This is a genomic window from Calditerricola yamamurae, from assembly GCF_054654135.1.
This window is the reverse complement of the sequence record NZ_BAAIFH010000004.1, coordinates 56,781-114,451: the sequence shown is the minus strand read 5'-3', so window position 1 is coordinate 114,451 and position 57,671 is coordinate 56,781. Positions and strand designations below refer to the sequence as shown.

49 protein-coding genes, 1 tRNA gene, 2 CRISPR repeat arrays and 1 riboswitch (2 of these 53 cut by a window edge) are annotated in these 57,671 nt (G+C 62.0%); of the genes, 42 read left to right on the top strand and 8 right to left on the bottom strand.

Annotated features, from left to right (window positions below; translation table 11 throughout):
- A protein-coding gene (locus tag ACYQ0Z_RS01975; RefSeq protein ID WP_459863927.1) for a GerMN domain-containing protein crosses the window boundary here: on the top strand, positions 1–653 show its 3' portion. 427 nt of this gene lie to the left of the window's left edge; the window shows 653 of its 1,080 coding nt (coding positions 428–1,080); its start codon lies off the left edge, out of view; its stop codon occupies positions 651–653.
- A 73-nt stretch (positions 654–726) separates the two neighbouring features.
- On the opposite strand, the gene ACYQ0Z_RS01970 is transcribed toward ACYQ0Z_RS01975, so the two are convergent.
- A complete protein-coding gene (locus ACYQ0Z_RS01970) occupies positions 727–1,197 on the bottom strand; it encodes a DUF2935 domain-containing protein (protein ID WP_459863925.1) in 471 nt (156 codons plus the stop codon).
- Between the two features lie 159 nt (positions 1,198–1,356).
- Here ACYQ0Z_RS01970 and rph point away from each other — a divergent pair, with 159 nt between their 5' ends.
- From rph to yihA, 13 genes are all read left to right on the top strand, one after another.
- The gene (gene rph / locus ACYQ0Z_RS01965; protein WP_459863923.1) at positions 1,357–2,193 is read left to right on the top strand and encodes a ribonuclease PH; all 837 of its coding nucleotides are present in this window, start codon (positions 1,357–1,359) and stop codon (positions 2,191–2,193) included.
- Positions 2,186–2,809 (top strand): XTP/dITP diphosphatase, encoded by a 624-nt coding sequence (locus ACYQ0Z_RS01960; protein WP_459865065.1) that lies wholly within the window; start codon positions 2,186–2,188, stop codon positions 2,807–2,809. The genes rph and ACYQ0Z_RS01960 overlap by 8 nt, the downstream gene beginning before the upstream one ends.
- Positions 2,787–3,302, top strand: a complete 516-nt coding sequence (locus ACYQ0Z_RS01955) for a metallophosphoesterase (RefSeq protein ID WP_459863921.1) — start codon at positions 2,787–2,789, stop codon at positions 3,300–3,302. Before ACYQ0Z_RS01960 ends, ACYQ0Z_RS01955 begins: the two co-directional genes overlap by 23 nt.
- A gap of 60 nt (positions 3,303–3,362) precedes the next feature.
- Positions 3,363–3,439 (top strand) — tRNA-Arg (locus ACYQ0Z_RS01950).
- Between the two features lie 369 nt (positions 3,440–3,808).
- A complete protein-coding gene (sda, locus tag ACYQ0Z_RS01945) occupies positions 3,809–3,931 on the top strand; it encodes a sporulation histidine kinase inhibitor Sda (protein ID WP_459863919.1) in 123 nt (40 codons plus the stop codon).
- Between the two features lie 328 nt (positions 3,932–4,259).
- Positions 4,260–4,664 carry a DUF3054 domain-containing protein gene (locus tag ACYQ0Z_RS01940; protein ID WP_459863916.1) on the top strand — a complete coding sequence of 135 codons (405 nt, stop codon included), beginning with the start codon at positions 4,260–4,262 and terminating at the stop codon, positions 4,662–4,664.
- 42 nt (positions 4,665–4,706) lie between these two features.
- Complete coding sequence (locus tag ACYQ0Z_RS01935) at positions 4,707–5,795, top strand: tetratricopeptide repeat protein (protein WP_459863914.1); 1,089 nt, start codon at positions 4,707–4,709, stop codon at positions 5,793–5,795.
- 102 nt (positions 5,796–5,897) lie between these two features.
- Entirely contained in the window at positions 5,898–7,190 is a 1,293-nt protein-coding gene (gene tig, locus ACYQ0Z_RS01930) for a trigger factor (RefSeq protein ID WP_459863912.1), read from the top strand.
- 99 nt (positions 7,191–7,289) lie between these two features.
- Positions 7,290–7,871: an ATP-dependent Clp endopeptidase proteolytic subunit ClpP gene (gene clpP / locus ACYQ0Z_RS01925; RefSeq protein WP_459865063.1), complete on the top strand. Its 582-nt coding sequence runs from the start codon at positions 7,290–7,292 to the stop codon at positions 7,869–7,871.
- A gap of 21 nt (positions 7,872–7,892) precedes the next feature.
- Positions 7,893–9,170: an ATP-dependent protease ATP-binding subunit ClpX gene (gene clpX, locus ACYQ0Z_RS01920; protein ID WP_459863910.1), complete on the top strand. Its 1,278-nt coding sequence runs from the start codon at positions 7,893–7,895 to the stop codon at positions 9,168–9,170.
- 136 nt (positions 9,171–9,306) lie between these two features.
- Positions 9,307–11,025, top strand: coding sequence for an ATP-dependent protease LonB (lonB, locus tag ACYQ0Z_RS01915; protein ID WP_459863908.1), 1,719 nt, complete (start codon positions 9,307–9,309; stop codon positions 11,023–11,025).
- A gap of 36 nt (positions 11,026–11,061) precedes the next feature.
- Positions 11,062–13,521 carry an endopeptidase La gene (lon, locus tag ACYQ0Z_RS01910; protein WP_459863906.1) on the top strand — a complete coding sequence of 820 codons (2,460 nt, stop codon included), beginning with the start codon at positions 11,062–11,064 and terminating at the stop codon, positions 13,519–13,521.
- Positions 13,490–14,095: a ribosome biogenesis GTP-binding protein YihA/YsxC gene (gene yihA / locus ACYQ0Z_RS01905; RefSeq protein ID WP_459863904.1), complete on the top strand. Its 606-nt coding sequence runs from the start codon at positions 13,490–13,492 to the stop codon at positions 14,093–14,095. The genes lon and yihA overlap by 32 nt, the downstream gene beginning before the upstream one ends.
- A gap of 270 nt (positions 14,096–14,365) precedes the next feature.
- Here the strand turns inward: yihA and ACYQ0Z_RS01900 are convergent, their stop codons facing one another.
- The gene (locus ACYQ0Z_RS01900) at positions 14,366–14,863 is read right to left on the bottom strand and encodes a hypothetical protein (RefSeq protein WP_459863902.1); all 498 of its coding nucleotides are present in this window, start codon (positions 14,861–14,863) and stop codon (positions 14,366–14,368) included.
- Positions 14,864–14,883: 20 nt separating this feature from the next.
- A complete protein-coding gene (locus ACYQ0Z_RS01895) occupies positions 14,884–15,858 on the bottom strand; it encodes a DMT family transporter (RefSeq protein ID WP_459863900.1) in 975 nt (324 codons plus the stop codon).
- A gap of 203 nt (positions 15,859–16,061) precedes the next feature.
- On the opposite strand from ACYQ0Z_RS01895, the gene hemA reads away from it, so the two are divergent.
- From hemA to ACYQ0Z_RS01810, 17 genes are all read left to right on the top strand, one after another.
- Positions 16,062–17,435, top strand: coding sequence for a glutamyl-tRNA reductase (gene hemA / locus ACYQ0Z_RS01890; RefSeq protein ID WP_459863898.1), 1,374 nt, complete (start codon positions 16,062–16,064; stop codon positions 17,433–17,435).
- Between the two features lie 42 nt (positions 17,436–17,477).
- Positions 17,478–18,299, top strand: coding sequence for a cytochrome C assembly family protein (locus ACYQ0Z_RS01885; protein ID WP_459863896.1), 822 nt, complete (start codon positions 17,478–17,480; stop codon positions 18,297–18,299).
- Positions 18,300–18,311: 12 nt separating this feature from the next.
- The gene (locus tag ACYQ0Z_RS01880; RefSeq protein ID WP_459863894.1) at positions 18,312–19,046 is read left to right on the top strand and encodes a precorrin-2 dehydrogenase/sirohydrochlorin ferrochelatase family protein; all 735 of its coding nucleotides are present in this window, start codon (positions 18,312–18,314) and stop codon (positions 19,044–19,046) included.
- A 3-nt stretch (positions 19,047–19,049) separates the two neighbouring features.
- A complete protein-coding gene (hemC, locus tag ACYQ0Z_RS01875; RefSeq protein WP_459863892.1) occupies positions 19,050–19,976 on the top strand; it encodes a hydroxymethylbilane synthase in 927 nt (308 codons plus the stop codon).
- A complete protein-coding gene (gene cobA, locus ACYQ0Z_RS01870; RefSeq protein ID WP_459863890.1) occupies positions 19,973–21,550 on the top strand; it encodes a uroporphyrinogen-III C-methyltransferase in 1,578 nt (525 codons plus the stop codon). The genes hemC and cobA overlap by 4 nt, the downstream gene beginning before the upstream one ends.
- Positions 21,547–22,521, top strand: a complete 975-nt coding sequence (gene hemB / locus ACYQ0Z_RS01865; RefSeq protein ID WP_459863888.1) for a porphobilinogen synthase — start codon at positions 21,547–21,549, stop codon at positions 22,519–22,521. The genes cobA and hemB overlap by 4 nt, the downstream gene beginning before the upstream one ends.
- 1 nt (position 22,522) lies before the next feature.
- Positions 22,523–23,578, top strand: a complete 1,056-nt coding sequence (gene ahbA / locus ACYQ0Z_RS01860; protein ID WP_459863886.1) for a siroheme decarboxylase subunit alpha — start codon at positions 22,523–22,525, stop codon at positions 23,576–23,578.
- 260 nt (positions 23,579–23,838) lie between these two features.
- Positions 23,839–25,088: a CRISPR direct-repeat array (repeat unit 30 nt; unit sequence GTTTGTAGACTACCTATGAGGGATTGAAAC).
- A gap of 165 nt (positions 25,089–25,253) precedes the next feature.
- Positions 25,254–26,540: an IS110 family RNA-guided transposase gene (locus tag ACYQ0Z_RS01855; protein ID WP_459863884.1), complete on the top strand. Its 1,287-nt coding sequence runs from the start codon at positions 25,254–25,256 to the stop codon at positions 26,538–26,540.
- A gap of 849 nt (positions 26,541–27,389) precedes the next feature.
- The gene (cas6, locus tag ACYQ0Z_RS01850; protein ID WP_459863882.1) at positions 27,390–28,127 is read left to right on the top strand and encodes a CRISPR-associated endoribonuclease Cas6; all 738 of its coding nucleotides are present in this window, start codon (positions 27,390–27,392) and stop codon (positions 28,125–28,127) included.
- A gap of 20 nt (positions 28,128–28,147) precedes the next feature.
- On the top strand, positions 28,148–30,247 hold the full coding sequence (locus ACYQ0Z_RS01845) for a TM1802 family CRISPR-associated protein (RefSeq protein ID WP_459863880.1): 2,100 nt from the start codon (positions 28,148–28,150) through the stop codon (positions 30,245–30,247).
- 35 nt (positions 30,248–30,282) lie between these two features.
- Entirely contained in the window at positions 30,283–31,206 is a 924-nt protein-coding gene (locus ACYQ0Z_RS01840) for a CRISPR-associated protein (RefSeq protein WP_459863878.1), read from the top strand.
- 22 nt (positions 31,207–31,228) lie between these two features.
- Positions 31,229–31,948 (top strand): CRISPR-associated protein Cas5, encoded by a 720-nt coding sequence (cas5, locus tag ACYQ0Z_RS01835; protein ID WP_459863876.1) that lies wholly within the window; start codon positions 31,229–31,231, stop codon positions 31,946–31,948.
- Positions 31,942–34,296 carry a CRISPR-associated helicase Cas3' gene (gene cas3 / locus ACYQ0Z_RS01830; protein ID WP_459863874.1) on the top strand — a complete coding sequence of 785 codons (2,355 nt, stop codon included), beginning with the start codon at positions 31,942–31,944 and terminating at the stop codon, positions 34,294–34,296. The genes cas5 and cas3 overlap by 7 nt, the downstream gene beginning before the upstream one ends.
- A 41-nt stretch (positions 34,297–34,337) precedes the next feature.
- Positions 34,338–34,847 (top strand): CRISPR-associated protein Cas4, encoded by a 510-nt coding sequence (gene cas4 / locus ACYQ0Z_RS01825; protein ID WP_459863872.1) that lies wholly within the window; start codon positions 34,338–34,340, stop codon positions 34,845–34,847.
- A gap of 21 nt (positions 34,848–34,868) precedes the next feature.
- Complete coding sequence (cas1b, locus tag ACYQ0Z_RS01820; RefSeq protein WP_459863870.1) at positions 34,869–35,861, top strand: type I-B CRISPR-associated endonuclease Cas1b; 993 nt, start codon at positions 34,869–34,871, stop codon at positions 35,859–35,861.
- A 7-nt stretch (positions 35,862–35,868) separates the two neighbouring features.
- Positions 35,869–36,132, top strand: coding sequence for a CRISPR-associated endonuclease Cas2 (gene cas2 / locus ACYQ0Z_RS01815; protein WP_459863868.1), 264 nt, complete (start codon positions 35,869–35,871; stop codon positions 36,130–36,132).
- Between the two features lie 209 nt (positions 36,133–36,341).
- A CRISPR array of direct repeats spans positions 36,342–36,709; the repeat unit is 30 nt; unit sequence GTTTGAAGCCTACCTATGAGGGATTGAAAC.
- A 316-nt stretch (positions 36,710–37,025) separates the two neighbouring features.
- On the top strand, positions 37,026–38,480 hold the full coding sequence (locus ACYQ0Z_RS01810; RefSeq protein WP_459863866.1) for an IS1182 family transposase: 1,455 nt from the start codon (positions 37,026–37,028) through the stop codon (positions 38,478–38,480).
- Between the two features lie 818 nt (positions 38,481–39,298).
- Here ACYQ0Z_RS01810 and ACYQ0Z_RS01805 read toward each other — a convergent pair.
- Together ACYQ0Z_RS01805 and ACYQ0Z_RS01800 are read right to left on the bottom strand one after the other, a co-directional pair.
- Positions 39,299–40,354, bottom strand: a complete 1,056-nt coding sequence (locus ACYQ0Z_RS01805; protein ID WP_459863864.1) for a bis-aminopropyl spermidine synthase family protein — start codon at positions 40,352–40,354, stop codon at positions 39,299–39,301.
- Positions 40,355–40,635: 281 nt separating this feature from the next.
- Positions 40,636–41,598, bottom strand: a complete 963-nt coding sequence (locus ACYQ0Z_RS01800; RefSeq protein WP_459863862.1) for an NAD(P)/FAD-dependent oxidoreductase — start codon at positions 41,596–41,598, stop codon at positions 40,636–40,638.
- A 340-nt stretch (positions 41,599–41,938) separates the two neighbouring features.
- On the opposite strand from ACYQ0Z_RS01800, the gene namA reads away from it, so the two are divergent.
- From namA to ACYQ0Z_RS01765, 7 genes are all read left to right on the top strand, one after another.
- Complete coding sequence (namA, locus tag ACYQ0Z_RS01795) at positions 41,939–42,982, top strand: NADPH dehydrogenase NamA (RefSeq protein WP_459863859.1); 1,044 nt, start codon at positions 41,939–41,941, stop codon at positions 42,980–42,982.
- 100 nt (positions 42,983–43,082) lie between these two features.
- Positions 43,083–44,372, top strand: coding sequence for a glutamate-1-semialdehyde 2,1-aminomutase (gene hemL, locus ACYQ0Z_RS01790; protein WP_459863857.1), 1,290 nt, complete (start codon positions 43,083–43,085; stop codon positions 44,370–44,372).
- Between the two features lie 88 nt (positions 44,373–44,460).
- Positions 44,461–44,585: riboswitch (SAM riboswitch) on the top strand.
- Between the two features lie 112 nt (positions 44,586–44,697).
- Complete coding sequence (locus tag ACYQ0Z_RS01785) at positions 44,698–45,789, top strand: methionine ABC transporter ATP-binding protein (protein ID WP_459863855.1); 1,092 nt, start codon at positions 44,698–44,700, stop codon at positions 45,787–45,789.
- The gene (locus tag ACYQ0Z_RS01780) at positions 45,786–46,466 is read left to right on the top strand and encodes a methionine ABC transporter permease (protein WP_459863853.1); all 681 of its coding nucleotides are present in this window, start codon (positions 45,786–45,788) and stop codon (positions 46,464–46,466) included. Before ACYQ0Z_RS01785 ends, ACYQ0Z_RS01780 begins: the two co-directional genes overlap by 4 nt.
- 77 nt (positions 46,467–46,543) lie before the next feature.
- Positions 46,544–47,398 carry a MetQ/NlpA family ABC transporter substrate-binding protein gene (locus ACYQ0Z_RS01775; protein WP_459863851.1) on the top strand — a complete coding sequence of 285 codons (855 nt, stop codon included), beginning with the start codon at positions 46,544–46,546 and terminating at the stop codon, positions 47,396–47,398.
- Positions 47,399–47,687: 289 nt separating this feature from the next.
- Positions 47,688–49,040 carry a LysM peptidoglycan-binding domain-containing protein gene (locus ACYQ0Z_RS01770; protein WP_459863848.1) on the top strand — a complete coding sequence of 451 codons (1,353 nt, stop codon included), beginning with the start codon at positions 47,688–47,690 and terminating at the stop codon, positions 49,038–49,040.
- Positions 49,041–49,048: 8 nt separating this feature from the next.
- Positions 49,049–50,047, top strand: coding sequence for an aminoglycoside phosphotransferase/kinase family protein (locus ACYQ0Z_RS01765; protein ID WP_459863846.1), 999 nt, complete (start codon positions 49,049–49,051; stop codon positions 50,045–50,047).
- Here the strand turns inward: ACYQ0Z_RS01765 and fdhD are convergent.
- A complete protein-coding gene (gene fdhD, locus ACYQ0Z_RS01760) occupies positions 50,015–50,827 on the bottom strand; it encodes a formate dehydrogenase accessory sulfurtransferase FdhD (protein ID WP_459863844.1) in 813 nt (270 codons plus the stop codon). The two genes, ACYQ0Z_RS01765 and fdhD, sit on opposite strands and share 33 nt — an antisense overlap.
- Before the next feature lie 101 nt (positions 50,828–50,928).
- On the opposite strand from fdhD, the gene ACYQ0Z_RS01755 reads away from it, so the two are divergent.
- The 4 genes from ACYQ0Z_RS01755 to ACYQ0Z_RS01740 all read left to right on the top strand — a co-directional run bounded on the left by ACYQ0Z_RS01755 (position 50,929) and on the right by ACYQ0Z_RS01740 (position 56,604).
- Complete coding sequence (locus tag ACYQ0Z_RS01755; RefSeq protein ID WP_459863842.1) at positions 50,929–52,224, top strand: molybdopterin molybdotransferase MoeA; 1,296 nt, start codon at positions 50,929–50,931, stop codon at positions 52,222–52,224.
- Between the two features lie 448 nt (positions 52,225–52,672).
- Positions 52,673–53,032 (top strand): Na-translocating system protein MpsC family protein, encoded by a 360-nt coding sequence (locus ACYQ0Z_RS01750; RefSeq protein ID WP_459863840.1) that lies wholly within the window; start codon positions 52,673–52,675, stop codon positions 53,030–53,032.
- 168 nt (positions 53,033–53,200) lie between these two features.
- Positions 53,201–54,199: a GTP 3',8-cyclase MoaA gene (gene moaA, locus ACYQ0Z_RS01745; protein ID WP_459863838.1), complete on the top strand. Its 999-nt coding sequence runs from the start codon at positions 53,201–53,203 to the stop codon at positions 54,197–54,199.
- 26 nt (positions 54,200–54,225) lie between these two features.
- Positions 54,226–56,604 carry an FdhF/YdeP family oxidoreductase gene (locus ACYQ0Z_RS01740; RefSeq protein ID WP_459863836.1) on the top strand — a complete coding sequence of 793 codons (2,379 nt, stop codon included), beginning with the start codon at positions 54,226–54,228 and terminating at the stop codon, positions 56,602–56,604.
- A 61-nt stretch (positions 56,605–56,665) separates the two neighbouring features.
- Here ACYQ0Z_RS01740 and ACYQ0Z_RS01735 read toward each other — a convergent pair whose 3' ends face one another.
- Both ACYQ0Z_RS01735 and mobB read right to left on the bottom strand, forming a co-directional pair.
- Positions 56,666–57,484: a molybdenum cofactor biosynthesis protein gene (locus tag ACYQ0Z_RS01735; protein WP_459863834.1), complete on the bottom strand. Its 819-nt coding sequence runs from the start codon at positions 57,482–57,484 to the stop codon at positions 56,666–56,668.
- A 21-nt stretch (positions 57,485–57,505) separates the two neighbouring features.
- Positions 57,506–57,671, bottom strand: the final stretch of a protein-coding gene (gene mobB, locus ACYQ0Z_RS01730) for a molybdopterin-guanine dinucleotide biosynthesis protein B (protein WP_459863832.1). 992 nt of this gene lie beyond the right edge of the window; the window shows 166 of its 1,158 coding nt (coding positions 993–1,158); the start codon falls outside the window, past its right edge; the stop codon is at positions 57,506–57,508.

Genomic DNA, 57,671 nt, shown 5'->3' with positions numbered 1-57,671 from the left:
CCAAGGAATTCGCCAAGTATTCGGCGGAAGATGAGCGCAAGATTCTCGAAGCCGTCACCTGGGCGCTCACTGAGTTCGACAACATCCAGCGCGTGGTCATCTGGCTCGAGGGCAAGCCGCTGAACGTCATGCCGGTGGGCGGGACGCCGGTCAACGCTCCGCTCAGCCGCGCCGACGGCATCAATCTGGAACTGGCCGACAACGTGGAACCGGGTCGGGCGTCATATGTCACCCTTTACTTCCAGGCCGATGTTCCGTCGGGCAAGGGGTCGTATTTCGTCCCGATCACGCGCGGCATCCCCAAAACGGAGGACTTGGCTCGCGCCACGCTGGAACAGCTGATTATCGGGCCGCGTCAGGAATCAGGCTTGTACAGCGCCATCCTTCCCTCCACGCGCGTGCTCGGGGCCCATGTGGACAAGGGGGTGGCCGTGGCCAACTTTGACGATAAGCTGCTTGCCTTCAGCGAGCAGGGGGCGTCACCGGAGGCGATTCAGTCCATTGTGCTGTCGCTCACGGAGACGACCGGCGCCGAACAGGTCCTCATCCAGGTCAACGGTAAGAGCACGGGCGTCAAGGCGGCGGCGATGGACCTGTCGAAGCCGGTGGCCCGGCCGGCAATGGTTAATCCGCTGCCGTCCAATTCCCCGTGAGCCAGGCCCGGCGCAACGGCAAAGGCCCCAATCCCGTGACGGGGATTGCGGCCTCTTTTTGTGCACGAATCTGCTACACCTGGCTCGATGATCGATGCGCGAAGCCGTACCGCCGTCCCCATTTGCCGACGAGGATGGTCTGGGCAATGCCGATGAAATACTCCGATTCCCGCCGAATGTGGTTCAAGACGACGATGGCCACGGGAAGGGCACGGATGGCTTCGCTTTCCATCGACAGCCGGCCCAGAAAGGCGACAAACTGTTTGCTTTGGCGCAGCGCAAAGTCGACGAGGGCCAGCACCTGCCGCCAGACGGTCGGCGGAATCGGGTGTTTGAGCCGAATGACCGTTTCCAGGTACCGCCGCACCACGCCTTCGGTTTGCGCAAAGGCGTCTTCCCAAGCGCGGAGCGCGTCGACGAACCGCGGCTCCAGATTGGGAACGAGCTCGCGGATGACGACGGTGTGCTCGGCCTCCTGGCGTTTCCAGAACTCGGCCTCGTCCAAGATGCGCAGCGGCATCTTCGGGCCATAGACGAATTGCATGACTCTCGTCCTCCTTTCTTGCTGTGGGGTTGTGCGCGGTTATGGTTTCAGTCTATTGCCTCGCCCGGGAAAGGTGCGGCCGGTGGCGGTTTGATTCGCCGGCGGCAGGCTATGCTATAATGGTCAGGAAATGCTGACCGGCACAGGAGGAAGCGGACGATGCGAGTAGATGGGCGGAAAGCCGACGAGTTGCGACCCGTAACCATTACACCGCACTACCTAAAGTACGCAGAGGGTTCGGTGCTCATTGAAGTGGGCGATACCAAAGTGATCTGCGCGGCGACGCTGGAAGATAAAGTCCCGTCGTTCGTGCGCGGGACGGGGAAGGGATGGGTGACGGCCGAGTACGCCATGCTGCCGCGGGCCACGGAACAGCGGACGCCGCGGGAAGTCACCAAGGGGAAAGTGAGCGGCCGCACGATGGAGATCCAGCGGTTGATCGGGCGCGCCCTGCGCGCCGTTGCGGATCTGGAGGCGCTGGGGGAGCGGACCATCACCATTGACTGCGACGTGATTCAGGCCGACGGCGGCACGCGAACGGCGTCGATCACCGGGGCATTTGTGGCCATGGTGCTGGCCATGGAGCGGCTGCGTCAGGAGGGCCACGTGCCCTATCTGCCGGTGCGTGATTTTCTTGCCGCCACGAGCGTGGGGGTTTTGGGCGAGGAGTTGTTGCTGGACCTGTGCTATGAGGAAGACAGCCAGGTGAAGGTGGACATGAACATCGTCATGACCGGTTCCGGCCAGCTGGTGGAAGTGCAGGGCACGGGGGAGGAGGCTACCTTCTCGCGCGGTGAACTAGACCGCATGATCACCCTGGCCGAGAAGGGCATTCGCGAATTGGTGGCCGTGCAGCGAAAGGCGCTCGGCGAGCTGGCCGACCTGGTCGGGGTGAAGCCGCTGGCGGAAGAGGCGGCGGCACCGGCCGACGAGGCGGGCAAATCGACAGCGGAGGCGGCCGGTGCGGAGGTGGCGGGCCGTGTTCCGGCTGAATGAGCTGGTGCTGGCAACGCGCAATCCTGGAAAGGTACGCGAGCTGGCGGAACTCCTCGCCGATTTGGGCGTGACGGTGCGCAGCCTGTCCGACGTGCCCGGCGCGCCGGAGGTGGAGGAGGACGGGCAGACGTTTGCCGAGAACGCCGTGAAAAAGGCGGAGACCATTTGCCGTTTCACCGGTTTGCCCGCCCTGGCCGACGATTCGGGCCTCGAGGTGGACGCCTTGGGCGGAGAGCCGGGCGTGTACTCAGCGCGCTATGCCGGCGAAGGGGCGAGTGACGCAGCCAACAACGCGAAGCTCCTTGCCGCGCTGGAGGGCGTGCCGGCGGAAAAGCGCACGGCGCGCTACCGCTGTGTGCTGGCCCTGGCTGTCCCCGGAATGGCCACCGTGACGGTGGAGGGCGTATGCGAGGGGCTGATTGCCGAACAGCCGCGCGGTACGGGGGGATTTGGGTACGACCCCCTCTTTTACCTTCCGGGCAGGGGCAAAACGATGGCCGAGCTGAGGCCGGAGGAAAAAAACGCCATCAGCCACCGTGGCCAGGCGCTGCGGCGGCTCAAAGCCCTGCTGGTTGAACGGCGGTGGTGCGATCATGCGGGCCTTGGTGCTAAGTGACACCCACGGGCTCACCCATGAGTTGCGGGAGGTGGCCGACTGGACGTCGTTTTCGGCCATCTTCCATTGCGGCGATTTCTGCTGCGAGCGGTCGGAGTTGCCCTTCACCCCAACGTGGATCGTGCGCGGCAACTGCGATGCCGTGCGCGACGTGCCCGAGGAACAGGTGGGCGAGTGGGGCGGTGTGCGCATCCTCCTGACCCACGGCCACCGGTACCGGGTCAAAGAGACCCTGCTGCCCCTCAAATACCGCGCTCTGGAAGTTGGGGCCAACGTGGTCTTGTTTGGCCATTCACATGTCCCCGTGGCTACAATGGAAGACGGCGTCCTGCTGGTCAACCCCGGGAGCCTGGCCGCCCCGCGGAAATTTCCCCGTCCCACATATGCGGTGTTGGAGGTTGTGGGCAAAACGGTGCAGGTCATCTATTACGATGGAAAGGGAAAGGTTGTGGAGGAGCTGGGCGGCACGTTTCACCTTTCCCCCATGCCTTGAGGGATGTGCGGAAGGATGGTAAAATAACTACGGTAGCGCGCGGAGGAGCGCGCAAGACGCGTCCCAGTAGCTCAGCTGGATAGAGCAGCGGCCTTCTAAGCCGTCGGTCGGGGGTTCGAATCCCTCCTGGGACGCCATACATACCCCTGTTTGGACGGATGGTTTTGCAGGTTTCCCAGCCGGAAGACACCCCTCACTCTTCGCCGAGTGAGGGGTTTTTTCGTGGTCGGCCGGGGTGCGGCATTCCGGGCAGGGGGTGCCGGTTGGAAAAATTTTTCGACAATCCTCGCGGCCCGGCGTTCCTGTGGATAACGTTTTCCACACTGTCAACAGGGCGATGTGGATGGCAATTGCGGGAAAAGGATGGTCCGTCGGCCAATTGTTCACGGGAAATGCACAGCTTCGTCCACACCGTTTGTGAATAACTCTTCAGCTTGAAGGAAGCACAGGGGCATGCTACCATAGGGGCACCGCAACCCACGCGAGCCGGCATGGGGGTGATGGGGATGCGCGATTTACCGGACGAGCTTTTGTTGGAGGCGTACCAGAAAGCCATCGAATTGCAACTGGACCTGCTGTTCATCCAGCTGCTGGGGGACGAAATCCGCCGACGTGGCCTACTTCTCTGAGCGGATCCGGCGCGCGAAGCCGTCTACTCCTCAAGTTCCCCCGGATGACGGGACGTGGCAATGCCGCTTTGGGAAACGGTGAGAGGCCAACGTCCCGTTTCTTGTTGGGGTTCCGATACGCGGCGTCGCTCGTTGGCCTCTCCTACGCTGGCGGTGGCCGCACCATCGGGAACCGTTTCATGTTATGCTAGAGATGTACTAGATGAACGTCGCCCCGCTGGGGGCTTCCTCGTCGTCCTCGGCCTCCCCATGCGCCGCATGCCTGCGGGACGGCGAGCGGTCGTAGTGCAAAGCGAAGAAGAAACGGAGGAGAAACGGAGGGATCGTCATGGCTGTGGAAACTTCGCGGCCGGTTACGAGGACGGTGCTGGTGGCCGGCGACGTAGTCGTATTTTTGCTCTTTTCGGTGTGGGGACGTGCGAGCCACGGCATGTCGCTGGGGGTGCTCGACGTGCTCAAGACGGCGTTTCCCTTCCTTGTCGCCTGGCTGGTGGTGGGTGCGGCGTTGAAGGCGTTTCGGCTGGATACCGCCCGCACCGCGGCCGGGACGGTGAAGCGGGTGACGGGCATCTGGCTGGTGGCCGGTGTGGCCGGTTTGGCGTTGCGCGCCCTGTTGGTGGGCCATGCCATCATTCCTAGTTTCGCCATCGTGACGCTGATATCGGTCTGGGTGCTCCTTGTGGCCTGGAGGCTGGCATTCTGGTGGTTCTTCCTGCGTCCGGCGTGGCAGTAAAGACGGGTAGGCCGCACCGACGAAGCGAAACGGAGCGAGGACATGGATCGCGAACGGTTTAATCGGCCGTCCGACAATGTGGTAGTGCTGCCCGGAGCGGTGCGCCGGCTCCTGGAACAGGCGGTGCAGGCCGGGAAGCGGGGCGACGATGGGAAGGCGTGCGACTGCTTTCGGGAAGCGGCACGGCTGGATCCCCGGAACGCCCCCGCCCGGTTTGGGTATGCGCTGTCCCTGTTGAAACTGGGGCGGTACGAGGACGCGGCACGCGAAACGGAAGCCCTGCTCTTTGACGAGGTGGGGGATCCCTACGAGGCCTTGCGGTTGCATGTGGTGGCGCTGCTCCATCTCGGGCGGTACGAGGAAGCGATGCACCATCTCATGGCCGTGCTCGACGACGACAGCCTGTTGCCGACGGTGGCGCGGGAGTTTGAAGAACTGCTCCTGCTGTGTGCCGAGGCCGTGCAGGAAGCGCACAACGTCGGTTCACCGGCCAATGCGGGAGAGGCCCAGGTCGCGGCGCGCGTACGGGCGCGGGCGGAGGCCGATCCCGGATACCGCGAACGGTTGGCGTCCGACTTGTTTGCTGCCGACCGTGAGCGGCAGCTTGCCGCCTTAGAGCAGCTGAAGCACCTGGACGACGAGCCGACCACCGCAGTGATCATGCGCTTTTTGCGCTATGAGGCGGGGGATCCGGTTGTCAAAACCCTTGCCCTCTCAGTTCTCAAGGCGCGCGGTGAGCGCGGGGTCGTGGTGATCGAGAAATTTGGCAGATCGTGGCCTGTCGATATCGCGCAGGCGCCGACGGAATGGCACGATCTCGACGAATGCGACCGTGCGGTGTACGCGTGCTTAGCCGGACAGGGGTATCACGAGGATCCGGCCCTGGTGCGATTTGCTTACCACCTGTGGATGGAGTACCGCTTGGCCCTGTTCCCGCTCGCGCCCGCGCGCCGGAAGCCGGACGTGTGGGCGGCGGCGCTTCATGTTCTGACGGCCGGCTTCTTTTCGGGACGCGCGCGGCGCAAGGAGATCGCGAAGCGCTACGGCGTTTCGCCGCAGGCCGTTTCCCGCGCGTGCCGGGATCTGGACCGCGTGCTGGGCGCCGTCGGCGGAAATGGCTCGGTACATTGATCGGTACATTGATTGGCTGCGGAGGTTTTGTTTATAATAAGGTGGTTACAACCGACGCACTTTTCCGATGTGGGTGGGAAGTTGTTGAGGAGGGAACCAGGCATGAAGGCGACGTGGGAGAAAACCGAAAACAGCCGTGGCGTGCTGACCGTCGAGGTGGACGAGGCCCAGGTGGCCGCGGCGCTGGACAAGGCGTTTCGGAAAGTGGTGCGCAATGTGACCGTTCCCGGCTTCCGCAAGGGGAAGGTGCCGCGCCCGATCTTTGAAGCGCGTTTTGGTGTCGAGGTACTGTACCAAGATGCGGCGGACATCCTCCTGCGGGAGACCTATCCCGAAGCCGTTGAGCAGACGGGCATCGAGCCGGTGGCGCCACCGGACATCGACATCGAGCAAATCGGCAAGGGCAAGCCGTTCATCTACAAGGCCACGGTGGTGGTCAAGCCCGACGTGAAACTGGGCGAATACAAAGGCTTGGAGATTCCGGCCAAGTCCTTCGCCGTGACGGACGAAGACGTGGAAGCCCGGCTCAAGGAGCTTCAGGAGAAAAATGCCGTCCTGGAAGCGGTGGAAGACCGTGCGGCGGAAAACGGCGACGTCGTGACCATTGACTTTGAAGGCTTCCTGAACGGTGAGCCTTTCGAGGGTGGCAAGGCGGAAAAATACGTGGTGGAACTGGGTTCGGGCACGCTGATTGCCGGCTTCGAAGAGCAGGTGGTCGGCATGAAGCCGGGCGAAGAGAAGGAGATTGCCGTCACCTTCCCGGAGGACTACCACAACGTCGATCTGGCCGGGAAAAGCGCCACCTTCAAGGTGAAGCTCCACGAGGTGAAGCGTAAAAATCTGCCGGCCCTCGACGATGAGTTCGCCAAGGACGTCAGCGAGTTTGAAACCCTCGAGGAGCTGAAGGCCGACCTGCGCAAGCAGCTTGAGGAGAAAGCACGCAACGACGAAGAGCAGTACAAGCGCGACACGGTGGTCGAGAAAGCGGCGGAAAACGCCGAGGTGGAGATTCCGGACGTCATGATCGAGCGGGAAATCGACAACCTTGTGCGCGATTTCGACTTCCAGCTCCGCCTCATGGGCCTGACGTTGGACCGCTATTTGACGATGATGCGTTTAACGCCCGACAAATTGCGGGAACAATTCAAGGAGAACGCCACCAAGCGCGTGCGGGCCTACCTGGTTCTCGAGGCGATTGCCAAGGCCGAGAACATCACGGTGACCGACGACGACATCGAGAAGGAGATCGCGGCGATTGCCGAACGGTACGAGCAACCGGTGGAACAGGTGAAGAAGGTGTACGAGGATTCCAGCCGCCTCGAAACGCTTAAGGACGAGCTTTTGATCCGCAAGACCATCGATTTTCTGGTTGCAAACAGCCGTACTGTGGCATAAACTAGAAGAAACGCCCATGCACACAATTCAACAAGGCACGGTGGGTTCTCCAGCGTGCCTTGTTTTTCCCTCATCTGTGCAAAGGGGGGCAACGTGAACATGTACCTTGTACCGATGGTGATCGAGCAGACGAATCGCGGCGAGCGGGCATACGACATTTATTCCCGGCTGCTCAAGGACCGCATCATCTTCATCGGCACGCCGATCGACGACGACGTGGCCAACCTGGTGGTGGCGCAGTTGCTCTTTCTCGCGGCGGAAGATCCGGAGAAGGACATCCACCTGTACATAAACTCGCCCGGCGGTTCGGTGACCGCGGGGCTGGCGATATATGACACCATGCAGTACATAAAACCAGACGTGTCGACGATCTGCGTGGGCATGGCTGCGAGCATGGGTGCGCTCCTGCTTGCGGCCGGGGCCAAGGGCAAGCGGTTTGCGCTGCCGAACAGCGAGATCATGATCCACCAGCCGCTCGGCGGCGTGCGTGGTCAGGCCTCCGATATCAAGATCCACGCCGACTGGATCTTGAGGACCAAGGAGCGGTTGAACCGAATCCTGGCCGAACGGACCGGGCAGCCTCTGGAGAAGATCGAGCGGGATACCGACCGCGATCACTTCATGAGCGCAGAGGAGGCGAAGGAGTACGGGATCATCGACGCGGTCATCACCCCGCGATGAGCTTACGCAAGAGGTGAGAGAATGTTTAAATTTGGCGACGAAAAAGGCCAACTCAAGTGTTCCTTTTGCGGAAAAACCCAGGACCAGGTCCGCAAGTTGGTGGCCGGTCCTGGCGTCTATATTTGTGACGAGTGCATCGAGCTGTGCACGGAAATCGTCGAGGAGGAGCTGGGCAACGAGGAAGAGCTGGAACTGACCGAGGTGCCCAAGCCCCACGAGATCCGCAAGTTCCTCGACGAGTACGTGATCGGCCAGGAGCACGCCAAGAAGACCCTCTCCGTCGCCGTGTACAACCACTACAAGCGCATCCACTCGGCGCAGAAGGTTGATGATGTGGAGCTGCAGAAGAGCAACATTTTGCTCATCGGCCCGACGGGGAGCGGGAAGACGCTCCTTGCGCAGACGCTGGCGCGCATCCTGAACGTGCCCTTTGCCATCGCCGACGCCACGTCCCTTACCGAGGCGGGGTACGTCGGTGAGGACGTGGAGAACATCCTCCTCAAGCTGATCCAGGCGGCCGACTACGATGTGGAGCGGGCAGAGAAGGGGATTATCTACATCGACGAGATCGACAAGATTGCCCGCAAGTCGGAAAACCCGTCGATCACGCGCGACGTTTCCGGCGAAGGCGTGCAGCAGGCCCTGCTCAAGATTCTCGAGGGGACCATCGCCAGCGTGCCGCCGCAGGGCGGGCGCAAGCACCCGCACCAGGAATTCATCCAGATCGACACGACGAACATCCTGTTTATCTGCGGCGGGGCTTTCGACGGTCTGGAGCAGATCATCAAGCGGCGCATCGGTAAGAAGGTGATCGGCTTCGGTGCCGACGTGGCCACGGGGGGCAAGGACTACTCTGAAGGCGAGATCCTGTCGATGGTCATGCCCGAAGATCTGCTCAAGTTTGGGCTGATTCCCGAATTCATCGGCCGTCTGCCGGTGGTGGCCACGCTTGAGCCCCTCGACGAAGATGCCCTCGTGCGCATTCTCACCGAGCCGCGTAACGCCCTGGTGAAGCAATACCAGAAGCTCCTGGAAATGGACGGCGTCGAGCTCGAGTTCACGCCGGAAGCGCTGCGGGCCATCGCCAAGGAGGCCATCAAGCGCAACACCGGCGCGCGCGGCCTGCGGGCCATTATCGAGAGCATCATGCTCGACGTGATGTACGAGACGCCTTCGCGCGACGATGTGGCCAAAGTGATCGTCCACGAGGAGACGGTGCTGCATCGCGTGCCGCCGCGTCTCGTTACCAAAGACGGTCGCATTCTCACCGACTTTGCGGCGAAAGAGGAGAGCGCCTGACCCCTTCCATCGGTGCCAACTCGTTCTCCGGCTGCCAGGGTAAACCTGGCAGCCGCTCGTTTAGGTGCCTTCCCTCCCGGCTATACTACTCCTAGCCTGCAGAGGGCGCCATTGCATACGCCGAGGAGGGAGCCCGATGGAATGGACGCTCGTCCTGATGATGATTCAGGTCTTTTTCGCCGTGGTCATCGGCTTGTACTTTTGGGGTCTCCTCAGAAACCAGCGCACCAGCCGTACCGCCGTCGACCGCGAGTCGCGCAAGGAAATGGAGCAGCTGCGTCGGCTGCGCGAGATTTCCCTGACCGAGCCTCTCGCCGAGAAGGCCCGGCCGCGTTCCTTTGACGAGATCGTCGGCCAGGAGGAGGGGCTCAAAGCGCTCAAAGCCGCCTTGTGCGGCCCCAATCCTCAGCACGTGATCATCTACGGCCCTCCGGGTGTGGGCAAGACGGCGGCGGCGCGCGTCGTGCTGGAGCTGGCCAAGCAGAACCCCCAGTCGCCCTTCCGTCCCGACGCCAAGTTTGTGGAGATCGACGCGACCACGGCCCGCTTTGACGAGCGCGGCATTGCCGATCCCCTCATCGGCTCGGTGCACGACCCGATTTACCAGGGGGCCGGTGCCCTGGGGGTGGCCGGGATTCCCCAGCCCAAGCCAGGAGCGGTAACGAAGGCCCACGGGGGCATCCTGTTCATCGACGAGATCGGCGAATTGCATCCCATTCAGATGAACAAACTGCTCAAGGTGCTCGAAGACCGGAAAGTTTTTTTGGAAAGCGCCTATTACAGTGAAGAGAACGAAAACATTCCCAAATACATCCATGACATCTTCCAAAACGGTCTCCCGGCCGACTTTCGCCTGGTCGGGGCGACCACCCGTTTGCCGGAGGAGATCCCCCCAGCCATCCGCTCCCGCTGCGTGGAGGTCTTTTTCCGCCCGCTCCGCCATGACGAAGTGGTGCGCATTGTGCGCGGGGCCCTTTCGCGCATCGACGTGGACGGCGAGGACGAGGCCGTGGACCTGATCGCCCGTTACGCGGCCAACGGGCGGGATGCGATTAACCTGCTCCAGATTGCCGCCGGTCTGGCCATTTCCGAGGGGCGGAACCGCATCACCCGCGCCGACGTGGAATGGGTGGTCCACATGAGCCAGCTGTCGCCGCGGCCGGAACGGAAAGTTCCCGACCGTCCGCTTGTCGGCGTCGCCAACGGCCTGGCCGTGTACGGTCCGAGCGCCGGTGCGCTGATGGAGGTGGAGGTGTCGTTGCTGGAGGCTGCGCGCAAAGGGCGTGGCGGGGTGACGCTCACCGGTGTGGTGGACGAGGAGGAGATCGGGGGCGGTTCGCGCGTTCTGCGGCGCAAGAGTCTGGTGCGGAGCTCGGTGGAGAACGTGCTGACCGTGCTGCGCAAACGGGGATTGCGTCCGCACGATTATGACCTTCACATCAACTTCCCCGGCGGCGTGCCCGTCGACGGTCCGTCGGCCGGCACCGCCATTCTGGTGGCGATCTATTCTGCCCTCACCGGGCGACCCGTCGATAACCTTGCCGCGATGACCGGCGAGGTGAGCATCCACGGCAAGGTGAAGCCGGTGGGCGGGATTGTGGCCAAGGTGGAAGCGGCGCGCCATGCCGGTGCCAAGCGCGTCTTTATTCCCCGGGAAAACTACCAGGCCCTGTTTGCCGAATGGCCGGACATCCAGGTGATCCCGGTGGATGCGATAGATGAGGTGCTGGAACAGGTGTTTGGAGATTCGCCGGCACCCGAGCGGCCTGCTCCGGTGCGCGTGGCCGAGCCCCTCCCGGCCGGCGCGGCGGCCTCGTTCTCCTGCGAGGCGGTTAGACAAACGAATCCGTCATGAGCTACAATGAAAGGCAGCGAAACGGAGGTGCGTGCCATGGGAACGAGGAAGGAGCCGCGCGTGTTGCCCTTGTTGCCGCTCCGGGGCATCCTGGTGTTCCCCACTATGGTCCTCCATCTCGACGTCGGGCGCGAAAAGTCGGTGCGGGCCCTTGAACGGTCGATGGTGGAGGACAATTTGATTGTGCTGGCCACCCAGGAAGAGATGCACATTGAAGCGCCCACGCCGGACGACATCTTCCGCATGGGCACGGTGGCGCACATCAAGCAGATGCTGAAGCTGCCCAACGGGACGATCCGGGTGCTCGTGGAAGGGCTGCGCCGGGCGCGGATTCTTTCCTACGAGCTTGAGGAGCCGTACTTCGCCGTGCGCGTCGAGGAAATCGAGGAACAGCGCGACGTGGAGGACAACGAGACGGAAGCGCTGATGCGCGCGGTGTTGAACCACTTTGAGCAGTACATTCGCCTGTCACGCAAGGTGTCGCCGGAGACGCTGACGGCGGTGATGGACATCGACGATCCGGGACGCCTGGCCGACGCCATCGCCTCCCACATGGCCCTCAAGATCCGCGACAAGCAGGCGATTCTGGAAACGATTGACGTCAAGGCCCGTCTGGAGAAGCTCCTGGAGATTCTCAACAACGAACGGGAAGTCCTCGAGCTTGAGCGCAAAATCGGCCTGCGCGTCAAGAAGCAGATGGAGCGGACGCAAAAGGAGTACTACCTCCGTGAGCAGATGAAGGCCATCCAGCGCGAGCTCGGCGAGCGTGAAGGACGGGCCGGCGAAATCGAGGAGCTGCGCGAGAAGCTGAAGACGTTCGAGGCGCCGCAGCATATCAAAGACAAGATCGAAAAGGAAATTGACCGGTTGGAGAAGATGCCGGCCACGTCGGCAGAGGGGGCCGTCATCCGCACGTACATCGACTGGCTGTTTGCTCTTCCGTGGACGCAGCGCACGGAAGACAACCTCGACCTGGCCCACGCCGAGAAGGTGCTCAATGAGGATCACTATGGTTTGGAAAAGGTGAAGGAGCGTATCCTCGAGTACCTGGCCGTGCAAAACCTCGTCGGAAAGCTGAAAGGGCCGATTCTCTGCCTGGTTGGGCCTCCGGGGGTGGGCAAGACGTCCCTCGGCCGTTCGATCGCCCGCGCCTTGGGACGCAAGTTCGTGCGCGTCTCCCTCGGCGGGGTGAGGGACGAAGCGGAAATCCGCGGTCACCGGCGCACCTATGTGGGGGCCCTGCCCGGCCGGATTATCCAGGGGATGAAAAACGCCGGCACGGTCAACCCCGTCTTCCTGCTGGATGAGATCGACAAGATGTCGATGGACTTCCGCGGCGACCCGTCGTCGGCGCTCCTCGAGGTACTCGATCCCGAGCAGAACCACGCCTTCAGTGACCACTACATCGAGGAGCCCTACGACCTTTCGCAGGTGATGTTCATTGCCACAGCCAACACGACGCACACCATCCCCCGTCCCCTCCTCGACCGGATGGAGGTGATTTACCTTTCCGGGTATACCGAGGTGGAAAAGCTGCACATCGCCCGAGACTACCTCTTGCCCAAGCAGATGAAGGAGCACGGGTTGGGCAAAGACAAACTGCAGGTGCACGACGAGGCCCTGCTGAAGATTATCCGCCGTTATACCCGTGAGGCCGGCGTGCGCAACCTGGAGCGGCAGCTGGCCACCTTGTGCCGCAAAGCGGCCAAGCTGATCGTGAGCGGGGAGAAAAAGCGCGTCGTCGTAACGCCGAACACGGTGGAGACGCTTCTCGGCAAGCCGAAGTTCCGTTATGGCGTGGCCGAGAAGAAGGATCAGGTGGGTGTGGCCACGGGGCTGGCCTGGACGGAAGCCGGCGGCGACACGCTACTGGTTGAGGTGTCGGTGCTGCCGGGCAAGGGCAAGCTCACGCTGACCGGCCACCTCGGCGATGTGATGAAGGAGTCGGCCCAAGCGGCCTTCAGCTACATCCGCTCACGGTGGCAAGAGCTCGGTATTGATCCGGAGTTCCACGAGAAAACGGACATCCACATCCATGTGCCCGAGGGGGCCATCCCCAAGGACGGCCCATCGGCCGGCATCACCATGGCTACGGCCCTGGCCTCGGCCCTGACGGGACGCCCCGTCTCGCGCGAGGTGGGCATGACCGGGGAGATTACCTTGCGCGGCACGGTACTGCCCATCGGCGGGGTAAAGGAAAAGGTGCTGAGTGCTCACCGGGCGGGGCTCAAGACGGTGGTGTTGCCCAAGGAAAACGAGAAGGACCTCGACGACGTGCCGGAGACGGTGCGTCGCGACCTCGCCTTCGTCCTGGTCGAGCACATGGACGAGGTGCTGAAGGTAGCGCTCAAAGAGGAGATCCTGTCACCGCCCACCTGGCTGAAGCGCCGCGAGGAGAACGACGAGGACAAACCGGAGATGACGGTCCCGGCGGCGGCCGTCATGGAGCGGGGGGAAACGGGACGTGAAGGTGACGCAGGCAGCGTACGCATGTAGCGCGGTTTCGCCCGACCAGTACCCGAAGGACCGGCTCCCGGAGATCGCCCTGGTGGGCCGGTCCAACGTGGGCAAGTCCTCGTTCATCAACAAGATGGTGAACCGCCACAACCTGGCCCACACCAGCTCCAAGCCGGGGAAAACGCGCACGCTGAACTTCTACCGCATCAACAATCGCTTGTACTTCGTCGACTTTCCCGGCTACGGCTTTGCGAAAGTGTCGAAGGAGGAGCGGGCCAAGTGGGCGGCGTTCATCGAGGAGTACCTGCAGAACCGGCGCTTCCTTGTCGGCGTCGTCCACATCGTCGACCTGCGCCATCCGCCCACGGCCGACGACAAGCTGATGGCCGACTGGCTGCGCCACGCCGGCATTCCCACCGTCGTTGTGGCCACCAAAGCCGACAAGGTGTCGCGTGGCCAGTGGCCCAAGCACGTCAAGGCGGTGCGCGAGGTGCTCGCCCTGGGCGAGGAGGTGCCCGTCGTCGTCTTCTCGGCCGAGACGGGGGAAGGCAAGGATAAGGTGTGGGGCCTGCTCCTCGACTGGGTCGATGCCTTCAAGGCACCGGTGGTGTAGGGAGCGACACAAAGAGCGAAAAGCGGGGGAGCGTTCTGGATGATGCCCTTTTCCGTAGGCGCGCGGAAAAGGGCAATTTTATTTTTTGTGGGGCGTATCCTGTAAAATTGGGATATCCGTATGGCGATTCTGTGGGTTCATTTCACCGAATATTGCCTGCTTTCCCGCTGCCTTGATTTTGTTGCCGCCAGCCGCACGCCCCCGACCTCGCGTACGGGCGGGAGCGGGGGCGTTTTTCCGCCGTTCAGAGGCCGCAGCGGTGTGCGGGACTTAGCGCTTTCCCCCCACGAGGAGATACACCCCCGCCACCACCGCTGCAACGGGCCACCACCGGTCTAGGGCGTTGAGAAGGTCGAGCGACGGTAGCAGACCGGAATCCCGAGCGGCGTTCAGCGCGGCGCTGAGTCCTGCCAGTGTCGAGGCGGCCCATACGAGGGGCGCCCGCGTAGCCCATGCAGCCACAACGCAGGCCGCCGCCACGATGAGGGGTTCGACCAGGGCCGCGCGCAGCCCGGGCACCAGATGGGCTTTGGCCAGGGGCAAGAGCCCAAAGCCGAGCAGGAGCAGTCCGGGGATGAGCAAGTCGGCGTCGCGCTGCTGGCGGGCGACGGAGAGGAAATAGATGCCGAGGGCGGCGAGCAAGGCCGGTCCGCTCAGTAGGGCGTCGAGAACGGGCTGGTGAAGGTGGCGGTTGAGGACAAACAGCCCGACCCACAATAGGGCCACCCCGCCGAGGAGGAAACGGCGGCCGCTCGGGCGCTTGGCCATGGGCGGATCACCTCCGGTTGTCAGCTGGGCGGCTGCGCGGACGCGGCTTTCGGTGTATGCGGCCGCGTCGGCCATTCGGCCAGCACCATCCCGGCGAAGATGAGCGCGCCGCCGACGAGGGCAAGGGGGCCGAGTTCCTCGCCGGTCCACCAGTACGAGGTGAGGGCGGCAAACAGCGGTTCGGTGGCGAAAATGAGGGCCACGTGGGCCGGTGTGGTGTATCGCTGAAAGGCCGTCTGCGCCCAAAAGGCCAGGGCCGTGGCCGGAACGGCGGTGATCAGGAGGGCCAGCCACACGTCGCGGTTGCCCCACACGGAAGGCGACACCAGGTGGGCCGGGTTTTCCCACACCCACGCAGCGGCAAAGCTGAGGACGGCCACCGTGGCGATCTGCACCACGGCAAGGACCAGGGCGTTGTGGCGCGGCGCGTAGCGACCGGTGCAGATGATTTGCAGGGCAAAGCAGAGGGCGCACATCAGCACCAACGTGTCGCCACGGTTCCAAGCGCTTCCGGCGATGGAGAGCGCAGCGAGCTCTGCGCTGCTCCCATCCTTGAACAAGCGGAAGATTTCTTCCCCTGCGCCGGTGAGGAGGTACAGCCCGGCGGCCGCCAGCCCGGCGCCGGCCCACGCCGGGACGGTGGGACGGTGGTGCAGAATCAGCCAGCTGAACAGGGGCACGAGGACGACGGACAGGCCGGTAATGAAGCCGGCCCGCGCCGGCGTGGTCCACAGGAGGCCAAGGGTTTGCAAGGCATAGCCGCCGAACAGCCATACCCCCAGCACTGCTCCGGCGGCCAGGCTGCGGCGGTCTGCGCGCGCCTTTTGCCCGAGCAGCCGCCCGATGGCCCACAGGCACAGCGCGGCCAGGGTGAAGCGAACGGCCAGAAAGCTAAAGGGCGGAAGCTTTGCGATGGCCTTTTGCACGAGAACAAAGGTGGCACCCCACACGAAGGCCACGCCGAGGAGCGCGGCATCGGCTGCCCACTTGCGCATGTCGGCGTTCCCGCCTTTCGTTGACAGAATCGTGCTACAACGAATCATTATACCACGGGGCACCGCGCGGCCGGGGCAACTGTTTGCGATTGTTCACATTTGCCTTCCGATGACCGGCGGACAACGTGTTATAATAACGATGATGTGAAAGACTAGGATCGACACCGTGTGGGCTTTTGTGTCAGCAAAGGTGGGTGAACCCCATGCACATCCTGGTGGTCGGCCTGAATCACAAGACGGCGCCGGTCGCCGTGCGCGAAAGGCTGGCCTTTACGCCGGAACACCGCGATCGGGCCCTGCCGGTGCTGCGCAACACGAAGAGCGTCCTCGAAGGCGTCATCCTCTCCACGTGCAACCGCATGGAAGTGTACGCTGTCGTCGACCAGCTGCACACCGGTGAGCACTTCATCAAGGGCTTTTTGAGTGAGCAGTTCAATCTGCCGAAAGAGGAATTTGTCCCGTATTTGTACGTGAAGGCAAACGACGAGGCCGTTGTCCACCTCTTCCGCGTGACGGCGGGCCTCGATTCCCTCGTGTTGGGCGAGACGCAAATTCTCGGGCAGGTGCGTGAGGCCTACTACGCGGCGCTGGAGGCCGGCGCCACGGGTACGGTGTTCAACACGCTGTTCAAGCAGGCCATCACGCTGGCCAAGCGTGCCCATGCCGAGACGCAGATCAACCACAATGCCGTGTCGGTCAGCTATGCCGCGGTCGAGCTGGGGAAGAAGGTGTTCGGCTCCTTTTCCGGCAAGCGCGTGCTGATCATCGGCGCCGGCAAGATGGGCGAACTGACCGTCAAGCACCTTCTTGCCAACGGGGCGAGCCAGGTAATGGTCGTCAACCGCACGGTGGAGAAGGCACAGGAGCTAGCTGCCTCCTACAACGGCGAGGCCTATGGGCTGGACGCACTGTCCGCGGTCCTGCCCCAGGCCGACGTCGTGATCAGCTCCACCGGATCGCCGGGCTACGTGGTGACAAAGGACGACGTGGCCGCAGCGATGGCCCAGCGCCGCTTGCGGCCGCTCTTCCTCATCGACATTGCCGTGCCGCGCGACCTTGACCCGGCCATCGCCGAGCTTGACAACGTGTACCTCTACGATATCGACGACCTGAAGGATGTGGTGGAGGCCAACCTGCGCGAGCGCGAGAAGGAAGCGCGAAAAATCGAGGCGATGATTGCGGAGGAGCTGGAGGCGTTCCACAAGTGGCTGCATACCCTGGGCGTGGTGCCGCTCATTGCCGCCTTGCGCGAAAAGGCCTTGGCCATCCAGGACGAGGCAATGAAGCGCATCGAGCAGAAATTGCCGCACCTGACCGAACAGGAGCTGCGCGTGATCCGCAAACAGACGAAGAGCATCGTCAACCAGCTGTTGCGTGACCCCATCTTGCGCATCAAGGAGTTGGCCGCCGAGCCGAACGCCGAAGAAGCCAAGAAGCTCTTTGCCGCCATTTTCGCCCTTGAGGAGGCCCTTGCTGCACGACAAGCCCAGGAGACCGCCTGTAAGCGGCCGGAAACCGACGCCGTTGGCGATCGGTTTCCGGCGGTGGGAATCCACGAAGTTTCCCTCCGGCCGTAAGGAGCGTACCTCCTGCGGCCACGCCATAAAGGAGCGGTCGCCGTGCTGGGGCTCAGCTGGCTGTACGACGCCATCCTGACGATCTACGCCTTTAGCGTGATGGTGTATTTCTCAGATTTCTTGCAACGCAACCGGAAGGCCAATCGCTTTGCCTTCGGGTTGCTTTCTGCTGTTTGGACGCTGATGACCTTTTTCTTTCTCGGGCGGGCGTGGGAAAACCAGTACTTGCCCCTCGTCACGCTGTTTGACATGCTCTTTTTCTTCAGCTGGATGCTGGTCGGCCTGTCGCTTTTGCTAAACTGGTTTTACCGTGTTGATCTGTTCGTCTTTTTCGCCAACGTTGTGGGATTTGCCTTTCTGGCCTTCAGCCTGTTTGCTCCGCAGGAGACGACGCCGGAAGGCCTGGAACATCTCCGCTCCAACCTGTTGTGGCTGCACATCGCCATGACCTTTTTTAGCTACGTGGCTTTCTTTTTGTCGGCCATCTTTTCGGCCATGTACCTGTGGCACGACCGCATGCTGAAGCGCAAAGACTGGCATCCGCGCCTGTGGCGCTTTCCCAGTCTGGAGCAATTGGACCGCTTCGCCTTTCGCTTTGTGGCTGCCGGCGTGCCGCTGCTTCTCCTCGGCCTCATCCTGGGGGTCATTTGGGCATACTGGAAGATAGCCGGAAACTTCTGGCTGGATCCGAAGGTGGTCGCTTCAGTGGTGGTCCTGGGAATGTACGTGGCCTACCTGTACCGCCGTATTCGCCCCCAGTGGTCGGCTAAGCGTCTGGCCGAATGGAACCTGATCGCCTTTGTCGCCGTCTTGGCGAACCTGCTCGTGTCGGCGTCGTTTTCCTCGTTTCACCTGTGGCTATAGGAGGCGACGGGCATGCCGCCCCTGTATCCGATCTTTGTAAATCTGCAGTGCCGTCCGTGTCTCGTTGTCGGCGGTGGGGCGGTGGCGGAGCGAAAGGTGATGGGGCTCCTTGCCGCCGAGGCGCAGGTGACCGTGGTCAGCCCGGAGGCGACGGAGGTCCTGCGCGCGCTGGCCGAACAGGGGAGGATCCGCTGGCTGGCGCGTCCCTTTGCGCCGGATGATGTTTCCGGTATGGTCCTCGTGGTGGCGGCGACGAACCGGCCCGAGGTGAACGCCCAGGTGAGCGAGGCGGCCCAGCGGCGCGGCGTGTGGGTTAACGTCGTCGACCAGCCCCAGCGCTGCACCTTTTTTGTCCCGTCGGTGGTGCGGCGTGGCGACCTGGTGCTGGCCGTCTCTACCGGCGGGGCCAGTCCGGCGCTGGCCTGGCGCATCCGCCAAGAACTGGAGATGCGCTACGAGGAGGCCTACGCGCGGTACGTGGACAACCTCGCCGCTCTTCGCGCTTACGTGCAGGAGCGCATATCCGACGAAGCGACGCGCCGCGCGCTCCTGGCTCGGTTTGCCGACGACCCGTGGCGGGAGGCGGCCCTCGTCGAGGATGCCGAGACGTGGCGGGCCCGGGCTCAGGCGTACGTCGACGCGCAGGTCGGGACGGCGAGCGAGCGGGCGGAAGAACCCGATCCGGCGGATGGGGCGGGAGCGGCGCGCGGGGCGAAGTCGATGCGCGATGCGGAGAACGGAGGATGACCGATGCGAAGGATTGTCGTGGGAACGCGGCGCAGCGCCCTGGCGATGACGCAGACGCGGTGGGTGATCGAGCGGCTGGAAGCCCTCGGCACCGGGCATGTGTTTGCGGTGCAGCCGATCGTCACCAAAGGCGACCGCATTCTTGATGTCACGCTGTCGAAGATTGGCGGCAAAGGCTTGTTCGTCAAGGAGATCGAGCAGGCGCTTCTCGACGGGGAGGCCGACCTGGCCGTACATAGCCTGAAAGACCTGCCGGCCGAGCTTCCCGACGGGCTGGTGATCGCCGCTGTCCCGCCGCGGGAAGACCCGCGCGACGCCCTCATTTCCCGGGACGGGAGGCGGTTTGAGGAATTGCCCGCCGGGGCGGTGGTGGGGACGAGCAGCCTGCGCCGCGCCGCCCAGCTCCGCGCGTGGCGCCCCGACGTGCGCGTGGTGCCCCTGCGCGGGAATGTGGACACCCGCCTCAAGCGCCTGGAGGCGGGCGACTTCGACGCCATCGTGCTGGCTGCGGCGGGCCTGGCGCGCATGGGGTGGCTCGACCGGGTAACGGAATTCCTGCCGCCCGAGCGGGTGATCCCTGCCGTCGGCCAGGGGGCCCTTGCCGTGGAGTGCCGCGCCGACGACGAGGAGGTGCTGGGCCTGGTTGTGCGCCTCAACGACCGCGACACGGAGCGGGCGGTGCGCGCCGAGCGGGCCTTCCTGCACCGCTTGAACGGCGGCTGCCAGGTGCCCCTTGGAGCGTATGCCGTGGTCGACGGCGCGCGCGTGCGCCTCACCGGCTTTGTCGGCGCGCCGGACGGCTCGCGCCTGATTGTGGAGACGGTGGACGGAACGGAAGCGGAAGAAGTGGGCGTGGCCGCAGCGGAGCGCATTCTTGCCCGCGGCGGTGACGCGCTGTTGGAGCAGGTGGGAGAGGGGAGTCGGCGATGAGCAATGTGCGGACGGAAAAAGCGGTTCCCGCGGCGGCGACGGGCTCGCGCGGGGCCCCGCAGCCGGGGAAGGTGTTCCTCGTCGGTGCCGGCCCCGGCGACGCCAAACTGATCACGCTACGCGGCTTGGAGGCCCTGCAGCAGGCGGACGTCATCCTGTACGACCGCCTGGCCAACCCGCGTCTCTTCGACTATGCACCGGACGACGCCGAGCGCATCTACGTCGGCAAGATGCCCGACCGGCACTCGCTCACCCAGGAAGAGATCAACGCCCTCCTCGTCGAGAAGGCCCTCGCGGGCAAAACGGTGGTCCGCCTCAAGGGCGGCGACCCGTGCGTCTTTGGCCGCGTGGGGGAAGAGGCCGAGGCCCTGGCGGCTCACGGCATTCCCTTTGAGATTGTTCCCGGCATTACCGCGGGCATTGCCGTTCCGGCCTACGCGGGCATCCCGGTAACGCACCGCGATTTCAACAGCTCCGTTGCCTTCGTTACCGGGCACGAGCGGCCGGACAAGGAAGGATCGTCGATCAATTGGGCCAAGCTGGCCACGGCGGTGGACACCCTCGTCTTCTACATGGGCGTGGGCAACCTGCCGTTCATCGTCGAACAGCTTCTGGCCCACGGCCGCGCGCCGGATACCCCGGTAGCCGTCATCCGCTGGGGCACGCTGCCCGAGCAGCAAACGGTGACGGGCACGCTGGCGACGATTGTCGAGCGGGTGCGCGAAGCCGGCCTCCAACCGCCGGCGATCACCGTCGTCGGCGATGTGGTCCGGCTGCGCGAAAAGCTGGCGTGGTACGAGAAGAAGCCCCTCTTCGGCAAGCGCGTCCTTGTCACGCGGGCGCGGGCCCAGGCCAGCGACCTCTCCCGCCTCATCGCCGAGCTAGGCGGCGAGCCGGTGGAGTTTCCCGTCATCCGCCTCGTGTCGCCGCGCAACCCGGCGTCCCTCGACGCCGCCCTCGACCGCCTGGACGCGTTCGACTGGGTGATCTTCACCAGCACAAACGGCGTGGCCTTCTTCTTCCGCCGCCTGCGGGAGCGGGGCAGAGACATCCGCACCATGGCCCGGGCGCGCGTCGCCGCCGTAGGTCCGAAGACGGCCGAGGCCCTTGAGGAGAAGGGACTGCGCGTCGAGCTCCTGCCGCAGCGCTTCGACGGCGACGCCCTGGCCGCGGCCCTGGCCGGCAAGGTGAAGCCCGGCGACCGCGTCCTCCTGCCGCGGGCCGACATTGCCCGCAAGGCCCTGCCGGAGGCGTTGCGGGCCCTGGGGGCCGAGGTGACCGAGGCCGATACCTACGACAATGTCATCGACGCCCGCGGCGCCGAGGAGGTGGCGGCCCTCCTGCGCGAAAAGCGCATCCATGTCGTTACTTTTACCAGCTCGTCGACGGTAAGGAACTTCGTCGAAGCGCTAAAAGACCATGACGTGCCCGCTCTCCTCGACGGGGTAACGGTGGCCTGCATCGGTCCCCTCACGGCAAGGACGGCGGAAGCCCTCGGGCTGCGCGTTGACGCCGTGGCCGAGGAAGCGACAATTGAAGGTCTGGTTCGAGCCATTGGAGGTGGAGCGCGATGAGCTTTGCCCGCCTGCGCCGGTTGCGCCGTACACCCGCTTTGCGCGCCCTGGTGCGCGAGACGCACCTGTCCGTGGACGATCTGATCTATCCGCTCTTTGTGGTGGAAGGGGACAATATCAAAGAAGAAGTGCCCTCCATGCCCGGCGTGTATCACGTCTCCCTCGACCGCCTGGACGAGGAAGTGGGCGAGGCGGTCGACCTCGGCCTCAAGGCCGTCATCCTGTTTGGTGTGCCGCAGCACAAGGACGAGGTGGGCTCGGCGGCCTACGCCGAGGACGGGATTGTCCAGCGCGCCACGCGCCGCATCAAGGAGCAGTATCCCGACCTTGTCGTCATCGCCGACACCTGCTTGTGCCAGTACACCAGCCACGGCCATTGCGGCGTGGTGGAAAACGGCGAGGTGCTGAACGACCCGTCCCTTGAGCTGCTGGTGAAGACGGCCGTCTCCCAGGCGGCAGCCGGCGCCGATGTGATCGCCCCGTCGAACATGATGGACGGTTTTGTCTACGCCATCCGCAAGGGCCTTGATGAAGCGGGGTACACCCACGTGCCTATCCTCTCCTACGCAGTGAAGTACGCCTCGGCCTTCTACGGCCCGTTCCGCGATGCGGCCCACTCTGCGCCGCAGTTCGGCGATCGCAAGACGTACCAGATGGACCCGGCCAATGCTCGCGAGGCCCTGCGCGAAGCGCGCGCCGACGTGGAGCAGGGGGCCGACCTGTTGATGGTGAAGCCAGCCCTGGCCTACCTCGACATCATCCGGCTCTTGAAGGAGCACTTCGATCTCCCCGTGGCGGCCTACAACGTGAGCGGCGAGTACAGCATGATCAAGGCGGCGGCGGCCAACGGGTGGATCGACGAGCGCGCCGTGGTGATGGAGCTGCTCACCGGCATCAAGCGAGCCGGCGCCGACCTCATCCTGACCTATTTCGCCAAGGATGTGGCCCGCTGGCTCAGGGAAGGTGAATAAGATGAGCCTGCAGACGATGGACGCTCTCGACCGCGAGCTGCTCAATCTCCTGCAAGAGAACATCCCCCTTGTGCCGCGCCCGTACCAGGCTCTCGCCGAACGGCTGGGCACGACGGAAGCCGATGTGCTGCGGCGCGTGGCCGAGCTGAAAAAGACGGTGGTGCGCCAGATCTCGGCCATCTTTGACACGCGGGCCCTCGGCTACGCCTCCAGCCTGGTGGCTGCCCGCGTCAAGCCGGAGCTCGTGGACAAGGCGGCGCAGGTGATCAACGAGCACCCCGGTGTCAGCCACAACTACAAGCGCAACCACGCCTTCAACCTGTGGTTCACCATTGCCGTGCCCCCCAACAGCCGCTTCGGCCTGGAGAAGACGGTGGAGATCCTCGGGAAGCGCGCCCCGGGCGTCGAGTCGATCCGCCTCCTGCCCACGCTGAAGTTGTTCAAGATTGGTGTGCAGCTCGATGTCACCGGCAAGGAGGACACGTCCAAGGCCAAGGCCAAGCCCACCTATACCGATGAGGACCGGAAAAATGCCGACAGCCGCCTTTCCGACCTCGACATTGCCATGGTTCGCGAGTTGCAGAAGGACCTCCCGGTGACCGAACGTCCCTTTGACGAATGGGCGCAGAACATCGGCATCACCACGGAGGAGCTCCTCGCAGGCGCCGAGAGTCTGAAACAGCGCAAGCTGATGCGTCGCTTCTCCGCCGTGCTGCGCCACCGCCAGGCCGGTTTTCTCTTCAACGGCATGGGCGTGTGGAACGTGCCCGACGACAAGGTGGAAGAGGTGGGCCCGAAGATGGCCGCCTTCAAGGCCGTCAGCCACTGCTACCTGCGCCCGCGCTACGAGGACTGGCCGTACAACATCTTCACCATGGTCCACGGCCGTTCGCTGGAGGAATGCGAGGCCATCCTGAAGGCGATCGAGGAAGAGACGGGCATCACCGACCGCATCGTGCTCTACTCCACGAAGGAGTACAAGAAGACGCGCGTCGAGTACTTCACCCCGGAAACCTACGAGTGGGAAGCGAAAGTGGCGGAAGAGATGGGGCTTTAAACGCCGTCAAGGTGGTTTATCCAGGAGGCATGGGCGATTCGCAAGCAATCCGAAAGTCGGATGCTTGCGGGTCGCCTTTTTGTATGGTGTCGTCGACCTGCAATCGTGCAAAAACCCCGGGAGGTCGACGACACGTTGTGAAACTGTCCGAACCCGAGCATGCCCTTGCCGGATGGGTTTGTGTGGTGTAGAATGTTTTCGTAAGATTTCGTTCTTATTTTGCCATTTTTTTGTATCCCGCGACGATAGGGTTTTTTGGGGTTTGTAGACTACCTATGAGGGATTGAAACTGCAGGGGATCAAGGAGATTCCCCCGTCGATGCACACCGTTTGTAGACTACCTATGAGGGATTGAAACAGCAAGGCGTTGTAGGCCTCGCCCATGGCGCGGCTCAGTTTGTAGACTACCTATGAGGGATTGAAACATTGAGGAGCTTTACGAAGAGGTCGCCAATGTGCTGAGTTTGTAGACTACCTATGAGGGATTGAAACTCCTCATGGCGCGCCCGTCGTGCGTCGGCGTGCCCCACTTGTTTGTAGACTACCTATGAGGGATTGAAACCTGAACAGCCGGGCCGACGACGGCTTCGCCTACTGGGTTTGTAGACTACCTATGAGGGATTGAAACTTTGGCTGATGGCCGGGTACACCGTGCCGCCAATCTGGTTTGTAGACTACCTATGAGGGATTGAAACTAGGTGGGCCACCATGCCAACCATTTAGCACCGCAGGGAAGTTTGTAGACTACCTATGAGGGATTGAAACGAGGCGGCACATCCGCTTTCGCCGTCGTCGGGAATACCAGTTTGTAGACTACCTATGAGGGATTGAAACCGAACCAAAAGCCGCCAGGCCCGGCGGCGACCGCGCATGGTTTGTAGACTACCTATGAGGGATTGAAACTACCGCCATGCGCTTCATCGGTGCCCAGCCACACTGTTTGTAGACTACCTATGAGGGATTGAAACCGCGTACACAGCCGTAGATGGCCTCGTAAATCTGTACGTTTGTAGACTACCTATGAGGGATTGAAACCCCTCCTCTCTCGACTCCCTGCAGAAGCCCAGAGAGAGTTTGTAGACTACCTATGAGGGATTGAAACTGGAATTCGTCCAGGAGGGCGTGGGAGAGGACGGGGAGTTTGTAGACTACCTATGAGGGATTGAAACACCATTACCCTGTTTGCGTTTCTCCTGTACGGTGTGAGTTTGTAGACTACCTATGAGGGATTGAAACTCGATGGGGACACGTTCGAAGCTAAGGTCGACGGCAGTTTGTAGACTACCTATGAGGGATTGAAACCCGGAAGTGCCGTTGCCATCCGCCGTCACCTCAACGCTGTTTGTAGACTACCTATGAGGGATTGAAACGCGACAACCCGGAACATCAACTGCTGGCGGCTCATCTCCAGTTTGTAGACTACCTATGAGGGATTGAAACCAGCATCTCTTTTTCACGTTCATCGTTTTTCTGCATTGCCGTTTGTAGACTACCTATGAGGGATTGAAACGATTTTCGTTCGCACGACCACATCGACGTAATCCTCTAGTTTGTAGACTACCTATGAGCATTCCTGTAATGAAACAAACGGGGGTTTGAACAAAACGAAAACCTCCTGATATCGTGGTGGTGTCGAAAGAATCCACCACCACGAAAATCAGGAGGTAGTACCCCTATGATAGCACAAAATCGCAAGCTTGCCACCATTAACGATTCCACGCTCATCGTAGCCGTTGACATCGCGTCCCAGAAACACGTGGCACGTGCGATTAACTGGCGTGGGCACATCCTTGGCGAACCGTTGATCTTTGACAACCGACTTGAGGGGTTTGAGGTGTTCTTAAAGTGGATCCGCCAGCTGCAGGCGAAACACGGGCTTTCAGAGGTCGTGGTCGGCATGGAGCCGACCGGTCATTACTGGCTGAACCTTGCCGCTTATTTGCGTGCTTGCGATGTCCCGGTCGTCCTTGTCAACCCCTTCCATGTCAAGCAAACCAAAGAGTTTGTAGACAACTCGCCGACCAAAAACGATCGCAAGGACGCCTTGGTCATTGGCAAGCTCATCAAAGACGGGCATTTCGTCATTCCCACATGGCCGCAAGGCGATTTCGCCGAGCTGCGCGGCCTTGTTCATCTCCGCCACCAGCTCATGAAGAACCTTCAGCGCCTGCACGCGCGCATCCGCCGCTGGTTGGACCAGTACTTCCCGGAGTTCCTAGATGTGTTCCCGGACTGGGAAAGCAAAACGGCCCTCGTGTCGCTTCGTCTCTTCCCGCTTCCGCAAGATGTATGTGCGTATACGCCCGAGGAGCTGGTTCGCCAGTGGCGAGAACACGGGGTACAGCGGGCCGTGGGACTTTCGCGCGCTCGTTCCTTGCGCGCAAGCGCCGAGCGTTCCATCGGTCTGACCCAAGGCCTGCATGCCGCGCGCCTTTCGCTTCACTGCTGGTTGCAAGAATACGACCTCCTGCGCCAGCAGCTTGAGGAGATTGAGCAGGCAATCGCAGAGCTCCTCAAGCGCATTCCCGGGGCTATGGAAATGCTGAGCATTCCCGTCGTCAGCGAAATGACGGTGGCGGGGTTTCTGGCCGAGACGGGTGACTTGCGCCAATACCGCGACTGGCGGCAAATTCGCAAGCTGGCAGGGCTGAACATCGTCGAAAACCGCTCCGGGAAACACGTAGGCAAAACGCGCATTTCCAAGCGCGGACGTGCGCGCCTGCGCGCGCTTCTGTACCGCTGTGTCTTCGTGCTGGTGGCCAAAAATGCGGAGTTCCGGGCCTTGCATCGCTATTACACGAAGGAACGCCCAAACCCGCTGAAACCCAAACAATCTCTCGTTGCGTTGTGCTGCCGGTTGATTCGCCTGCTCTATGTTCTGGGGACGCGCAAGATCCGCTACGATGCCAGCCGAATGCCCAAACCTCCGCAATCCATTGCGACGGTAGGTCTCGTCGCCTAGGGTCAGGAATGCTCCTGATGGTGTGACGAACGCCTTGATCCGTTCTCGCTCATTCGTGCACGCAGAGAGCCGGTATTTCAATCCATTCGGGCTGAGACCCTGCCTAGGAGCAAACGTGGCCTCCTCCCTCGACAGGTTGGACGAAGGAATGTGGTGGGCACAAGACTCCGTGAGATATGGGAGGGTAGCTGCGAGGGAAAACAGGGGAGGCCTAGGAACGGCCTAATAAATGGAAGTTCGTTGATCTTTTCCCTCAACAGCACCCCTCAAACCAATATTCAACTTATAATCAACAAATAGGAAATAATTCTGATTTCGCCGAGGGAGTAAACGTGCAAATGGGTGAGCAAAACGAAGAAAATAGCTTTTTGCTTGAGGGAGGAATTGAAACCCCAACGTGACGCAGCACAAGAGGTGGGCGCGCCGGGTTTTTAGCCTACCTATGAGGAATTGAAACGAGCGGTTGGCAACTGAATTGGATCACCCACGGCTAGTTTAGAACCTACCTATGAGGAATTGACACTTGGCTGATAGAGCTATGTCTTGAGTTTTTAACCTATCTATAGATGAGGGCTTGAAACCTGCAATGAAAGAGGCCACCCAAGTGGGTGGCCATGGTTTGTAGATTACCTGGTGCTTGATGAGGTTTGTCGACTCCATATGGTTTGTACTAATCGATCCCGCAGTGCAGGAACCCTTTGCAAAGCCCCTGTCGATAGTAAACGTCGGATGTATCCATAAAAATTCACAAAAATCTTCAGTAATTAGGAAGGAATTTCTCATACATTGATCGAAATATGACATTGACCGTCGAATCGTGGGGAGCATGTAGAGATTGGGAGTCGATCCATGTACCTGTTGCTCAAATTGTCGTCGCCAACGGGTGTTTTGAGGTTGCCGTTTTCCTATCCCTATTGGATCCAATCGGCGTTGTACGGTGTATTGGAGCATGAGTTTGCCCAGAAGCTGCATGATGAAGGATACCGGTTCGGAAAGCGCGCATTTCGCCTGTTTACGTTTTCCCGTTTGATGGGAACCTATGAGATTGACCGGAAGCGGCATGAGATTGTTTTTTGCAATCCCATTCGCATGGTGGTAGCTTCTCCGCTGGCGGAGTTTGTGCGCCAGCTTTCAAATGTTCTCCTGCGGGAGGAAGGTCTTCGGTTAGGCCATCAAGTGGTCAGGGTAGAGGAGATTGCATACCGAAAGCCGCGAGTCGAACGGCTTCCCATTGCCGTGCGGACGCTGTCTCCAATTACGGTGTATTCCACGATTGAACGTATGGCGGGCAAACGTTACACCTATTACTACGCACCGCGCGAACCGCTGTTTTCGCAGTTGATTCATCAAAATCTTGTCAAGAAATGGGTGGCGTTGACCGGCACCACCTATGATGGACCGGAAACGGTTGTCCAGCCGATCGGACGCAGCAGGCTGCACATTGTTACGTACAAAGAGACGGTAATCAAAGGGTGGTCGGGGCGGTTTTTGCTCAATGGGGATCCTCGCCTGATCGAATTGGGACTGTACGCCGGTTTGGGCGGAAAAAACGCGCAGGGGTTCGGACTATGCGAACCGATTGAATGAAAAAAGGGAGAGAGGCAGGCGTGCTAATCGAGGGTTTGATCCGCATGGGACTTCCCCTGTTGAAGCGGGGCGGTTCCCCAGGGGAAGTGATTCGCCAGATCACCGACATTGAGACGGGTGCGTACTTTTTTCAAAATGTATTGTTTGTGGAGATCGATGTGAAGAATCGGCGGTTTGTCGTCCATCCCCTGATGACCTGGGGGGATTGGCATGAGGTGCCGGCCGAGGGCGGGAGGGGCAAGCGGAAGAAGGCGCAGGTGCAGTTTGTCCCGAATCGCGAGCGTACGGTGGCCACTCCGTTCGTGTTGCCGAAGGGCGGGAACCCCACCAAGCCGCAAGGGCGCTATGGCATTCCCGTTTACCTTTTGTACGACAAGCACTTCCGGGAACTGGGCGGCAAGCCGGAGGGCGTGCGCGATTTTCTTGCCCGGCGCCTGTCCCGCACCCAGCTTTGGCGTGGTGCGGTGGAAACGGAAGACCTGGCGGCGCCGATTGCCGAAGCACTTCAGCGGCTTGCCGGCGCAACGGACAAGCAATATGGGTTGTTGGTGCTGGCCGAGGTCGCGGAGGATGGACCGTATCTGTATGCTGCGAATCGGGATCCCCAAATGCCGTTGGTGGTGAGCAGCCGGCTGCATCCCGGCATGAACATCTATGCCCACCTCCCGACAATTGAGGAAGCGGCGTGGCAGGCCAAGCTTGCGGAAGGGACGGAAAAGGGCGAACTGGACGACGGACGGTGTACCTGCTGTGGGACACGCGGGCCGGTGGTATCCATGGCCAACCAGGCCTGGCCGTTGTTTGCTTTTGAGTGGCGGGCACCGCTCCCAAGCGAGCTTTCGGAGGAGGAGCTGGTCAAGGGGGTCGCCCTGTGCCATCGCTGCTATCGGGCCCTCACGCTAGGTGGCCAGTTTTGTTTTTCGACCGCCTCTCGTCGTTTGCCGGCCTGGATGACCCGCGAACTGTTCGCCCCGGTGGTGAGCCGCGGCGGTGACGCCACGCGTCAGGTGCGGCAGGAGGTGTATGCCGGGCTGATCATCACGCCGCTAGAAGATCTGGATGAAGCGGAAGAAGAGGAGTTTGCGAAGGGACTCGGCAGTTTTCGAGAAAAGATGGTTCACCTCGAACGGGGGCTTCCCCTTGACCAGGTGCTGGGGCTCGAACAGACGGTATTGCCAGAGGATCTGACGACGTCGCGCTTCCGTCTCACGGTGCTCTACTACTCCGGTGAGGTGGCCCGCAAGAACGTGCACCTGTTGGCGGTCATCGAGGATGTGGTCCCTTCCGTCGCCCAGGCCGTAGACCGCCTGCTCTACGAATTGGGGCAGGAGGTCGGCATGATCTGCACCGCCCTGCATCTGCAAGTCCAGCGATACGATAGGCAGTTGACACGCCTGCCGTCACTCCTGGCAATGGCGTACGGGTATGGCTACGTGTGGCAGGCCCTGGGGCGCATCCTGCATCGCCAGCCGATTTCCCTAAAACCCATGATCCGTCATGCCGTTCTTCGCATGCAGGAATGCGCCGCACGTTGGCGGCAGGAAGACGCGCGGTGGGCGATGCGGGAAGAGGTTTTGCGGTATCTCGCCTTTCGAGCGTTTTGGCAGGCGTACATGCGTGAGGTGGCCGAGAAAGAGGAGGAGGTGCCTGTGATGCGGCCATGGCCGGAGCTGTTGGAGGAACTGAAGGCCGGCGGGATGGAATTTGACCGCTCAATTGACGAGTTGGGGTTTGCTGCCGGGTACCTTGTTCGTTGGTTCAGCCGCCGATACTGGAGGGCTACAGAAAAGAACAGTTCGAAAGGGAAGGATTACCTTGCTCACCGTGTCATGACCTTTGGCAGCCGGCTGACGCCGGAAACCATCTGGAGCCGGGCGATCCTGCCCATGCCCGAGTACGCCATGCGTGTAAATATGAAGCTATCCGAGACCTTCAGGCGCCAGCACGGGGCGTGGCTGATGGCGTACCGCCAGCTGCAGCAGGAGGTGCAGAAGGAGCGCGACGCCTTCTTGGCCGCCTTCTGGGCAGGGTATCATCTGGCCGACAGTGTGCTGGGTACGGATGAGACGGATGGGGAGAGAGCGGCGGCGGACGGGGAAATGTTGCCCGCAGAGGCATAGGTGAAACGATGAGGAAGGCGAAGGAGGACAAGGCAATGGTGCGCAGTGGGGAACTGCTGTTTCTCAAATCGGTGAAAGACGGGATTCCCAATCGCGATCCCCTTGCCGACAGCGATGCGCGGCGCCTGTTTGACGAGGAGGACGGGCGCATCTCGCTTTCGGACGTGAGCATCAAGCGGGATGTGCGCGATTTTGTGCTGGCCAAGTATCCCGATGGCGGACCGGATCGACGTTACTTTATTTTTGTCCGCGAAGAACGGGTGAACGGCAAACTGCTCAATCGGCGTGACCTGGCCAAGTCGATTGTGGAAAAGGCCACCGGCACCAAAGAGGTGACCATCGAAAACATTATGAAATCGTCCTTTGACGCGCGCGTGTTTGGCATTGTCTTTTCAGTAAAGGACGAAAGCTTTCACCGGACGGGACCGGTGCAGTTCGGTTGGGCCCACTCCCTGCACCCTGTTGAATCGCGGTACGTGCAAGGCACGGTGGTGGTGCCGTCGGACGAGAACAAGGAACAGGGGACAATCTGGACCACTTACCTTGTGCCCTTTGCCGTTTTCCTCATGCCGGGGGTGATCAACGCCACGCTGGCCAAGGAGACGGGGATGAACGAGGACGACCTGGCCCTCCTCTTCGAAGGCCTGTGGAAGGGTACGCTGCACCGCCAGGCGCGCGGTCGGGGACTGCAGCAGCCGCTTTTCCTGTTGCATGTGGAGTACCAGGATCCCTTCTACCGCATTGGGCATCTGGAGGAAACGGTGCGCCTGTGGCCCAGCGCCGAGGAATGGCGTTCGGGCATCAAACCCTCGTCCTTGCAGGAAATCGAGGTCGACGTAACGGAACTGGCAGCGGTCCTGGAGCGCGAAGCGGCGCATATTGCGCGCGTGCGGTACATGGTTCACCCGGGCCTGCGGCTGCGCGGCGAGCTGCCCGGTCGGGTTGACGCGCTCTGGTGACGCAGCGGGAAGGATGAGAACGTTGACGACGACGCTGCTCGTGTTTGACGTGCGGGGGATGTTGGCCCACTTTCGGCGTCCCGATACCGCGGTCACCCATTCCACCTATCCCTTTCTCACGCGGACGGCGCTGCGGGGGCTTCTCGGGGCCATCTTGGGCACCGAACCGCTGCGGGAGGGATGGACGGCCATTGAGTTACGCGCGCCGGTGCGTACGCGCACGCAGCAGCTGTCCATGTTGGGCAAGATGTACCTGGACGGCAGCAGCACCAAAACCTTTCACCGTCCCACGGCGGTGGAGCTGGTGATCCGGCCGCATTATCGCGTGTACTATACCGGACCGCAGCAGGCGGAGCTGGCGGCGGCGATTCGCCGGCGGAAAAGCGTCTATCCCACGTATCTTGGCGTGGCCTATGCCCTGACGGTGCCGGAATACGTCGGCGAGTGGGAGGCCGAGCCGGTGGCGATGCGGGACGGCGAGGTGCTGACATGCCGCAGCGTGGTACCGGTGGCGGTGGTGAAGCGCCTGGAACCGCTGCCCGACGCGGAATACGCCCGCGTCGGCGGCCTTCTCTACGAGATGGTGGGGCCGCGCCAGTTTCACGGCGGCGTTAGCGTCCTCTACAATGCGGCGGGCGGGCCGATCCGATTTGTGGCACAGCCGGCGGCAGCATTCCCGCCCGTGCAGCTTGTGCGACTGAAAACGGGGGAACATGCCGGTGAGGTGGTGGCGTTGTGGTGATACCCCTGGGCCAATGTCTGGCCCGACCGGGACAGCCGCTTGTCGATCACCTGACGGCTGTGGCCGAGGCAATGGCCTCCGCGCCTCAGACGCCGTCGGACTGGCTGGCCCGTCTGGCTGGTTTTCTGCACGACCTCGGGAAGGCGCGCGCGACGTGGCAGCGTTATCTGCAGGCGAAGCTGGCAGGCCGTTCGGCTGAACCGGTGCCCCACGCCTATTTCGGCGCAGCGATACTGGCGCCGCTGGGCCAGGAGCTGCTCCGGTACCTTTCCGCTTGGGATACGCACCGCGGCGAGTGGCTGCGGTGGATTCTCGATGTGGCCAATCATCATGGCGAGCTGGGCGATGTGGAGGAAGCCCCGCCGTGGCAGCGGCATTGGCGTTCGGACGTGATCGCGGATGTCGACTGGCCGGGAGTAGCCGCCGCCCTGCTTCCGCATTTGCCCCCGACGATGCCGGTGCCGGACTGGTTGCGGGACGGGCAGGCCGTGTTTGCACGCGTGGCAGAGGTCGGGCGGCAGTGGCGGCGGATGGTTGAGCAATGGAGAAACGACCAGGTTGATTGTCTGGCGACGGCAAGGGGATGGGCCCCCCTCGCGGAAGCTTGTTTCCGCGAGCCGACCAGCCGCCTGATCGCCGCCGACCGTTTCGATTCCGGACACGTGAAGCCGGAAGCGTGGCGTTCCTCCCAGGCGGAACAGGCCATTCAGGCCCTTGACGACCACATTGCCCGGAACCGAAACGGAACGGAGATGGATGCCCTTCGCCAGCGCGTGCGTGAGCTGGCGCTGCAGGCGTGGCGGAAGAATCCTGACGCCCCGTTTTACGCCCTCACGCTGCCCACCGGATACGGCAAGACCCTCACGGCGCTACGCATTGCCCTCGAGGCGGTGCGGCAGGGCCGGGCGCGGCGCATCGTTTATGTGGCGCCGCACATCTCGATTCTCTCGCAGGCAGCACGGGAGATTGCCAGGGCATGCCGAATGGAAGTGCTGGAACACCATCACCTGGCCGTGACGCTGAACGAGGAAATGGACGATGCGGCGTACCTGGCCATGGAGTCGTGGCAGGCGCCCGTGGTGGCCACCACCTTTCACCAGCTGTTTCGCGCCCTGTTCCCCTGCCGTGCCCAGCACACCCTGCGCTTGCCCGCCCTCGAGGATGCCGTGGTGATTTTGGACGAGCCGCAGATGCTCGACCCGCGCGTATGGAATGTTCTCCTGCTCCTGTTGGAGGCCGCTCACCGCAAGCTGGGTACGCAGGTCCTGCTCGTGACGGCCACACTGCCCACCACGCGTTATGCGGGCGTGGAAGTGGTTCCGCTCACCCCGGCGGAGCAGGTGCCGGTGGTTTCCCGGTATCGCTTGACGGTGCATCCGGATCCGCTGGACGAAGAAAGATTGGCGGAACTGATGCTGAGAAAGGCTCGCGAGGTTGGGCAGGTGGGCGTGATCTGCAACACCGTTGTCGATGCCCTGCGCGTGTATCGTCTGGTTCGCGAGCATGCCGACGTGCCGACGTTTTTCGTCCATGGGATGCTGCAGCCGATTCATAAGCAGATTGTTCTCGATGCTTTATCCAAACACCTCTCCGACGAGCATCCCGTCATCGTGGTGGGTACGCCCATTCTGGAATGCGGGCTGAACCTCAGCTTCCGCTTCCTATGCCGGGCCCTGCCCACGCTCCCTGCGGTGGTTCAAAGCGCGGGACGCGTCAACCGGCATGGCAAACAGGATCACGGTGAGGTATGGGTGGCTCCTTTTTGGCGCGGCGGCGAGCGGTCAACGCGGGAGTGGTTGTATCAGCGGCGGGAGGAACGGGATGTGACGGACGAGCTGCTTGCGCGAGCGCCAGGCTCCCTTGCCGAACCGGACGTGCTGGCGTTGATGCGCGAATATTATGAGGAAGTGTTTGCCCGCAACAACCACCTGGCTTACTGCGAGCGATTGAAGCAAGGGATCCTGGGCCGGTGGTCGGAGGTCGCCGGTCTGAAACCCTTTGAAGATACCGTGCCTACGGTAACGGTCTTTGTGCCCACGGGCGAACACTGGCTGACAGAGAAGCAGCGCCAACAATTTCTCGAGCAATGGGGATGCCGGTCGGCAGACGAGCTCTATGAACGGTATTGCGATTCGAAATGGATGAGCGAATTGGACTTTCTGATGCGTAAGCGGTTTCTTGCCGCGTTGCAGGCCTTTTCTGTTCCGGTGGTAGCGACGTGCGCCCAGCGCGTGGCAGCGGAAACGGAACGCGGCATTGCCCGCTGTGCGGACACGAAGCTGTATGACGAGGAACTGGGATTTGCCGGGCTACGCGATGTCGAGAACGCCAAAACGTGGATATGGTGATGTGGTCGGCGGAAATGAGGGAAAGGAAAGGGCGAACGGCAATGACGGAAGACACCGTGCGGCGCGTCAACGGGACGCTAGTGTGGTACTGGGCGATCTGCAAACGCCAGGTGTGGCTGATGGCTCGCCAGATTACGCCGTCCCACGAGGACGACAACCTGTTGATCGGACGGGCACTCCACGAAAGCGCCTATGGCCGCGAGCGCAAGGAAGTGCATGTGGAAAACCTGAAGCTTGACCTCATGCGCACCGCGGAAGGGGAGCTTGTCGTAGGCGAGGTGAAGAAAAGCTCGCGCTACGCCGAGAGCGCCAGGTTGCAGCTCACGTATTACTTGTACCGGCTGTGGAAGCTGGGCGTCGAGGCGAAGGGGCGCCTCCATTTCCCATTGGAACGGAAAACCGAGGATGTGGTACTGGATGAGAAAACCGTCCACCAAATGGCCCAAATGGAGCGGGAAATCGCGGCTCTCATCGACCGGGAGACGCCCGTGCCAGCCGAGTGGTCCCGTTGGTGCCGCAAGTGTGCGTATCGGGAACTGTGCTGGGCATGACGGAGAAGGCGGGGAAGCGCCGTGAAGGAATCGTTGTACATCTTTCGCGACGGACAGCTGCGCCGCAAAGACAACACGCTGCTGTTTGAGACACCAGACGGCAAACGGTACGTACCGGTGGAACATGTGCGGGAAATCTTTCTTTTTGGCGAAGTAGACATGACGAAGAAGGTGCTGGAGTACTGCAGCCAGAAAGAGATTCCCGTCCATCTCTACAGTCATCACGGGTACTACATGGGCACCTTTTACCCTCGTGAGCATCACGTGAGCGGCTTCGTGTTGCTCAAGCAGGCCGAGCATTACCTCGATCCCGCCCGTCGCCTCATTTTGGCGCGGCGCTTTGTCGAAGGGGCCATCGACAACATGCTAAACGTGTTGCGGTATTACAAGGGACGAGGAAAAGCGGTCGGCGCGGTCCAGGAGGCGGTGGAAGCCCACCGACAGGATGTGGAATCGGCGGATTCCATCGAGGCGCTGATGGCCGCAGAGGGGCACGCTCGCCAGGCGTACTACCAGGCCTTTGATGCCATCGTGGAGGATGAGGCGTTTCGCTTTGAGGTGCGCACGCGCCGCCCGCCAAAGAACCGTTTGAATGCGCTCATCAGTTTCGGCAATTCGCTGCTCTACAATGCCGTGCTGCGCGAGATCTACCATACGCAACTTGATCCGCGTATTGGCTTTTTGCACACGGCGAACTTTCGGCGTTTTTCGCTCAATCTTGACGTAGCGGAGGTGTTCAAGCCCCTTCTCGTGGATCGTGTCATTTTCCGTTTGCTTGGCCGTCGGCAGATTCAGGCGGATGATTTTGTTCGCGAGCTTGGCGGATTGGTCATGAGTGAACGTGCCCGCCGCACGTTCGTGGAAGAATTTGAGAAAGGAATGAAAACGACTTTTCAGCATCGCCGTCTAAAACGAAAGGTGTCGTATCGTCAACTGATCCGTTTGGAATTGTATAAGATCCAGAAACATCTCATGGGGGACGAGCCGTATACCCCCTTCGTCAGCCGATGGTGAGAGCGAAATGTATGTGATCCTGGTGTATGATGTTGACGTCAAGCGGGTCGCGAAAGTGCTCAAGGTGGCGCGCAGGTACCTGACCTGGGTACAGAATTCCGTGTTGGAGGGCGAGTTGAGCCAAAGCCAGCTGTTTCAACTGAAACGGGAACTGCAACGGGTGGCCAACCTGAAAGAAGATTCGTTTATTTTTTACATCATGCGCACGACGCGGTACAGCGAACGGGAGATCATGGGAGTACAGAAAGGCGGATGGGAGACGATTTTGTAACCTGTTACAATTGCCCTTGCGATATACAGAGATGGAGCCCCCCGCATAGCAAGTCCGGTAAGGGACCTATTGTGGGGTTACCCTGTTTTGGTGTCATCGACCACCAGTGGTGCAAAAAACCTGGGAGATCGACGACACATTTTTGTTCCAGAAGATTCGATTAATTGATTTCCGCATTTAGGTTTCCTTATGTGGCAAGATTTTTTTGGGTTTGAAGCCTACCTATGAGGGATTGAAACGACGCTCTCCTAAAGGAGGTTAAATAACCGTGATCATCGTTTGAAGCCTACCTATGAGGGATTGAAACTCGGAGGTCGCTGATGACGTATCTCATCAGTTTTGTAGGTTTGAAGCCTACCTATGAGGGATTGAAACTACCGATCCGCTTGCGACAACTGCGACGCCATACCCACGTTTGAAGCCTACCTATGAGGGATTGAAACTGGACTTAGGCCTTGAGGATAAAGAAGACGTCACGGGTTTGAAGCCTACCTATGAGGGATTGAAACCCGGGGTGAAGGCTGCTTCGAAGGATACGACGGTAACCGTTTGAAGCCTATCTATGAGGGATTGAAACTAGGAGCATATATGGGATATAAAGGAATGATTAAATAATAAAAGATTTTAGTTTATCGGGGAGAGGTGTGATGAAATCTTTCTTTATTTTACTCGGAAGCTTAATACTTGTGGTGATATGTATATTGCCGTTCGTTGCGGACTATTTTAGAATAATGAGGAGAAAATACGGGAAACCTTTACCAAAAAAAGAGATTAAATTCTTGTTGTTTTTGATCATTATATTAATCAGCGTGTAGACAAAGTACCGGGAGGTACAAGGTCTACACGCTTTTTTGTCGAATAGAGTTCTTATCCCATCATGCAGAGGTGGCCACATGCTGAGAAAACAATCGGCCGAAGGCCGTTACCAGCTTACCGTTGTTTCGTTGGACGAATTGGTGCCTCAGGATCACCTGGTTCGCAAAATCGAAAACGCCATCGACTTCTCGTTTATCTACGAACTAGTGGAAGATCGTTACTGCCCAGACAACGGAAGACCCAGCATCGATCCCGTTGTCCTCATCAAAATGGTGCTCATCCAGTATCTGTTCGGCATCCGTTCCATGCGTCAAACCATCAAAGAAATCGAAACCAATCTCGCCTACCGGTGGTTTCTGGGATACGATCTCACCCAGCCCATCCCCCATTTCACGACGTTTGGCAAAAACTATGTCCGCCGATTCAAGGGTACCGACCTCTTTGAAAGGATCTTCACGCGCATTCTTGAAGAAGCCTGCCATCATGGGCTGGTCGACCCTTCCGTGTTGTATATCGATTCCACCCATGTCAAAGCCAACGCCAACAAGAGAAAATTCATCAAGCGGCTTGTCCAGGAAGAAGGCAAGAAATATCAAGAACTTCTCGAAGAGGAAATCAACCAGGACCGCGAAGCGCACGGGAAAAAGCCGTTGCCAAAAAAGTCTAAAGCCGTCTGGAAGGAGGTGAAAAAAAGCACCACCGATCCGGACAGCGGCTGGTTTGTCAAAAACGAAAAGGAACAGACGTTCGCTTACTCCTTCCATGCGGCCAGCGACCAAAACGGCTTTGTCGTCAGTGCCGTCGTCACGGCTGCCAACGTTCATGACAGTCAGGTCTTCACAGAAGTGTTCGAGCAAGCCGTCAAGCACGTCGGAAAACCCAGCGCTGTCGCGGTGGATGCAGGGTATAAAACACCCTATATCAGCAAGTACCTCTTGGACCAACAGGTCCGTCCGGTCATGCCGTATACCCGTCCCCACACAAAAGACGGAAGGTATCGAAAGCAGGATTACGTGTACGATGAGTACTACGATTGCTATCTTTGTCCTGCCGGACAAGTGCTTACCTACGAAACCACGACCCGTGAGGGTTACCGAATCTACCGTTCCGATGCCACGACCTGTCGATCTTGTTCATTCCGCTCCCAGTGCACAGAAAGCCACGACGCGGTTAAGCGTGTGAGCCGCCATATCTGGGCCCATTACATGGAAGAAGTGGAGCACTTGCGCCATACAGAAGTGAATAAACGCCTATATGCACGCCGAAAGGAAACGATTGAGCGTGTATTTGCGGATCTCAAGGAGAAGCATGGCTTGCGTTGGACCACTTTACGTGGGTTGGAAAAAGTGACAATGCAGGCGATGCTTGTTTTTGCTTGTATGAATTTAAAAAAGCTGGCGAATTGGTTATGGAGGTTAGGAAAAACAGGGCGCCATGCCCTTCATTTCGGTGTCCTTTTCGTACTCAGACGACATGAAAACTCCCTCGGCTGCGTTGGCACCGAGGGAGTTTGTCTGCAGTCTGTATATTAATTTTGGTTGACATTATATTTATTTTTGTAAAGTAACATCAATTGAGCGATAGGTGGCCTTGTTAGAGCAGGATTATAGCCAAGCCTAATGGTTTAAGGAATAGTCAGCACTAACCAGCGTTGGATACTTCCAAGGATCCTCAAACGTTTGTTCAGGGAATATTTTTATTGCGATGCGAGTCTCGACCGCATGTGGTCGAGACTCGCTATTTTAATACTGGGGCAGGCAATTTTCTTCTGATCGGAGAGAAATCATTCCCTTGTTCTTTACATAATGTCCAATCACCTTATAAAGAAACTCGGGTCGTAGCTCATTCGCCTGGTATTTTTCTTTTTTGTCTACGTCTAACCTGCATCAAGTCGATAATTAATTTTTGAACTGTTATTCTGCGAAGTTTTTATCGCGAACCTGACTTAAAACTTCGTAGAATTCGACGAAACTATGGCCATAAAAACTTCGCAGAATTATAATCGGGGGTGGGAGGAGGATTTTCGTGGAGGAACTTATGAAAGACTACGAACTCTATCTCCGTGAACGCGGACGTGCATGTGTTTGGCACAGCCTATTCTATGACAACTTCATTCTTGTCGCCGTGCGGGGCTTATTCTTTGAGCACGGACGGGTAATTGGACAGATTTCTTGAAATGTTATCCATTAGATTTTTCCACGAATAACCAAATTCTTCCTCGTCCAGTTTAGAACCCTTCTAAGATGACCGTGTGCAATCAGGTTCACATATCCGGAGTTGCAGGTGTTCGAAACGCGAGCGCCCCTGGCAGCGGGCAAACACTGCCGCCAGGGGCGCAGCTTTTCCAGGCTTATTTGCGCAGCGTGACGCAGGCTTCTTCGTCGTAGTAGAGGTCCCGTCCCAGTTCCACCCGGCCGGAGAAGAGGGGGCGCGGAGCTTCGGTCAGTTCCAGACGGTAGACGGTGCTGATGTAAAAGTAGACATCGGGCTCCTTGACTGGCACCGGCGCCATGCGGGCCACCGGGTAGCCCTGGGCCACGATGTTCTCCAACTGGTAGTCCTGGAAGGCGCCGAGCATATCGGTAATTGCATAGCCCATGTCGAGGATGCCCCGCTGGATATCCCGCCATTTCTTCCAGGAAGATTCGAGGTACGAAAGGCCAAAGTAGCCTGCCGAACCGGGGCCCCGGAGCGCTTCGGTACAACGGCTCAGGAAAAGCAGAAGACCATTCAAGGTTTCCACCGGGTCGGTGAAGAACACGTCAAACTGGCCTCGGAGGTGAGACGGCAGTCCTTCCTGCACGTCATAGACTTCCGCCTGAACGTGGTTCCAACCGCGGTCACGGGCCACGTCACGGATGAAGCCGACGATGCGTTCGTCCACATCGAGGACATGCACGCGTCGCGGCAGTCCCGAGAGTGCGGCGGCAATGCTGGTGAGATCGTCGTCGCCCAGCAGCAACAGGTCGCGGCCTGCCAGATCGCCTCGCTGGGCCATCAGGGCCAGCCGCAGCACGGTAGTCTCGGGCGTCACGTATCCCTGGTCAAAATCGGGCGTCGCTTTGGGACGCATGGCCACAATCTCTTTGAATGCCTCAAGAACGTGGTCAAAAGGTGGCTGGAGAACGATGCCACGTCCCGCGCAGGCCTCACAACGCTGGTCGGCTATCCGATCCAGCCCCAGGGCTTCGGCCTGTCGCCGTCCCGCCTCGGTGAGCACGAAGCGGTTGCCATCGTAGGCCACCAGCTCGTTTTTCAGGAGCGTCTGCAGGACCTCCAGCACCTCGTGGGTCTGGGCTTGCCCTTCTCGCATCAGCTCCCAGTAGGATTTGGGACCGAGGCAGAGTGCACGGAGAAGAAGCGCATGGCTCCGACGGGCTTCCACAGCAATACCGGTTGTTGACATAGGTACCGCTCCTTTCGCCCTAAGAGTTGAAATGCACCTCCTGAGAGTAACCAACGTGCCTTGTCCCGGCTTCCTCCGATATAAGCGGAGTGATCGCCAAAAAATTATAATACCGCTTTCATTGGATTCAGTCAATCCGTTGCGATCGCTCAGAAAAATCTAACCCAAAGTGGCGGGCTTGCGTATACCCGCATGTTCGGCACGATCGAGAACCATGCGTTCCGAATCGGTTCGGTTACGCGATACCGTAAACGTGGAAAACCCGCCCGACCGGAAGAATCCTATAACTGTCCTGCCGCCAGCCGCAGCGCTATCGCCTTGGCTGCCACCATGCCCTGTCCCACGCTGAGGGCGATGCTGGAGAATTGTGGCGGCGTGCACACGTCGCCGGCAGCGAAAACCCCCGGCATGCTGGTTTCGCCCTGGTCGTCGACGCGCAGGGTACCATCGGCGTTCGTGTCCACCTGACCGCGTACCAGGTCGGTGTTCGGTTCCACCCCGATGCGCACGAAGACGGCGTCCACCGCCAGGAGGCGTTCCTCGTGTCGGCCGTCCGGGTGGCGCAGGGTGACGGCCACGCCCTCGACACGCCCGGTCCCGAGGATGGAGGTCACCACGGCGTGTTCCAGGCGGGTGACATTGGGGTGGCGCAGCACCGGCTCGAGGTACTCGGGGCGGGCCCGGTACGTGTTGGAGCGGTGGATCAGCGTCACATGGGCGCCGGCCTCGGCGAGCAGCAACGCCCCCTCCAGCGCGCGGTCGCCGCCGCCGACGACGGCAACGCGCTTGCCGGCAAATCGCTGGGCGTCGCGCGTGGCCGAGTAGATTTCCCCGCGGGCGATCATCTCCGCCTCGCCGGGCACGCCGAGCCGCCGCGGACGGGAACCGGTGGCCACGATCAGGGCGCGGGCCGCAAGCTCCCCGGCGCTGGTGGCGAGGCGCTTTGCCCGCACGTCGCATGCCTGCACGTCCACGCCGCACCGGTATGTGCAGCCCAGCCGCTCCACGTGGGCCACAAGGCGATCCCGTAGCGCGCGGCCGTTTTCCACCGGCAGGCCCGGATAGTCGACGATGGGGTTGTGGATGGCTTCCAGTTGCCCGCCCAAGCTTTCCTGTCGCTCGACGAGCAGGGCGTCGAGGCCCAGTCGGTGGCACCAGATGAGGGCGCTGATGCCGGCCGGTCCCCCGCCGATGATCACCACGTCGTGATGGGGGATGTGTTCGGTTCCGTTACCCATACCCATAGGTAGGCCTCCCTTCCTCGGATGGGCGACAGCCGGCGGGGTATACCCCCCTCCGTGGCGCACGCGCGCGTTCCTCTCCAAACCTCCCGGGTAATCGCGGAGAGTGGTTGCGCAACCATCATACCATAGGCGGGAATCGTTTCCACGTGGACGAACACGGGTGGTGTTTGCCTGGCGGTGCATGCCGGTTCCTTCGATGCGGCCGGGCGAACTTTCTCGTGGGGAGGCGGAGACCTGCGCGTGGGCGCCACCTGTGCTATCATGAAAATGGTAATCCCCGCACGCCCGCTGAGATGGGCGAACCATAGCGCACAAACCGTCGCCAATGGGAGGGAGCGCCATGCCCGCACAACGCACCGTCCACCTGTTTCAACCGTTCCGGATCAAGGACCTCTTGCTGCGCAACCGCATTGTCATGTCGCCGATGTGCATGTACTCGGCGACCGACGGATTCGCCAACGACTGGCATTTCGTTCACTACACCACGCGCGCCGTGGGCGGCGTCGGGCTGATCATCCTGGAAGCCACCGGCGTCCAGCCCCACGGGCGGATCACGTCGCGGTGCCTGGGGATTTGGGATGATGCCCACATTCCGGGCCTTGCCCGCATCGTGGAAGGGTGCCATGCCCATGGGGCCAAGGTCGGGATCCAGCTTGCCCACGCCGGGCGCAAGTGCGAAATCCCGGGTCGTATCGTGGCTCCTAGCGCCATTCCCTTTGGTCCGAACAGCCCCACCCCGGAAGAGCTGTCGGTGAACGAAATCCGCGAGGTGGTTGAGAGCTTCGGCCAGGCGGCGCGGCGGGCGCGTCAGGCCGGCTTTGACGTGGTGGAGATCCACGGCGCCCACGGGTACCTGATCAACGAGTTCCTGTCGCCCCTGGCCAACAAGCGCACCGACGCCTACGGCGGATCGCTGGAAAACCGTGCCCGGTTCCTGATGGAAGTCATTGACGCCGTGCGCGCCGAGTGGCCGGCGGACAAGCCCCTCTTCCTGCGCCTGTCGGCCGTTGACTACGCCGAGGGCGGTGTCACCCTGGAGGAAACGGTAGAAGTGGCCAAGATGGCCAAGGCGCGGGGGGTTGACCTCATCGACGTCAGCTCGGGCGGGGTGGTGCCTGGCGTCACCGTGCCGGTTCATCCCGGCTACCAGGTGCCCTTTGCCGAGACGGTCCGGCGCGAAGCGGACATTCCCACGGGTGCCGTGGGGCTGATCACCGAGCCCAAGCAGGCCGAGGAGATCGTGGCCAACGGCCGGGCCGACCTGGTGTTCCTGGGTCGCGAGCTGTTGCGCAACCCCTACTGGCCGCTGCACGCCGCCCTGGAGCTGGGGGCGGAGATCGACTACTGGCCGATCCAGTACCTGCGGGCCAAGCCGGAACGGTAAGGCCGGCCTGGATGTCGGCGGGGCCAGCCCATCCCCGGATCCGTGCGAGCGGCTGGCCCCGTTTCCCTTTACGAAATTTGAAGCGAAGGAGGACTCTGCGGTGCACAACGGGTTTACCCGATCGGAAACGCTTTACGCAGAAGCGAAGCGGCTGATGCCCGGCGGCGTCAACAGCCCCGTGCGCGCCTTTCGCAACGTCGGCATGACGCCGATGTTCATCGCGCGGGGGCAAGGTGCCCGTGTCTGGGATGAGGACGGCAACGAGTACATCGACTACGTCATGTCATGGGGGGCGCTTATCCTCGGCCACGCCCACCCGCGGGTGGTAAGCGCGATCCAGGAGGCAGCGACGCGCGGCACCAGCTTCGGCACGCCGACAGTGGTCGAGACGGAGATGGCCCGGCTGCTCGTCGAGGCCCTGCCCTCCGTCGAGGTCGTGCGCATGGTCAACTCCGGCACCGAGGCGACGATGAGCGCCCTGCGCCTGGCCCGCGGCTACACCAAACGCAACAAGATCCTCAAGTTCGAGGGCAGTTACCATGGCCACTCCGACAGCCTGCTCATCAAAGCCGGTTCGGGCATGGCGGCATTGGGACTGCCCGACAGCCCCGGCGTGCCGGAGACGGTGGCCCGAAACACGATCACCTGTCCGTACAACGACCTTGACAGTGTCAAATTGGCCTTCGAGCGCTACGGGGATGACATTGCTGCGGTGATTGTCGAGCCGGTGGCCGGGAACATGGGTGTCGTGCCGCCGAAGCCCGGCTTTTTGGAAGGCTTGCGCGAGATCACGCGTCAGTATGGGGCCCTGCTGATCTTCGACGAGGTGATCACCGGCTTCCGTGTCGACTATCGCGGGGCGCAGGGGAAGTACGGCGTGCTGCCCGATCTTACCTGTCTGGGCAAGGTTATCGGTGGCGGCCTTCCCGTCGGCGCTTACGGCGGGCGGGAGGAGATCATGCGCCACGTGGCCCCCGACGGCCCGGTGTACCAGGCCGGTACCCTGTCGGGCAACCCACTGGCGATGACCGCCGGGGTCACCACGTTGCGCGAGCTGGGTCAGGACGGCATCTACGAGGAGCTGGAGCGCAAGGCGGCGCGCCTGGCCGAGGGAATGGCCCAGAACGCCGAAGAGGCCGGCATTCCCTATTGCATCAACCGCGTCGGCTCCCTCGTCGGCTTCTTCTTCACCGGCGAACGGGTTGTCAACTACGCCACCGCGCGCACGTCGGACACCCAGCGCTTTGCCCGCTATTTCCGCCTGCTGCTCGAACGGGGCGTGTACATCCCGCCGTCGCAGTTTGAGGGGATGTTTGTCTCCACGGCCCACACCGATGCCGACATCGACCGCACGTTGGAAGTGCACCGTGAGGTCTTGAAACAACTGTAATTTATGCAAATCAAAACCCCCTCTTTACAAGCAGGTCAACCTGTACTATACTCTTTTTCGACAACTGAATCCGGCATCGAACAGCCATCTCTTATCGAGAGTGGCGGAGGGACTGGCCCGATGAAGCCCGGCAACCCCTGCTGCCCCTTGGGGAGCGGGAAGGTGCCAACTCCTGCAGAACGGCTGCGTAGGCGGCGTTCTGAGAGATAAGAGAGGAGGCGTTGCGTTTGCAACAAATCCTTTCTGAGGTCTCTCAGAAAGGATTTTTTTGTGAAGCATCTTCATAAATTCGGATCGGATTAATTGGTTTTAACGGAGGCCGACGATGATTGAACTGCACGGCATTCGCAAAACCTTCTCCACGGGCGGCAAGACCGTGGAGGTGCTAAAAGGCATCGACCTTTCGGTGCAAAAGGGTGAGGTTTTCGGCCTGATCGGCCGTTCCGGTGCCGGCAAGAGCACGCTCCTGCGCATCATCAACCTGCTCGAGCGGCCGACGGCAGGGCGCGTGGTCGTCGACGGCGTCGAACTGACGGCCCTTTCGGAACGCGAGCTGCGGCGGGCGCGGCAGCGCATCGGCATGGTATTCCAACACTTTCACCTGCTCTGGTCGAGGACGGTGCGCGAAAACATCGCGCTGCCCCTGGAGATTGCCGGCGTTCCGAAACGCGAAATCCGCCAGCGCGTCGACGAGCTGGTGGAACTGGTCGGCCTGACCGAGCGTGCCGACGCCTATCCGTCCCAGCTGTCGGGCGGGCAGAAGCAGCGCGTTGGCATTGCCCGGGCCCTGGCCAACCGGCCCCACGTGCTTTTGTGCGACGAGGCCACATCGGCCCTCGATCCGGAGACGACCGACCAGATCCTCGACCTGCTGCGGTCCATCAACCGCCGCTTTGGGCTCACCGTGGTGCTGGTGACCCACGAGATGGATGTGATCCAGGCCGTGTGTGACCGCGTCGCCGTGATGGAAGGCGGACGCATCGTCGAAGTGGGCCCGGTGGCCGAGGTGGTGGCCCGTCCGCAGACGGAGACGGCGCGCCGCTTTTTGCAGCAGGGGCGTGCCGGACAACGGGGGGCCTATGTTAGCGCCTTCAGCGAGGAGAGCAAACCGGTGGCCGCGCAAGCTTCTGGGGTCAGGGCGCCCCGTGCCGCTGCGGAGACAGCGGAAGCGTACCTGCGCCTCGACCTGGCCGGGGTCACGGCGCCGGTGGTCGAGGAGGCCATCCGCCGCTATGCGGCTGACATCCGCCTGTGTGAGGGGTCGCTCGCGGAAGGACCGGACGGTGTGCGCGGCGCGCTGGTTGTGCGCGTGGCCGGTACGCCGGAGGAGATCCAAGCAGTGACCGACTACTGGAAGGCGGCGGGGGTGACCGTGACGGCGGTTGCGCCGGTGGCGGAAAGGGGGGTGCGCGCATGAACGTCTTGGCCGAGCTGTTTCCCCATGTGGTGCAAAACTGGGACGGGGTGCTGCAGGCGACCGGGGAGACGCTGTACATGGTGGGGGTGTCGCTGCTTTTTTCCGTGTTGCTCGGCATTCCCCTGGGTGTGCTGCTGGTGCTCACATCGCCGGGCCACCTGGTGCCGATGCCGTGGATCAACAAGCTGCTGGGCACGGTGGTCAACGTGTTCCGCTCTGTGCCCTACATCGTCCTCATTCTGTGGTTGTTGCCCGTCTCCCGCTTGCTGTTCGGCACCTCCTTCGGCCCGACGGCCGCCATCCTCTCGCTGGTGGCCGGTGCGGCACCCTTCTATGCCCGGTTGGTGGAAACGGCCCTTCGCGAGGTGGATGCCGGCGTCATTGAGGCGGCGCGGGCGATGGGGGCCAGCCTGTGGCAGATTGTCCTCAAGGTGCTGATCCCCGAGGCACTGCCGGCAATGGCCGCCGGGGTAACGGTGACTGGCGTCGGACTGGTCGGCTATTCGGCCATGGCCGGCGTGATCGGTAGTGGTGGTCTCGGGGCGATGGCCTACAACTACGGGTTCAACGGCTTCCAGAACGACACCCTGCTGGTGGCCACGTTGCTGTTGATCCTCATGGTGCAGCTGTTCCAGGCTGCGGGTGACCGCATTGTCCGCCGCTTGGATAAGCGATAACGGCGCGGCGGCGCCGAACTCGCCTGCCGGCGCGCGGGCGAACCTGTTCCATTTCACCGGTTGGGAGGGAACCATCCATGCGCAAGGGACTGCTACTCCTTGTCCTCGCCCTGCTTTTCGTGTTGCCGTTGGCCGGCTGCGGCACGGCGACGGAAAAAGGCGGCGATGCGTCGCAGGGGGCGTCCGACAAGCCGCTCAAGGTGGGGGCCACGGCGGTGCCCCATGCCGAGATTCTCAACGGCGTGGTAAAGCCCAAGCTGAAGGAAAAGGGTATCGACCTCGAGGTTGTCGTGTTCCAGGATTACGTGTTGCCGAACACGCAGCTGGCTGAGGGAGCGCTGGATGCCAACTATTTCCAGCACATTAAGTGGCTGGAGGCGACGATCAAGGAAAAGGGCTACAAGCTGGTGCCGGTGGCCGGGGTGCACATTGAGCCCATCGGGCTGTACGCCAACAAGCAGAAGGGGTACAAGTCGGTGAGCGATCTGCCCAACGGGGCCACCATCGCCATCACCAACGGTTCTAGCGAGTGGCTGCGCGTGTTTCGCCTGCTGGAGGCAGCCGGGCTGATCAAGCTCCGGGACGGCGTCGACGAAAAGGTGACGGAAAAGGACATCGTGGAGAACCCCAAGGGCATCAAGTTCACGCAGGTGGATCCGGCCATGCTGCCGCGCACGCTGGAGGATCCGAAGATCGACGCCGCGGTGATCAACACGAACTTTGCCATCGAGGCCGGCCTTACGCCGACCAAGGATGCCATCTTCCGCGAAGACGAAAACTCGCCTTACGTGAACGTGCTCGCCACGCGGGAAGACAACAAGAACGACCCGCGCATCCAAGAGCTGGTGAACGTGCTTTTGTCGGAGGACGTCAAGAAGTTCATCGAGGAGAAGTACAGCGGCGCGGTTGTTCCGACGCAGAAGAAATTCTGACGCAACCGGTCTTCCGTGTGGCGGGATGAGACGGCTGGGCTGCCGAATCGACGGATCGACAACGGGAGCGTCAAGGGAAGGACCAGCTTTCCTCCGCACGAAAGTCGGGTGATGACGTGCTGAGCCGCGCGGGCGGTGCCGTCAAGGACATGCGGTACCGCCCGCGCGTTTTTGGTTTTGGTGGGGCACGGGATGGCCGCCGCGACCGTTTCCCGTTCTACCCTGCGCGCGCGCTGCATAACGTGTACCGAGCACGAAGATCGTGTTGCGCGCGAAAGGGGGAGGTTGCGTGCACCAAGAGGACAACCGGGGGTTGCGTTTTCATGTCCGCGAGCAGATCCACCTTCCGGACGACGTGCCGGAGATCGAGGCGATTCGCGAACTGGAGCTGGAACCGGTTGTGGAAGTGACCGCGGCAGGCGGCTCGGTGACGGTGTCGGGGTTTCTCAGCCTGACCGGCAAGTACTTGGGGCGGCGGGAACACCTGAAGATGCCGGGCGACGGGTCGGAGGCGTACGCGCCGTTTCCGTTTCATCCTCTGGAGAGCGAGATGGGTCCCTTGGCGCCCTGGCAAAAGCGTGGCGAAATCCGCCACCGCATCCCACTGGACATCACCGTACCCGAGGAACACGTGCCCGACCTGGAAGACGTCTACGTGGTCATCGACAGCTTTGATTATGAGGTCCAAGGGCCGCGCAAGCTGGCCATCGAAGCCGTGTTGGACGTCACCGGCATTGTGGTGGAGCGCGGCCGTGCCGCGCGCACGCTGGAGCAGGCGGATCCTGTCGCCCCCGTGCTGGTGAGCGGGACAGAGCCTGCGCCGTCCGGGAGAGAGAGGGCCGAAACCGCCGAAACGCCGGCAGAGGTCTCCGCCGAGGCGGATCCGGTTTCGCAGGGGGACGGCGCGCGAGCGGAGGGACACCGGGACGCGGCGGCTCCGGTGGCGGACGAGCGTGAGGCGGGGGGTTCCTCCGCGCCGGAGGGTGGAAGCGAAGGGAGAGCGGCGGTGGAGCCGGAGGCCTCCCAGGCGGTGGAGGCGGCCGCCGCGACAGGAGAGCCGGTCGATTTGGATGGGCGGCAGGCCGGCGATGCCGATGCCCATCCCGCGGGGGACGACGGGGGTTCTCAGGCGCGCGACGAGCCGGCGGAAACCCAGCCGGAACCGCAACCGGACGTGAAGGTGGCCATCACGGCCAAATCCAAACCCGAGGAGAGCAGCGCCCGTTCCCTTTCCTCGGTCTTGATGGGGAAAGGGTCTGGGGAAACGCAGCCGGCCGAGCCCGAGACGCCGGAAACGGCAGAAGCGGCCTCGCCCGCATCTGCCGCGCCGAGTTCCATTGACGGAGAGGACCACGCGGAGGCTGAGGCCACGGCGGCAAGCGGTGGGCAGCAAGCGGCGGAAGCGGAGGTGGCCGAGGCGACCGGCAAGCCCGAAAACGGACGCTACCTGATCGGGCTGCTCAAGGAGAAGGAGGAGCGGTATGCGCGCTTGACGATGTGCATTGTGCACCGCAATGACACGTTGGCGGCCATTGCCGCCCGCTACGGGGTGTCGGCCGACACCATCCGGACCGTCAACGGCATGGCCGATGACCACCTGGAAGAGGGACAGATTCTCTTGATTCCGCGGCGGGAAGGGTGAGGGAAACCGTGGCGGAGGGATGGAAACGGGGCGGAATGCGCGCGGAAGCCGGCATTCCGCTTTTTCTCTGCGCGGGATTGGCGGTGCGTCCGTGGGAGTGGGTCCCGCTCGGCAAGGCGATGTGGCGCATGGAGACCGACGGCGGCGTATTTGTGGTGGCGGAGGTGCGCCGCGATCCGCGGGAGCTGATGTGGATTGACCGGGTGCGGCACGCGCTGGCGGGCCAGGGATGGACGCATTATCTCCCTTGGCTGCTTGGGCCCCATGGCGAGACGGTGTGGCGTGGCCCCGAGGGGACGTTTGTCGTCATGCGCCTGCCACCGGGACACGACCCGCCCGCCGACGCCCTTGATCGGCTGTTTGGGTCCCTGGCCCGCCTGCATCGCCTGACGTCGATGCCGCTCCCCCATCCCGGGGTGGCCCAGGTGGCGGAGCAACTGCGCTGGCAGGGAAAGCGGTGGGCGGCCCGTCTCGCGCGGTGGAAGGCGGAAGCTGAACGCCGCGCCTACCCCTCGCCGGTGGACGTCGTTATGCTTGCGAACGCCGAGGCGTTTGCCGCGGCGCTGGACCGTGCGCGGACGTTGCTTACGCGGTGGGAGAAGGCGGCCGGGCGGCGCTCCGCGCTGCGCGTCTCATGGGTGCTCGCCCGCCCGCGTCCGGACCGGTTGGCCTGGCGCGAAGGGGGCGAACCGCTGTGGCTCGACTGGATGGCCGCCACCGTGGATGCCCCGGTGCGCGACGTGGCCTATCTCCTGCGCACCGTCGCGAGCGCCGTGGAGGAAGACCGCCTCCGTGCCGCACTGGCTGCCTATGACGCCCACTTCCCGCTGCGGGAGGACGAGCGGCTGGCGTTGGCTCTCCTACTGGCGCTGCCTCATCCGGTCTTCCGCCTCCTCGAGCGCCACTACACGTGGGGAGGCCGTGTGCGGTTGGAAACGGTGACGGCGTTGGAGCGCGAGCTGGACCGCTACGCGTTACTCGTTCGGTTGGTCGATTCCTGGCTGTAACCGGTGGGGATGGGTGTACACGTTGAAGCGCGTGTCGCGGACAAAGCCGATGGCGGTGATCCCCAGCTCGTCGGCGATGCGCAAGCCGAGCTCGGTCGGGGCCGACTTGGAGAGGACCACGCCGATGCCCATCTTGGCTGCCTTGAGAATGACCTCCGAGGAGAGCCGCCCGCTGAAGGCGAGCAGCTTGTCGCCACGCGGCACGTTGTGCTGGAGGCAGTAACCGTAGAGCTTGTCAAGGGCGTTGTGCCGGCCGATGTCGGTGCGGACGGCGACAATGCCCGCCCGCGTGCAGAGTGCGGCGTTGTGGACGCCGCCGGTGTCGGCGAAGACGTGGGAAGACGCCTGCAGCGCACCGATCAGGCGCAGCACGTCATCGGGGACGAGGGTTGGGGCCTGTTCCACCGGTTTGGCCGTTTGCACGTCGTTGAAGAAATAGAAGGACTGTCGCCCTTTGCCACAGCACGACGGTATGTAGCGTTTGTTGAAGAAGCGCTGCGAGAACCGGCGCTTGCCCGCCGTCTCCACGTAGGCGAACCCGCCTGCGGTATCGAGGGCCAGCGAGACAATCTCCTCGTCAGAGCGGATCACGCCCTCCGCTGCCAGGAATCCGACAACGAGTTCGTCGAGATGGCTGGGCGTGCAGACGAGCGTGGCCAGCTCCTCGTCGTCGACGTAGACGGTGAGGGCGTACTCGCTGGCCACCGTGTCGATGGTCGAGTGCAGGCGACCGTTTTCGTAGCGCAGGATGGGGCGTTGTTGGGTAACGGGCAGCTCCATGGGCGCGCGTTCCCCTTTCCGTTTGACGTGTTGTTGCTTACATTATACGGTACATGCGGTACAATGGAAGCGAATGGGTTCGGGAGGAGGAAAGAGAGGCCATGCATCGCGCGTTTGCAGACGCGCCCAACCGCGCGCCGCTCCCTGTGGAGGACGCCCAAGCGGTGATTCTGGAATCCCTCGCGCCTCTGGAGGTGGAACGGGTTCCCCTGGCCGACTGTGACGGCCGCGTGCTCGCCCAGGAGGTGGTGGCGGACGGCGACGTGCCCCCCTTTGACCGTTCAATGATGGACGGGTTTGCCGTACGGGCGGCGGACACGGCGGGCGCGTCGTGGGATTACCCGGTGCCGCTGGCCGTCATCGAGGAGGTGCCGGCCGGGTGTGCGCCCAAACGGCGCGTCGGCCCGGGCGAAGCGATCCGCGTCATGACCGGGTCGATGATTCCCGAGGGAGCCGACGCTGTGGTCCGGTTTGAGCACACGAAGGAGGAATTTGCCCAGAACGTGGCCACGGTCCACGTCCGCGTGCCCGCGCGGCCGGGAGACAACATCGCCAAAAAAGGCGAGGACATGGTCAAGGGAAGCGTGGTGCTGCGTCCGGGCGTGCGCATCGGCGCGGCGGAGGCGGCGGTTCTGGCCACCTTTGGTGTAGCCGAGGTGGCGGTGTACCGCCGGCCGGTGGTCGGGATTTTGGCCACGGGGTCGGAATTGGTGGACGTGAACCAGCCCCTTGCCCCGGGGAAAATCCGCAACGCCAATAGCTACATGGTGGCCAGCCTCATTCGCGCCGCGGGGGGCGTGCCCAAGCTGCTCGCGGTCGTCGGCGATTCCGTCGAGGCCATGCAGGCGGCTGTGGAGCCGTACCTCGAGGAATTGGATGCCCTGGTGACGACCGGCGGCGTGTCGGTGGGGGATTACGACCTGATTCCGGAGCTCTATGAACGGTTGGGGGCCACCACGCGGTTTTGGAAGGTGCTCGCCCGCCCCGGTCAGCCGGTGCGCTATGCTGTGCGGGACGGCAAACCCTTCTTCGGCATCTCGGGCAATCCCGCGTCGGCTTACGTCAACTGCCAGCTGTTCGTCCTCCCGGGGGTGCGCCGCCTGGCCGGATGGGCCCATCCGCTCCCGCGCACGGTGCAGGCGCGCCTCGTCAGCTCCTACAATGCCGCGCCGATCAAGCCGGACCGTTTCCTCCGCGCGCGCCTGTACGAGGCCGGTGGCGAGCTCGTCGTCGAGCTGGCCAAAGGGCAGTCGTCGGGGATGATCGGCTCGCTGGTGGGGGCCAACGCTTTGGTGCGGATCAAAGGCGGCACGGCGGTGGAGGCGGGACAGCTGGTAGACGTGGTGGTGTGCGGGGATTGGCCTCCGGTTTCTCGAGAAAAATTGACAACTTCGTGAACAATTTTTTATAATGGGGGCGAACGGTTTGCCGGGCGTTTCGCTGATACGAGGTAGCGCTCCTGCCGGACGGTCAGCGGGGCACCCGGAACGGATGATGGCGAGGTTGCGCGCCAACAGCGCCCCTGTTTGGTGCCGTAACGTCGCAACGGTCGTTGCTAGCCGAACGCGCGCAAAAACGACATTGCGACGTTTTCTTTTTTCCGTACGGAAACCGATTTCAAAAGATGTCCCTCGTATGGCGCGCGCCGCACAAGGCCGCTGGCGGATTGCCGCTGCCGTTGGCCTTCAGCATTGCCATTTTGCGTTGGAAATGTCGGCGGCGTTCATGAAGCGCACTGCGTGGTTTCCCGACAGTGCGGGCTGGCCGAACCTTTCCCCCCAATGGTATACTGCAAGAAAAAACCCATCACCCCTGCATTGATGGACCGGCGGGGGCGCGAGAACGATGAACAAGTACGAAGCCGAATTCAGCAACCTGGTGCGAGCCTTCCGCAAGAAGTACATGGGCAAGGGCCCGGCCAAGATCACGACCACGTTTTGCAAAAATTGGGCCATCTGCGAGATGGAAGGGAACCTTACCCCCATTGAGAAATTTATGGCCCGAACGGACGAGGGACGTCAGGCGTTGCGCGCGGCCCGCACGGAGATGGTGAAAGACCTCTACCGGAAATACCCGCCGCGGGAAATGGAAGAGCTGGTGGGGGCCAAGTTTGTCGACTTGTTCGTGGACATCAACATCGAAAAGGATTGGGCCATGTCCATCTTCGTGTTCGACCAAGACATCGAAGCGAAGTTTCGCACGTAAACCGAGGGCAAACGCGGGTTGGTACTTGGTAGCGATCCTGCTAAAGGCTAACCGCCGTGACATCGCCTTTGTGACCAAAGGCCGATTCACGGCGATTTTTTACGTTTTCACGGGTCGCACTATCCGGTGAAGATCCTTCGTGTGCGTGAAAAAAGGAGGCACAAACCATTGACCGCTCTGGTAGATCGCTTTGGCCGGTGCCATGATTACCTGCGCATTTCCGTGACCGACCGCTGCACCCTGCGCTGTATCTACTGCATGCCCGAAGACATGACGTTTCTTCCCCCACGCGAAGTGCTGACGGATGACGAGATCGTCGCCGTTGTTCGTGTGGCGGCCCAGCTTGGCGTGCGCAAGCTGCGCATCACGGGAGGCGAGCCCCTCGTGCGGCCCGGCCTTGCCGACCTGGTGGCCCGGCTTGCCGCCATTCCCGGCATTGAGGACATCGCCCTTACCACGAATGGAATTTTCCTGGCCGAGCAGGCCGAGGCGCTACGCCGCGCGGGCGTGCGTCGGGTGAACATCAGCCTCGATTCGCTGAAACCCGACCGGTTTCGCCGCATCACCCGCCGCGACGGACTGGAGCAGGTGCTAGCGGGAATCGAGCAGGCGCTGAACGTGGGGTTTTCGCCGGTGAAGATCAACTGCGTGCTGATCAAGGGGGTGAACGAAGACGAAATCGAGGACTTCATCCGTCTGACGCTGGATCGTCCGCTTCATGTGCGGTTCATCGAATACATGCCCATTGGCCACCACGAGGAGTGGAGGAAGGGATACGTGCCGCTGACCGACGTGCTGGCACGCGCGGAGGCGGCCGGTCTCCCGCTGGAACCGGCGGAGGGCGCCGTTGTGGGCAACGGGCCGGCGGAGGTGTACCGGGTACGCGGTGCGCCGGGCACCGTGGGGCTGATCCATCCGGTGAGCGATCACTTCTGCGCCGGGTGTAACCGTCTGCGCCTGACCGCCGACGGGTACCTGAAACCGTGCCTGTACTGGGTGGAGGAACTGCGCGTACGCGACTGCATAGATGACGAGGAGAAGCTGCGCGCGCTGTTCTTTCGGGCCCTGGCCCTCAAGCCGGAAAAGCACGAGATGGCCCGTGCCGGCGAGGTGCTGGAGGACGAGCGCGTGCCGACATGGCGGCGCATGTCGCAGATCGGCGGATAAGCGAGCAAAGGGAGGAGGAGCAACCGATGGGCAAAACGAAACACACGGGGCCGATTTCCCTGCCCAAGTTGCCGGATCCGTCGCTGTGGGTGAGCTGGAAACCCTTTGGCTTTGGCGAGCAAAAGCCGCACCACAATTGGGCGGTGCTGAAAACGCTGTGGGAAAACCGCGACAACCTGCGCTACGCCTGGCGTATCCTGACCCAAGGGGTGTGTGACGGGTGCGCCCTCGGGGTGTCCGGGTTGCGCGACCAAACCTTGAAGGGCCCGCATCTGTGCACGACGCGCCTCAACGTGTTGCGCCTCAACACGCAGCCGCCCATCCCCGACAAGGTGCTGTTCCAGGACATCGACGAGCTGCGCCGGCTGGACAGCACCGCGCTGCGCAAGCTGGGGCGTATCCCGTACCCGCTGATCCGCGAGAAGGGCGAGCGGCGGTTCCGCCGCATTTCGTGGGACGAGGCCCTCAACCGGATCGCGGAGAAGTTTCGCCAGATTGACCCGCGGCAGGCCGCCTTCTATCTGACGGCGCGGGGCATCACCAACGAGACGTATTATGTGGCGGCCAAGGTGGCCCGCTTCTTGGGGACGAACAACATCGACAACGCCTCGCGCATTTGCCATTCGCCCTCGAAAACGGCCCTCAAGCGCACCCTTGGCATCGGGGCCTCCAGCTGCAGCTACAAGGACTGGATTGGCACCGACGTGCTTGTGTTCTGGGGCTCGGTGCCGGCGGCCAACCAGCCGGTGTCGACCAAGTACCTGTACGCGGCCAAGCGCCAGGGCACCAAGATCCTCGTCGTCAACCCGTACCGCGAGCCATCGATGGAGCGGTACTGGATCCCGTCCATTCCCGACAGCGCCCTGTTCGGCACCAAGTTGGCCGATGATTTCTACCAAGTGAACATCGGCGGCGACATCGCCTTTATGACCGGCGTGATGAAGCACTGGTTCGAGATGGAAGAGCGCCAGCCGGGTTCGGCCATTGATCACGCGTTCATCCGCGAGCACGTGAACGGGTTCGAAGCCCTCAAGGCCCATGTCCAGCGCTACGATTGGGAGACCCTCGAAAAGGAAGCCGGCTTGCCGCGGGAGCGGATGCGCGAGTTCGCCGAGATCCTGGCCAAGGCCAAGACGGGTGTCTTCGTGTGGTCGATGGGCCTCACCCAGCACCGCTTCGGAACGGACAACGTCACCCAGGTGGTCAACCTGGCCATCCTGCGCGGCTTCATCGGCCGGGAGAAATGCGGCGTGATGCCCATCCGCGGCCATTCCGGCGTGCAGGGGTCGGGCGAGATGGGGGCCGACTGCTTCTCGCTGCCGGGCGGCGAGTTTGATGACGAGAACATCGCGCGACTCGAGCGTCTGTGGGGCTTCCCCATCCCCCAGTGGCAGGGGGACACCGTTGGTGTCAGCCTGGAAAACGCCCTTCTGCCGGATGACCATCCGCGGCGGCTCCGCCTCTTTTACACCAGCGGCGGCAATTTCCTTGAGACGATGCCCGACCCGGACTTCGTGCGCCGGTGCCTGGAGAGTGTGGAGCTGCGCGTGCATGCCGACATTATCCTGAACACGTCGACCCTGGTGGATGCGCGGGAAGCGGTCATCGTCCTGCCGGTGATGACGCGCTACGAGATGCCCGGCGGGGGCACATCGACGTCGACGGAGCGGATGGTCTACTTTTCCCCGGAAATTCCCGGGCCGCGCATTCCCGAGGCGCGGGCCGAGTGGCAGATCTACATCGACCTGGCTGCGCGCGTCAAGCCCGAGCAGGCCCACCTCATCCGCTTCCGCGATGCCCAGGCCATCCGCGAGGAGATCGCCAAGGCCAACCCGAACTACGACGGCATCCAGCACCTGAAGAAGGCCGGCGACGTGTTCCAGTGGGGCGGGATGTGGTTGTGCGAGGGCGGCGTCTGTCCGACGGAGGACGGGCGGGCCAACCTCGTTCCCGTGGAGCTGCCGCAGTTCCGCAAGGGAGAGGGAACCTTCTTCGTCACCACGCGGCGCGGCAAGCAGTTCAACTCCATGGTGTTCAGCGAGGTGGACCCGCTGACCGGTGCCGAGCGTGATGACGTGCTGATCCATGCGGAGGATGCCAAGGCGCTGGGCATCGCCGACGGCGACGCCATCGTTGTCTACAACCGCCACGGCCTGTTCCATGGACGGGCGCGTTACGCGCCGATCCAGCGCGGCAATCTGGCCGTGCATTGGCCGGAGGGCAACGTGTTGTTTCCGCGGGGCAAATATGAGCCCCACGCGCAGATCCCCATGTACAACATGGTGGCCATCGTGGAGAAGGCGGAGCTGTTTTTTGTGCAGAAGGATGTCCAGTACCGCGAAATGCGCCTGGCCGAACTGGATCAAGCCGAGGCGCCCGAGATGGGCGGTTCGTGTGCGGGATAACGAAAACCCGCCGCGCGGGGGTGCCCCCCGTTGCGGCGGGCGTGCTGCGGTCCGCGCGGGCTCAAGGATTTCCCAGCCCGCTGCGGGCCGCTTTTGTTTCGCTTTCCCGGCAGCATGCCGCTTCCGGAACGGGTGACGCCGCCGGCTCCGGCGCCGGTTCCAGCGGCTTCAACGGGTTCCAGTTGTCGCCCTGATGGCCGACCCACGCTGTTCCGTCTTCGCCGATCTCCTTCTTCCAGATGGGAACGATCTGCTTAAAGCGTTCAATGGTGTAACGGCTGGCCTCATATGCCTGGGCGCGGTGAGGGGCGCCGACGGCGATAACGATGCTCACCTCGCCGACGGCCAGCGTGCCCAGCCGGTGGGCAATGGCCAGGCGCGTTTCAGGCCAGCGTGCGGCCACCTCGTCGCCGATTTGGGCCATGGTGCGCAGGGCCATCGGTTCGTACGCGGTGTAGGTAAGGGCCACGGTCCGACGTCCGCGCGTCCATTCGCGCACGGTACCGGTGAAGGTGAGGACGGCGCCGGCGTTGGGGTGGGACGCCTTGGCCGTCACGGCGGCAGCGTCGATGGGCCGGTGGGTCAGGAGAAAGCGGCCGCACGGCGAGACGAGGGCATCGGGATCGCCGGCGCCCAGCGGCGCGTCAGGCGGAGGCAGGATGAGGAGCGTGTCGCCCTCGGCTAGGTGTGCGTCGAGGAGGAGGTAGTCGCCGTTGCGGGCGAAGGTGCATCGTGGGAGCAAGTCGCGCAGCGCCGGACGGGTGGTGATCAGGGTAAGCATAAGGTCGAGCACGCGGCTGTCCGGAGCCAGGTCGACGGTTAAGGTATCCGTCCCTTCGGCGCGGCGCAGGGGGCCAAACAGGCAAGCGGTGACGCGCATGGGGTGAATCCTCCTTTCCGGTTACCGGCGCGGTGCGAGACGATGCCGGCGCAACCAGTGTTCCAGCCAGGTGAGCGCATCATCGGGTCGGTCAATATCCCAAACCGGCCATGGTACCTGGGGCGGTGCGGCAACGCGCGCACGGGGGTGCGCCACCGCGCCGACGACGCCCGTCAGGCGCTCGGCG

Coding starts and splice junctions, on each gene's coding strand:
- ACYQ0Z_RS01735 (WP_459863834.1), bottom strand. CDS start 57,484: ATGCGCGTCACCGCTTGCCTGTTTGGCCCCCTGCGCCGCGCCGAAGGG.
- ACYQ0Z_RS01805 (WP_459863864.1), bottom strand. CDS start 40,354: ATGTCAACAACCGGTATTGCTGTGGAAGCCCGTCGGAGCCATGCGCTT.
- ACYQ0Z_RS01955 (WP_459863921.1), top strand. CDS start 2,787: ATGCGGGCCTTGGTGCTAAGTGACACCCACGGGCTCACCCATGAGTTG.
- ACYQ0Z_RS01880 (WP_459863894.1), top strand. CDS start 18,312: ATGCCGCCCCTGTATCCGATCTTTGTAAATCTGCAGTGCCGTCCGTGT.
- ACYQ0Z_RS01970 (WP_459863925.1), bottom strand. CDS start 1,197: ATGCAATTCGTCTATGGCCCGAAGATGCCGCTGCGCATCTTGGACGAG.
- ACYQ0Z_RS01800 (WP_459863862.1), bottom strand. CDS start 41,598: ATGGGTATGGGTAACGGAACCGAACACATCCCCCATCACGACGTGGTG.
- ACYQ0Z_RS01840 (WP_459863878.1), top strand. CDS start 30,283: ATGGTGCGCAGTGGGGAACTGCTGTTTCTCAAATCGGTGAAAGACGGG.
- cas4 (WP_459863872.1), top strand. CDS start 34,338: ATGACGGAAGACACCGTGCGGCGCGTCAACGGGACGCTAGTGTGGTAC.
- ACYQ0Z_RS01810 (WP_459863866.1), top strand. CDS start 37,026: ATGCTGAGAAAACAATCGGCCGAAGGCCGTTACCAGCTTACCGTTGTT.
- hemA (WP_459863898.1), top strand. CDS start 16,062: ATGCACATCCTGGTGGTCGGCCTGAATCACAAGACGGCGCCGGTCGCC.
- ACYQ0Z_RS01755 (WP_459863842.1), top strand. CDS start 50,929: ATGCATCGCGCGTTTGCAGACGCGCCCAACCGCGCGCCGCTCCCTGTG.
- cas6 (WP_459863882.1), top strand. CDS start 27,390: ATGTACCTGTTGCTCAAATTGTCGTCGCCAACGGGTGTTTTGAGGTTG.
- cas2 (WP_459863868.1), top strand. CDS start 35,869: ATGTATGTGATCCTGGTGTATGATGTTGACGTCAAGCGGGTCGCGAAA.
- ACYQ0Z_RS01940 (WP_459863916.1), top strand. CDS start 4,260: ATGGCTGTGGAAACTTCGCGGCCGGTTACGAGGACGGTGCTGGTGGCC.
- ACYQ0Z_RS01780 (WP_459863853.1), top strand. CDS start 45,786: ATGAACGTCTTGGCCGAGCTGTTTCCCCATGTGGTGCAAAACTGGGAC.
- clpX (WP_459863910.1), top strand. CDS start 7,893: ATGTTTAAATTTGGCGACGAAAAAGGCCAACTCAAGTGTTCCTTTTGC.
- ACYQ0Z_RS01895 (WP_459863900.1), bottom strand. CDS start 15,858: ATGCGCAAGTGGGCAGCCGATGCCGCGCTCCTCGGCGTGGCCTTCGTG.
- ACYQ0Z_RS01775 (WP_459863851.1), top strand. CDS start 46,544: ATGCGCAAGGGACTGCTACTCCTTGTCCTCGCCCTGCTTTTCGTGTTG.
- sda (WP_459863919.1), top strand. CDS start 3,809: ATGCGCGATTTACCGGACGAGCTTTTGTTGGAGGCGTACCAGAAAGCC.
- lon (WP_459863906.1), top strand. CDS start 11,062: ATGGGAACGAGGAAGGAGCCGCGCGTGTTGCCCTTGTTGCCGCTCCGG.
- ACYQ0Z_RS01935 (WP_459863914.1), top strand. CDS start 4,707: ATGGATCGCGAACGGTTTAATCGGCCGTCCGACAATGTGGTAGTGCTG.
- ACYQ0Z_RS01855 (WP_459863884.1), top strand. CDS start 25,254: ATGATAGCACAAAATCGCAAGCTTGCCACCATTAACGATTCCACGCTC.
- hemB (WP_459863888.1), top strand. CDS start 21,547: ATGAGCTTTGCCCGCCTGCGCCGGTTGCGCCGTACACCCGCTTTGCGC.
- lonB (WP_459863908.1), top strand. CDS start 9,307: ATGGAATGGACGCTCGTCCTGATGATGATTCAGGTCTTTTTCGCCGTG.
- tig (WP_459863912.1), top strand. CDS start 5,898: ATGAAGGCGACGTGGGAGAAAACCGAAAACAGCCGTGGCGTGCTGACC.
- ahbA (WP_459863886.1), top strand. CDS start 22,523: ATGAGCCTGCAGACGATGGACGCTCTCGACCGCGAGCTGCTCAATCTC.
- cobA (WP_459863890.1), top strand. CDS start 19,973: ATGAGCAATGTGCGGACGGAAAAAGCGGTTCCCGCGGCGGCGACGGGC.
- rph (WP_459863923.1), top strand. CDS start 1,357: ATGCGAGTAGATGGGCGGAAAGCCGACGAGTTGCGACCCGTAACCATT.
- ACYQ0Z_RS01740 (WP_459863836.1), top strand. CDS start 54,226: ATGGGCAAAACGAAACACACGGGGCCGATTTCCCTGCCCAAGTTGCCG.
- fdhD (WP_459863844.1), bottom strand. CDS start 50,827: ATGGAGCTGCCCGTTACCCAACAACGCCCCATCCTGCGCTACGAAAAC.
- clpP (WP_459865063.1), top strand. CDS start 7,290: ATGTACCTTGTACCGATGGTGATCGAGCAGACGAATCGCGGCGAGCGG.
- ACYQ0Z_RS01785 (WP_459863855.1), top strand. CDS start 44,698: ATGATTGAACTGCACGGCATTCGCAAAACCTTCTCCACGGGCGGCAAG.
- ACYQ0Z_RS01750 (WP_459863840.1), top strand. CDS start 52,673: ATGAACAAGTACGAAGCCGAATTCAGCAACCTGGTGCGAGCCTTCCGC.
- ACYQ0Z_RS01900 (WP_459863902.1), bottom strand. CDS start 14,863: ATGGCCAAGCGCCCGAGCGGCCGCCGTTTCCTCCTCGGCGGGGTGGCC.
- hemC (WP_459863892.1), top strand. CDS start 19,050: ATGCGAAGGATTGTCGTGGGAACGCGGCGCAGCGCCCTGGCGATGACG.
- namA (WP_459863859.1), top strand. CDS start 41,939: ATGCCCGCACAACGCACCGTCCACCTGTTTCAACCGTTCCGGATCAAG.